Source organism: Mycobacterium sp. FW102-FHT13B02, from assembly GCF_058790275.1.
Genome location: NZ_JBYTCM010000005.1, coordinates 234,162 through 291,214, shown reverse-complemented (window position 1 = coordinate 291,214; position 57,053 = coordinate 234,162). Strand labels below are relative to the sequence as shown.

General features: G+C 65.9%; 50 protein-coding genes and 3 pseudogenes (1 of these 53 only partly in view). 25 read left to right on the top strand and 28 right to left on the bottom strand.

Annotated elements, in window-relative coordinates:
- On the bottom strand, positions 1-777 hold the beginning of the coding sequence (locus tag AC3WTE_RS11645) for a SulP family inorganic anion transporter (RefSeq protein ID WP_492437608.1). It extends 906 nt beyond the left edge of the window; 777 of the gene's 1,683 nt are visible here — the first part of the coding sequence; the start codon lies at positions 775-777; its stop codon lies off the left edge, out of view.
- A 256-nt stretch (positions 778-1,033) separates the two neighbouring features.
- On the opposite strand from AC3WTE_RS11645, the gene AC3WTE_RS11640 reads away from it, so the two are divergent.
- Together AC3WTE_RS11640 and AC3WTE_RS11635 are read left to right on the top strand one after the other, a co-directional pair.
- Positions 1,034-1,675 carry a hypothetical protein gene (locus tag AC3WTE_RS11640; RefSeq protein WP_492437607.1) on the top strand — a complete coding sequence of 214 codons (642 nt, stop codon included), beginning with the start codon at positions 1,034-1,036 and terminating at the stop codon, positions 1,673-1,675.
- Positions 1,676-1,974: 299 nt separating this feature from the next.
- A pseudogene (locus AC3WTE_RS11635) lies at positions 1,975-2,835 on the top strand (CHAD domain-containing protein); the annotation flags it as partial.
- A gap of 29 nt (positions 2,836-2,864) precedes the next feature.
- On the opposite strand, the gene AC3WTE_RS11630 reads toward AC3WTE_RS11635, so the two are convergent.
- The 5 genes from AC3WTE_RS11630 to AC3WTE_RS11610 form a co-directional block, all read right to left on the bottom strand.
- Positions 2,865-3,728 (bottom strand): PPK2 family polyphosphate kinase, encoded by an 864-nt coding sequence (locus tag AC3WTE_RS11630; protein WP_492437606.1) that lies wholly within the window; start codon positions 3,726-3,728, stop codon positions 2,865-2,867.
- A gap of 93 nt (positions 3,729-3,821) precedes the next feature.
- Complete coding sequence (locus AC3WTE_RS11625; RefSeq protein WP_492437605.1) at positions 3,822-4,127, bottom strand: hypothetical protein; 306 nt, start codon at positions 4,125-4,127, stop codon at positions 3,822-3,824.
- 131 nt (positions 4,128-4,258) lie between these two features.
- The gene (locus AC3WTE_RS11620) at positions 4,259-4,777 is read right to left on the bottom strand and encodes a hypothetical protein (RefSeq protein WP_492437604.1); all 519 of its coding nucleotides are present in this window, start codon (positions 4,775-4,777) and stop codon (positions 4,259-4,261) included.
- Between the two features lie 79 nt (positions 4,778-4,856).
- Positions 4,857-5,852, bottom strand: coding sequence for a nitroreductase family protein (locus tag AC3WTE_RS11615; protein ID WP_492437603.1), 996 nt, complete (start codon positions 5,850-5,852; stop codon positions 4,857-4,859).
- Positions 5,853-5,857: 5 nt separating this feature from the next.
- A complete protein-coding gene (locus AC3WTE_RS11610; protein ID WP_492437602.1) occupies positions 5,858-6,478 on the bottom strand; it encodes a GNAT family N-acetyltransferase in 621 nt (206 codons plus the stop codon).
- A 208-nt stretch (positions 6,479-6,686) separates the two neighbouring features.
- Between AC3WTE_RS11610 and AC3WTE_RS11605 the strand changes: the two genes are divergently transcribed.
- Positions 6,687-7,295: an Rv1733c family protein gene (locus tag AC3WTE_RS11605; RefSeq protein WP_492437601.1), complete on the top strand. Its 609-nt coding sequence runs from the start codon at positions 6,687-6,689 to the stop codon at positions 7,293-7,295.
- Between the two features lies 1 nt (position 7,296).
- Here the strand turns inward: AC3WTE_RS11605 and AC3WTE_RS11600 are convergent, their stop codons facing one another.
- The 4 genes from AC3WTE_RS11600 to AC3WTE_RS11585 all read right to left on the bottom strand — a co-directional run bounded on the left by AC3WTE_RS11600 (position 7,297) and on the right by AC3WTE_RS11585 (position 11,933).
- Positions 7,297-9,012 carry a sensor histidine kinase gene (locus AC3WTE_RS11600; RefSeq protein ID WP_492437730.1) on the bottom strand — a complete coding sequence of 572 codons (1,716 nt, stop codon included), beginning with the start codon at positions 9,010-9,012 and terminating at the stop codon, positions 7,297-7,299.
- Between the two features lie 47 nt (positions 9,013-9,059).
- Entirely contained in the window at positions 9,060-9,707 is a 648-nt protein-coding gene (dosR, locus tag AC3WTE_RS11595) for a hypoxia response regulator transcription factor DosR/DevR (RefSeq protein ID WP_492437728.1), read from the bottom strand.
- Between the two features lie 76 nt (positions 9,708-9,783).
- Entirely contained in the window at positions 9,784-10,641 is an 858-nt protein-coding gene (locus AC3WTE_RS11590) for a universal stress protein (RefSeq protein ID WP_492437600.1), read from the bottom strand.
- Positions 10,642-10,934: 293 nt separating this feature from the next.
- A complete protein-coding gene (locus AC3WTE_RS11585; protein ID WP_492437599.1) occupies positions 10,935-11,933 on the bottom strand; it encodes an Acg family FMN-binding oxidoreductase in 999 nt (332 codons plus the stop codon).
- A 164-nt stretch (positions 11,934-12,097) separates the two neighbouring features.
- On the opposite strand from AC3WTE_RS11585, the gene AC3WTE_RS11580 reads away from it, so the two are divergent.
- The 4 genes and pseudogenes from AC3WTE_RS11580 (at position 12,098) to AC3WTE_RS11565 (ending at position 15,297) form a co-directional block, all read left to right on the top strand.
- Positions 12,098-13,591, top strand: coding sequence for a bifunctional aminoglycoside phosphotransferase/ATP-binding protein (locus tag AC3WTE_RS11580; protein ID WP_492437598.1), 1,494 nt, complete (start codon positions 12,098-12,100; stop codon positions 13,589-13,591).
- A gap of 219 nt (positions 13,592-13,810) precedes the next feature.
- Positions 13,811-14,695 carry a universal stress protein gene (locus tag AC3WTE_RS11575; protein ID WP_492437597.1) on the top strand — a complete coding sequence of 295 codons (885 nt, stop codon included), beginning with the start codon at positions 13,811-13,813 and terminating at the stop codon, positions 14,693-14,695.
- Between the two features lie 31 nt (positions 14,696-14,726).
- Positions 14,727-14,831 (top strand): annotated as a pseudogene (locus AC3WTE_RS11570) (zinc-dependent alcohol dehydrogenase); the annotation flags it as partial.
- A gap of 121 nt (positions 14,832-14,952) precedes the next feature.
- Complete coding sequence (locus AC3WTE_RS11565; RefSeq protein WP_492437596.1) at positions 14,953-15,297, top strand: three-helix bundle dimerization domain-containing protein; 345 nt, start codon at positions 14,953-14,955, stop codon at positions 15,295-15,297.
- On the opposite strand, the gene AC3WTE_RS11560 is transcribed toward AC3WTE_RS11565, so the two are convergent.
- The 5 genes from AC3WTE_RS11560 to AC3WTE_RS11540 all read right to left on the bottom strand — a co-directional run bounded on the left by AC3WTE_RS11560 (position 15,251) and on the right by AC3WTE_RS11540 (position 20,343).
- Entirely contained in the window at positions 15,251-15,865 is a 615-nt protein-coding gene (locus AC3WTE_RS11560; RefSeq protein WP_492437595.1) for a phosphatase PAP2 family protein, read from the bottom strand. The two genes, AC3WTE_RS11565 and AC3WTE_RS11560, sit on opposite strands and share 47 nt — an antisense overlap.
- Before the next feature lie 75 nt (positions 15,866-15,940).
- The gene (locus AC3WTE_RS11555; RefSeq protein WP_492437594.1) at positions 15,941-17,227 is read right to left on the bottom strand and encodes a ClC family H(+)/Cl(-) exchange transporter; all 1,287 of its coding nucleotides are present in this window, start codon (positions 17,225-17,227) and stop codon (positions 15,941-15,943) included.
- Entirely contained in the window at positions 17,227-18,381 is a 1,155-nt protein-coding gene (locus tag AC3WTE_RS11550; RefSeq protein WP_492437593.1) for an acyl-CoA dehydrogenase family protein, read from the bottom strand. The genes AC3WTE_RS11555 and AC3WTE_RS11550 overlap by 1 nt, the downstream gene beginning before the upstream one ends.
- A gap of 44 nt (positions 18,382-18,425) precedes the next feature.
- Positions 18,426-18,860: a three-helix bundle dimerization domain-containing protein gene (locus AC3WTE_RS11545; protein ID WP_492437592.1), complete on the bottom strand. Its 435-nt coding sequence runs from the start codon at positions 18,858-18,860 to the stop codon at positions 18,426-18,428.
- 115 nt (positions 18,861-18,975) lie between these two features.
- Complete coding sequence (locus tag AC3WTE_RS11540; protein WP_492437591.1) at positions 18,976-20,343, bottom strand: FAD-binding oxidoreductase; 1,368 nt, start codon at positions 20,341-20,343, stop codon at positions 18,976-18,978.
- A 104-nt stretch (positions 20,344-20,447) separates the two neighbouring features.
- Here AC3WTE_RS11540 and AC3WTE_RS11535 point away from each other — a divergent pair, with 104 nt between their 5' ends.
- Together AC3WTE_RS11535 and AC3WTE_RS11530 are read left to right on the top strand one after the other, a co-directional pair.
- The gene (locus AC3WTE_RS11535; protein ID WP_492437590.1) at positions 20,448-22,382 is read left to right on the top strand and encodes a serine/threonine-protein kinase; all 1,935 of its coding nucleotides are present in this window, start codon (positions 20,448-20,450) and stop codon (positions 22,380-22,382) included.
- Between the two features lie 126 nt (positions 22,383-22,508).
- Complete coding sequence (locus AC3WTE_RS11530) at positions 22,509-25,604, top strand: FAD-dependent oxidoreductase (RefSeq protein ID WP_492437589.1); 3,096 nt, start codon at positions 22,509-22,511, stop codon at positions 25,602-25,604.
- On the opposite strand, the gene AC3WTE_RS11525 is transcribed toward AC3WTE_RS11530, so the two are convergent.
- A complete protein-coding gene (locus AC3WTE_RS11525; RefSeq protein ID WP_492437588.1) occupies positions 25,601-26,521 on the bottom strand; it encodes an FHA domain-containing protein in 921 nt (306 codons plus the stop codon). The two genes, AC3WTE_RS11530 and AC3WTE_RS11525, sit on opposite strands and share 4 nt — an antisense overlap.
- 44 nt (positions 26,522-26,565) lie before the next feature.
- Between AC3WTE_RS11525 and AC3WTE_RS11520 the strand changes: the two genes are divergently transcribed.
- Positions 26,566-27,945, top strand: coding sequence for a cytochrome P450 (locus tag AC3WTE_RS11520; protein ID WP_492437587.1), 1,380 nt, complete (start codon positions 26,566-26,568; stop codon positions 27,943-27,945).
- A gap of 21 nt (positions 27,946-27,966) precedes the next feature.
- Here the strand turns inward: AC3WTE_RS11520 and AC3WTE_RS11515 are convergent, their stop codons facing one another.
- The 4 genes from AC3WTE_RS11515 to AC3WTE_RS11500 all read right to left on the bottom strand — a co-directional run bounded on the left by AC3WTE_RS11515 (position 27,967) and on the right by AC3WTE_RS11500 (position 30,490).
- Positions 27,967-28,338, bottom strand: a complete 372-nt coding sequence (locus tag AC3WTE_RS11515) for a response regulator (RefSeq protein ID WP_492437586.1) — start codon at positions 28,336-28,338, stop codon at positions 27,967-27,969.
- A gap of 41 nt (positions 28,339-28,379) precedes the next feature.
- On the bottom strand, positions 28,380-29,933 hold the full coding sequence (locus AC3WTE_RS11510) for a GAF domain-containing sensor histidine kinase (protein ID WP_492437585.1): 1,554 nt from the start codon (positions 29,931-29,933) through the stop codon (positions 28,380-28,382).
- Between the two features lie 87 nt (positions 29,934-30,020).
- Positions 30,021-30,212 carry a hypothetical protein gene (locus tag AC3WTE_RS11505; protein WP_492437584.1) on the bottom strand — a complete coding sequence of 64 codons (192 nt, stop codon included), beginning with the start codon at positions 30,210-30,212 and terminating at the stop codon, positions 30,021-30,023.
- 44 nt (positions 30,213-30,256) lie between these two features.
- Entirely contained in the window at positions 30,257-30,490 is a 234-nt protein-coding gene (locus AC3WTE_RS11500; protein ID WP_138230931.1) for a hypothetical protein, read from the bottom strand.
- Positions 30,491-30,749: 259 nt separating this feature from the next.
- Here AC3WTE_RS11500 and AC3WTE_RS11495 point away from each other — a divergent pair, with 259 nt between their 5' ends.
- Entirely contained in the window at positions 30,750-31,436 is a 687-nt protein-coding gene (locus AC3WTE_RS11495) for a response regulator (RefSeq protein ID WP_492437583.1), read from the top strand.
- Here the strand turns inward: AC3WTE_RS11495 and AC3WTE_RS11490 are convergent.
- Positions 31,414-32,067 carry a DUF1361 domain-containing protein gene (locus tag AC3WTE_RS11490; RefSeq protein WP_492437582.1) on the bottom strand — a complete coding sequence of 218 codons (654 nt, stop codon included), beginning with the start codon at positions 32,065-32,067 and terminating at the stop codon, positions 31,414-31,416. The two genes, AC3WTE_RS11495 and AC3WTE_RS11490, sit on opposite strands and share 23 nt — an antisense overlap.
- A gap of 259 nt (positions 32,068-32,326) precedes the next feature.
- Positions 32,327-32,494 carry a hypothetical protein gene (locus tag AC3WTE_RS11485; RefSeq protein WP_492437581.1) on the bottom strand — a complete coding sequence of 56 codons (168 nt, stop codon included), beginning with the start codon at positions 32,492-32,494 and terminating at the stop codon, positions 32,327-32,329.
- Positions 32,495-32,764: 270 nt separating this feature from the next.
- On the opposite strand from AC3WTE_RS11485, the gene AC3WTE_RS11480 reads away from it, so the two are divergent.
- The 4 genes from AC3WTE_RS11480 (at position 32,765) to AC3WTE_RS11465 (ending at position 38,099) form a co-directional block, all read left to right on the top strand.
- Positions 32,765-34,570, top strand: a complete 1,806-nt coding sequence (locus AC3WTE_RS11480; protein ID WP_492437580.1) for an N-acetylglutaminylglutamine amidotransferase — start codon at positions 32,765-32,767, stop codon at positions 34,568-34,570.
- Positions 34,567-36,294 carry an N-acetylglutaminylglutamine synthetase gene (gene ngg, locus AC3WTE_RS11475; RefSeq protein ID WP_492437579.1) on the top strand — a complete coding sequence of 576 codons (1,728 nt, stop codon included), beginning with the start codon at positions 34,567-34,569 and terminating at the stop codon, positions 36,292-36,294. Before AC3WTE_RS11480 ends, ngg begins: the two co-directional genes overlap by 4 nt.
- A 55-nt stretch (positions 36,295-36,349) precedes the next feature.
- Positions 36,350-37,612: an osmoprotectant NAGGN system M42 family peptidase gene (locus AC3WTE_RS11470; RefSeq protein ID WP_492437578.1), complete on the top strand. Its 1,263-nt coding sequence runs from the start codon at positions 36,350-36,352 to the stop codon at positions 37,610-37,612.
- A 103-nt stretch (positions 37,613-37,715) separates the two neighbouring features.
- The gene (locus AC3WTE_RS11465) at positions 37,716-38,099 is read left to right on the top strand and encodes a hemerythrin domain-containing protein (protein WP_492437577.1); all 384 of its coding nucleotides are present in this window, start codon (positions 37,716-37,718) and stop codon (positions 38,097-38,099) included.
- Here AC3WTE_RS11465 and AC3WTE_RS11460 read toward each other — a convergent pair.
- Positions 38,100-38,775, bottom strand: a pseudogene (locus AC3WTE_RS11460) (cutinase family protein). It lies immediately after the preceding gene.
- 153 nt (positions 38,776-38,928) lie between these two features.
- Positions 38,929-39,213 (bottom strand): hypothetical protein, encoded by a 285-nt coding sequence (locus AC3WTE_RS11455; protein ID WP_492437576.1) that lies wholly within the window; start codon positions 39,211-39,213, stop codon positions 38,929-38,931.
- Positions 39,214-39,383: 170 nt separating this feature from the next.
- On the opposite strand from AC3WTE_RS11455, the gene AC3WTE_RS11450 reads away from it, so the two are divergent.
- Positions 39,384-39,665: a hypothetical protein gene (locus AC3WTE_RS11450; protein ID WP_492437575.1), complete on the top strand. Its 282-nt coding sequence runs from the start codon at positions 39,384-39,386 to the stop codon at positions 39,663-39,665.
- A 40-nt stretch (positions 39,666-39,705) separates the two neighbouring features.
- The gene (locus AC3WTE_RS11445) at positions 39,706-40,440 is read left to right on the top strand and encodes a SigB/SigF/SigG family RNA polymerase sigma factor (RefSeq protein WP_492437727.1); all 735 of its coding nucleotides are present in this window, start codon (positions 39,706-39,708) and stop codon (positions 40,438-40,440) included.
- Between the two features lie 201 nt (positions 40,441-40,641).
- On the opposite strand, the gene AC3WTE_RS11440 is transcribed toward AC3WTE_RS11445, so the two are convergent.
- On the bottom strand, positions 40,642-41,007 hold the full coding sequence (locus AC3WTE_RS11440; protein WP_492437574.1) for a PE-PGRS family protein: 366 nt from the start codon (positions 41,005-41,007) through the stop codon (positions 40,642-40,644).
- A 238-nt stretch (positions 41,008-41,245) separates the two neighbouring features.
- On the opposite strand from AC3WTE_RS11440, the gene AC3WTE_RS11435 reads away from it, so the two are divergent.
- From AC3WTE_RS11435 to AC3WTE_RS11425, 3 genes are read left to right on the top strand one after another with little or no spacing between them, the layout of a single operon-like run.
- Positions 41,246-42,451, top strand: a complete 1,206-nt coding sequence (locus AC3WTE_RS11435) for a globin domain-containing protein (protein ID WP_492437573.1) — start codon at positions 41,246-41,248, stop codon at positions 42,449-42,451.
- 11 nt (positions 42,452-42,462) lie between these two features.
- The gene (locus AC3WTE_RS11430) at positions 42,463-42,882 is read left to right on the top strand and encodes a hypothetical protein (protein WP_492437572.1); all 420 of its coding nucleotides are present in this window, start codon (positions 42,463-42,465) and stop codon (positions 42,880-42,882) included.
- A gap of 45 nt (positions 42,883-42,927) precedes the next feature.
- Positions 42,928-43,356 carry a VOC family protein gene (locus AC3WTE_RS11425; RefSeq protein ID WP_492437571.1) on the top strand — a complete coding sequence of 143 codons (429 nt, stop codon included), beginning with the start codon at positions 42,928-42,930 and terminating at the stop codon, positions 43,354-43,356.
- 10 nt (positions 43,357-43,366) lie between these two features.
- Here the strand turns inward: AC3WTE_RS11425 and AC3WTE_RS11420 are convergent, their stop codons facing one another.
- Both AC3WTE_RS11420 and AC3WTE_RS11415 read right to left on the bottom strand, forming a co-directional pair.
- Positions 43,367-45,325, bottom strand: coding sequence for a YhgE/Pip family protein (locus AC3WTE_RS11420; RefSeq protein ID WP_492437570.1), 1,959 nt, complete (start codon positions 45,323-45,325; stop codon positions 43,367-43,369).
- 2 nt (positions 45,326-45,327) lie between these two features.
- Positions 45,328-46,017, bottom strand: coding sequence for a hypothetical protein (locus AC3WTE_RS11415; RefSeq protein WP_492437569.1), 690 nt, complete (start codon positions 46,015-46,017; stop codon positions 45,328-45,330).
- A gap of 266 nt (positions 46,018-46,283) precedes the next feature.
- Between AC3WTE_RS11415 and AC3WTE_RS11410 the strand changes: the two genes are divergently transcribed.
- Positions 46,284-47,570, top strand: coding sequence for a lipase family protein (locus AC3WTE_RS11410; protein WP_492437568.1), 1,287 nt, complete (start codon positions 46,284-46,286; stop codon positions 47,568-47,570).
- Between the two features lie 9 nt (positions 47,571-47,579).
- Here the strand turns inward: AC3WTE_RS11410 and AC3WTE_RS11405 are convergent, their stop codons facing one another.
- Positions 47,580-48,749: a GGDEF domain-containing protein gene (locus AC3WTE_RS11405; protein WP_492437567.1), complete on the bottom strand. Its 1,170-nt coding sequence runs from the start codon at positions 48,747-48,749 to the stop codon at positions 47,580-47,582.
- Positions 48,750-48,862: 113 nt separating this feature from the next.
- On the opposite strand from AC3WTE_RS11405, the gene AC3WTE_RS11400 reads away from it, so the two are divergent.
- The 4 genes from AC3WTE_RS11400 to AC3WTE_RS11385 all read left to right on the top strand — a co-directional run bounded on the left by AC3WTE_RS11400 (position 48,863) and on the right by AC3WTE_RS11385 (position 57,013).
- Positions 48,863-51,286 (top strand): Tex family protein, encoded by a 2,424-nt coding sequence (locus AC3WTE_RS11400; RefSeq protein ID WP_492437566.1) that lies wholly within the window; start codon positions 48,863-48,865, stop codon positions 51,284-51,286.
- Positions 51,287-51,524: 238 nt separating this feature from the next.
- Entirely contained in the window at positions 51,525-52,850 is a 1,326-nt protein-coding gene (locus AC3WTE_RS11395) for a magnesium transporter MgtE N-terminal domain-containing protein (RefSeq protein WP_492437565.1), read from the top strand.
- Positions 52,847-54,508 carry an Nramp family divalent metal transporter gene (locus tag AC3WTE_RS11390; RefSeq protein ID WP_492437564.1) on the top strand — a complete coding sequence of 554 codons (1,662 nt, stop codon included), beginning with the start codon at positions 52,847-52,849 and terminating at the stop codon, positions 54,506-54,508. The genes AC3WTE_RS11395 and AC3WTE_RS11390 overlap by 4 nt, the downstream gene beginning before the upstream one ends.
- A 129-nt stretch (positions 54,509-54,637) precedes the next feature.
- On the top strand, positions 54,638-57,013 hold the full coding sequence (locus tag AC3WTE_RS11385) for an ATP-binding cassette domain-containing protein (protein WP_492437563.1): 2,376 nt from the start codon (positions 54,638-54,640) through the stop codon (positions 57,011-57,013).
- Positions 57,014-57,053 lie beyond the last annotated feature (40 nt).

Here is a 57,053-nt window from a genome sequence, read left to right as displayed (position 1 = left end):
GAGAACGAGAGCCGACAGGTGGCCTGAGGTCACATGGGGGAATCCGAACGCCTGCATCGGCTCGGGAACGCTTCCCAGCGACTTCGTGCCGCGAAACCAGTCTGCTCTCCATGACACGAAGGCGGTAGCGGCCACAACGGCAATCGCCGGTCCGGGAAGCTTGGGGGTCCACCTGTCGAGCGCGAACAGCAGTCCGAGAACACCCACTGCCAAGATCAGAGTGGGTGTGTGCAGCTGACGTGCCACCTCTGGAATCGACTGGGCGACAGCGGCTATCCGCTCATCTGGCATAGCCACGCCGGTAATTGCGCTCACCTCGCCGACGAGCATCACGACCGCGATTCCGGTGATGTAGCCGATCAGGATGGGGCGGGACAGCAGATTGGCCAAGAAACCCAGCCGGGCCAGTGAGGCGACCAGGCAGACAAGGCCGACGATTCCTGCGAGTACCGCCGCCAAAGTCTGATGAAGCACAATATCGCCGCCGGCGATCGGGAAAAGCACAGTTCCGGTGAGCAACGCCGTGGCCGATTCCGGCCCGAGGGACAGTCGGCTCGAGGAACCGAACAGGACGTAGGCGATTTGAGCCACTGCGGCACCCCACAGCGCGGTCAGCGGAGGCATCCCCGCCAGCATTGCACAAGCCATCACTTGTGGAACCAGATAGGCGGTTACGGTCGCACCCGCGACGAGATCGCCGCGGAGCCAGGTCAATTGATACGACTGCAGCTGCGCGATAGTCGGTGGCCAGCGGATTGTGCGACTCGTGATGGTCATTATCGCTCAATCGAATGCATGCGTCGAGCTTGCCCGCGACACCTCGGATCGCACTAGTGACTTAGGTCAGAAGTCTGCGTACGGCAGTCGTGAGCGCGCTGTGGTTGAAGCCGGACACTGCTCTCGAGCCGGGCCCTTCAGAAGGATTCCGGCATTGTGCCAGAGGACCTTTGGCCCGTGTACTCGTTCTCCGAACGGTGGACGATCTAGAGATGGACTCCGTCCGGAGTGCCGAGCTGCTGGGGAGGGTTCCCTCATGGTTGTTTCCAACTCGAACTGCCGAGAGCCGGCCCCCGCCGGGGGCGATATCGGCTGTGTGGCAAGTGATCCGGTCACGGATGCGCGCCAGGGGCGGATTCTGTTGCCGATCGCTGCCGCGCTGATCGTCGTGATGATGGTCGTCGGCTGGCTGTTTCAGGGCTTCTCGCTTGTTCGTCTGGTATTGCCGGATACCTCCGCCGCACCAGCCGATCGAACTGCGACACAGGTGACCTCCGCGGCGGCCGGCGAGCAGTTGTATGCGTGGCTGGCTCAACTCGAAGCGCCACTCGATGCATTGCTCGTCCAACGCGACAACATGGTTGCGGCGTCAACCCAGGCGGACGAGAAGGGAATTCAGCGCGCCTGCCAGTCGGGTGCGGCAACTTTGCCGCGCCTACAGAAACTCTTGCCGGGCCCGGACGCGGTGCTGAACACCGCGCTGCAGCAGGTGATCGATGATTACGGCTTCGGATTCACCTATTGCCTGTCGGGAATCCAGCATCACGACGCGGCAGCAATCGAAATGGCTGCGGTCTATCTGCACCGGGCGAACAACGATCTGCGCACGATGATGGCGATAATTGCGCGTGACCTGGACGCGTCGGAACCGAGCGATTCGGACGTAGTCCAGATATGACTCAATCGGTACGGTCCGCGACGCCTTCTCAGTCGGCGTACTACGACACCGTCACCCACGATCTGGCAGCGCATCGGGTGTCGTTGAGATGCTGCATCGGTGGCAGCAACCCGGGCTGGCATCTGACTCTGCCGGCTGAGCCGGATGCCAACATGGGGACCAGCATGTCAGTGGGCGTCGACGACGGTAACGACAACGTACCCGACTCGTTGCGTGACATGGTGCTGGCAATTGTCCGCGACCGCCCCTTGGTGTCGGTGGCGCCGACCAGCGACGAAACACGGCCGTCGGCGACAGTGCCGAAACCACGTGCCGGCAAGCTGGACCGGGTGCATCGTGCGGTCGGTGAGCAGCTCGACAAGCTGTTGGAGTGGGACCGCGCGGTGCGGGTGGACGCGCCGGATGCGGTGCATCAGATGCGGGTCGCCATTCGGACGATCCGGAGTCTCCTGCAGGCGTCGCCGACAGCATTCGGACTCTCCGAGGACACTCGGCTGCTCGAAGAGCTGGCCGAGTTGGCCGCTGTGCTGGGTACTGCGCGCGACGCCGAGGTCTTGGCCGAGCGACATCAGCGGGCACTCGATGGTTTGCCGGCGGAGCTCATCCGGGGCCCGGTCCGAACACGTCTGGTCGACGGAGCCGGCGGCCGCTACCAGGCGGGACTGCAGGCATCGCTCACTGCGATGCGCTCGGCGGGCTACTTTAGGCTGCTCGACGCGTTGGACGCACTCCCCGCCAAACCGCCGTCGGCCGCTGCCGCCCAGGTGGAGTCGTCGGCCGTCAAGACGATCGCAGACGAATACGAGCGCCTCTGCAAGCGGGTCAAGGCGGCGGCCGCCGCCGAGTCCGCGGACCACGACGCGATGCTGCATCGTATTCGAAAGAGTGCCAAGCGATTACGCTATGTCGCGGCGGCGAATGGCGCCGTGCACGTATCGGAGGCTGCGAAGGCCATTCAGACGCTGCTCGGCGATCACCAGGATAGTGTCGTGAGCCGTGCCAACCTCGCTGAACAGGCTGACGCAGCGACCGCGGCGACGGAGGACACTTTCACCTACGGGGTGTTGTATCAACGAGAGATTGACCTCGCCAATGACTGCGAGCGGCAACTCCCCGCCGTGCTGAAGTCTCTCGAAAGGGCCGTTCGCAAAGCTGTGTGATTCGAATTGGAGTCGCCGTGGCTCCAGCGTCAGCATGGCTCGTTGTCGAGTCTCGACCTTGCCGCTGTCAGGCGCTCTCTCTCGGTGTCGGCCAGGGCCGGGTAGTTCGGATTCATCCCACGCAGCGACTGCACGAGCACTGCCGAGGTGGTCAGGTGACTGAACCATTTGTGGTCGGCCGGAACGACGTACCACGGCGCCCACGGGGTGCTCGTGTGGGTGAGCATCTCCTGGAACGCGAGTTGATAGTCGTCCCAGTGCGCGCGTTCGGCCAGATCGTTCTCCGAGAACTTCCAGTTCTTCTGCGGATTTTCCAGGCGTTGCAGAAACCGGCGCTTCTGTTCGCCTTTGGAGAGATTGAGGAAGAGCTTGACGATGACCGTGCCGTTGTCGTGAAGGTAGCGCTCCCACTCATTGATTTCCTGAAACCGTCTGTGCCACAGGTGATGGAGTTCGGTGGATGCGACCGGTGGATCCAGAAACTCGGGGTGGACTCTGGTCGTCAAGACTGCCTCATAGTGGGACCGGTTGAACACCGCGATGCGCCCGCGCTCGGGTAACACCCGGTGGTAGCGCCACAGGTAGTCGTGGGCAGCTTCGATGGGCGTGGGTTCCTTGAAGCTGTACACGTCGACGCCCACGGGGTTGAGTCCGCTCATCACGTGTTTGATCGTGCCGTCCTTGCCCGCGGCGTCGATCGCCTGGAGAACGACGAGCAGAGCCTGTTCGGCAGCGGCGAAGAACCGATCCTGCAAATCCAGCAGTAGCGCCTTCGCCTGCGCCAGCTCAGATTCACCACTGTCTCTGGCCAGACCTGGCGTATGTCGTCCGGGGTCGTGGTCGCGAGCGAGGTGAATGTGTGCCCCGGGGGCGACCCGCGCGGCGTCGGCCAACGCCTGCCAGTCAGGGCAACCATCGGTTGTCGGAGCTGGGGACTGAAGATGCTGACCCTCAGTCGTTTTCGTTGTAGTAGTAGTACTCATTCGCTAGCCGGTGCAATCGAGGGAGACCCTGATCGTCTTGTTGATGACGATGGTGGTGGCGTGCGTGTTCGGGCCTCCAGGAGTCGAACGGTCGGTCCGGGTTTGGATGACGGGGTCCCACACGTTCTGCACCGTGCATTTGTCCATCGGTGCACTTCCCACGCGCTCCAGTTGCACGCTGTATCCCTCTTTTTCCAGTTGTGCGATGGTGCCGGCTGCGCCGGTATCGGTCATCCAGGAGAAACCGCCGCTGCCGGTGGCGAGGCAACGTAGTGTCTCACCGGAAGGGCTTTGCGCGGTGTCGTTCAAGTTGACCGCCATACAGGGCTGGCCGGCTGCAGGGTCGGCGCCGTCACTACCTTCGTCGGCGCAGACCGGGGACGCGAACAAGACTGTGCTGAATGCGATTGCTATTGCAGCGGCGCTGAGATACTCGGTTTTCATCGTGACTTCCTTGCGACGATGTGGCGTTGGGGCTGGACCGCCCGGGGCAGATCCCGAATGGCGTCGGCTGTGGTCTTGACAGTTGCGGCAGATGCGGCAGATCGGTGGTTCGGAGCCCACCCGATGACGGTGAGGTACAGCCCGATCAATGCCATGATGACGACGCTGATGGTCCACCACGGCGTGCCGGTGAAAGCGCTTTGTCCCATGGAAAGGTATGACTGCGGGAAGGTCATCAGCGCTATTCCCTTGGCCACCGTCATCCAGCCCAGGACTGACACGGCAGCTGCGGCAAATCCGCGCCAGTACGGGTGCAGAGCGACCACCACGAGGCCCATCGGTAACACGAACGCACCTGTGATCCAGGGCCACAAGGAGCTTCCGTCGAACGTATACAGCATGGTCTTGACATAGCTGGGCCGGGTCACGACGGTGCCGGATGCGATGAGGAGATACGGCCCGAGCACACGGGCGAACATGCGCGTGCGGTGCTCGATAGGGCGTGATGTGCTCATAGTCCGGACCTCTCTTCGAGTGCTCTTCCGTTCAGATAGAGGCTTACTGCGTTGTCGATCAGCAGCGCGTCGAGCCGAATCAGGTGAATGGAGCGTCGTCGTCGAGCCACGAGACCACGTCGGACAGGGGCCGGCGCGGGGTCGCGGGCAGCGGATCAGCATTCAGCGGTGCCCAGCCGACGCGAATGAGCATCTGGGGGAACAGCTCGTCGCCAAAAACGTCCGATCGCACGATTTCCCGGCAATCGGGATTCTCCAGTGCCTCGGTAACCGGACACGTCGACAGTCCTTGTGCGGTAGCGGTGAGCAGGACTGCGCTCGTGGCCTCGCCGGCCCTTAGTCGATCAAGTGGGGTGTCCGTCGACGTGCCGAGGGCGAGAAGTAAACCGTTGTCGTCCGATGCGGTTGTCCCGGCTGGTTGGCCCAGCACCGGACCCGCGAAGATACGGCTGGGAACAGCGGCACCGTAGTCGGGTGTCGGCGTACTGTGAGCAGGCACTCCAGCCACCGATGCATAGCGCCCGCTCCACGTCGTCAGTTCGGTGAGGTACTCCGTGTCGTGAACGTGCTGTGAAACCGCCTGCCGCAGCGCGGTAATCAAGACGTCGTTGAGCTTGACCCGGCGTAACCCGATGCCGAGGCGGGCGGCACGAGCAGTCATCAGAGCGACGTCTCCGAGTGCGACGGGCCAGCCGCTGTAGTAACGCCGATCGGTGCGACGACGGGGGATTGCGGCGGCGAGGGCGATGTCAGGCTGATTCGGAGTGCAACGAACCAGTTCGATCGCGGCGAGATGGTTGGGCTCAGCGGGATTCGGAAACCGGTGAATGGTCGGTTGCCAGCCGAGCGCATAGAGCGCCACCGCCGCATGGTGCAGGGCTGCTCCGCAACTGATCAGGAGATCGCGCCCGTCGGGGTCGGTGTGCACCAGATGCAGCGACTCTTCGGCATACAGATGCACGCTGTGGGAACCGATCCGCCACCGCCAGGGTTGGGTATTGTGGACCGATGGTGCACGGGTCGCGAGCGCCATGGCTGCGCGCATCGTCTCACGGTCGGGGAATACCTTGGGCATTTGCGTTACCTCACAGCGTATTCGGCAGATAGCGATGCAGTCGGTTCGGGCTCCGCCCGTCCCGCGCTGCGGTATTCGGTCAGGTTGACCTCGATGGTGAGCACGTCATCGTGGCGATGCTGAAGGCACGGCCAGCCGGCAGCTGCGACGACCCGTCGCACGTCGCCGTTCTGCGCCGGCACGTCAGCAACGAGCCGTTGGGTCCACGCGCGTTTGGCATGCGCTCCGAGCCGCCGCAGTAGCGCCGTGGCGATCCCGCGGTGGTGATTGCGATGAGCTACGACAATGGCGATTTCGGCGGTGCCGAAGTCGGAGGTGGCGCTGTAGTTGCCCACGGCCACAAGCTGTTCGCCGTCGAATGCCCCCAGTGCGAGGTTTCCCGCGGTGGGTTCGGGTTCCGAATGCGCCCGTTCCGTCACATATTTGGGAAGGTAGGTGAAAAACCGGAGATAGAGCTCGTCTCCGCTGAGGTCGTCGGCGAGCGCGAGCACCGCGGGAAAGTCGTCGGGTTCGAGATCGCGGACAGTGACCTTTGTTCCGTCCCAGAGCGTTTCGTCAGGTTGCCGCGCCGGAGACGAGAAGGGCACGGACGACGGGGACACGTCCGGAGTCTGCTCGATCGTCATACAGCGATCCTGCAGGTGACGCAGCGCGAGTGACAGAGCCATAGGTCACTTGCTCGTCTGCCGCGCGGATGGCCGTGTGACAGCAAACAGATGCCCATCGTCATTGGAAGGCAAGGACATTGGTCTCTCCCGCCGGGCCTGAGCTGTCACGCAGTCTGGATGTCACATGCTGCGCCAGGTGGCGTAAGGCCCGACCAAGGAGTCCGCCATGGACGAGTACACGTGGAGTCCGTTTACCCGGTTCTGGCTCCGAACCTTCATGTGCTTTTCTCGAAGCCCTCTGGTGCGCCGCAGTGACCGTCTCGAGGCGTCCGCAAGGCTGATGGCATTGATCGTTGCGCTGCTGCTGATCGCACCGGCCGCGGCGTTCGGCACATCGGTCTATGACGAGCAGAAGCAAACCGTCGCCCGGCAGTCTGCCGAATGGCACACCGTCGCCGCGACCGCGGTGGACAACAGTGTCGTCGTATCCCGGGTCGGGGCAGCCGGATTCCGAACGCACGTGCGCTGGCGTGCTGGCGGGGCCGACCACAATGCCTGGTTCGTGGGTACCCAGAACTTGAGACTCGGTGACCAGACTTCGGTGTGGGTGAACCATCGCGGCGAATACGTCGGCCCACCGCAGAGTCGCGAGCAGGTGTCCGCTGCGGCGTTCGGCGCAGCGGCCATGCTGTGGCTGGGGGTGACCGGGAGCCTGTACCTGGCGGTCCTGGCTTTGCGCTGGTGGCTTGACCACAAGCGCTACGGCAGGTGGGCGACCGAGTGGCGTGAGCTGGATCGCGACGGTAGGGGCAGACAGGACCATTACCGCAAGTAGCTCACGGCAGAGGCGCCCACCACCGCAATATGGTGCCGCCATCGCGGGCCGGCCCGACCGTCATCTCACCACCACTGTCGGTGGCTCGTCGGCGCAGGTTGGCCAGCCCACTCTCGGTGATCGTTCCGGCCATCCCTTGGCCATTGTCGGCCACCTCGATGCGCAAGTCGTCGGCAACGGTGACGGTGACGACGACCGCGCTGGCCTTGCCATGACGGACGGCGTTGCTCACCGCTTCCCGGACAACCGCTTCGGCGTGATCGGCCAGGTCGGCTTCGATGACGGACAGCGGGCCGTCGTAGCGGACCGTTGTGTGTAGTTCATTGCTGGAGAACGCAGATACCGCGGCATCGAGTCGCTGCCGGAGCCGGGTGGAGCCGCTCGAACTGCCGTGGAGATCGAAGATCGCGGTGCGGATTTCGGTGATCACGTCCTGCAGATCGTCGATACACGCGGTGATCCGGTGCTGCACATCGGTGGACCGTGCGCGCGGGACCGCACCCTGCAGTGCGAGTCCGACCGCAAACAGCCTTTGGATGACGTGATCATGCAAATCGCGGGCGATGCGGTCCCGATCGGCCAATATGTCCAATTCGCGCACCTGTCGTTGGCTTGCCGCAAGTTGCCAGGCGAGCGCGGCCTGGTCGGCGAATGCGGCCATGGTGTCCAACTGGTCATCGGTGAACGGCTGTCGAGCCTTGCCTCTGAGCAAGATCAGAATCCCGATGACCGACGCGGTGGTGCGTAGCGGCAGCACGAGGGCATGCGCCATCTCGAACCCAATGTCATCGGGGAGGTCGGTGGCGTCGCAGCGCGATGGGATCCGTTGGTGGAAGGCGCTGCTGACCGGTCCGTCGGCGACCGCAATGTGCACTGCGGTTGGTGTTACATCGCCCACGATGTCGACGATCTGCAGTTCGGCGATCTCTTCACCGGGGGCGTCGTCCTCATCAGGGACGGCCAGCAGCGCGACATCCGCATCCGTCAGCGAATGTGCTGCTTCGGCGATCAGCCGGAACACCCCGGCCGGCTCGGTACCGGAGAGGAGCGCGGTACCGATGTCGCGGGTGGCCTCGATCCACGCCTGGCGGCGTTGCGACTGCTCGTAGAGTCGGGCGTTGTCGATGGCGATGCCGGCGGCAGCCGCCAACGCCTGTGCCAGGACTTCGTCGTCTTCGCTGAACGGCTGCCCAGATGCTTTTTCGGTGAGATACAGGTTCCCGAAGACCTTGTCCCGGATGCGCACCGGCACACCCAGGAACGTTTCCATCGGGGGGTGATGTTCGGGAAACCCGACAGACGCGGGGTGCGTGCAAATGTTCTTCAGCCGAATCGGTTTCGGCTCATCGATCAACACGCCGAGCACGCCGCGTCCTTGGGGCAGCGGTCCGATCTTGCGCCGCGTGTCCTCGTCGATACCTTCGTAGATGAATTCGACGAGCTCGCGGTCGGCGCCGCGGATTCCGAGTGCGCCGTAGCGGGCGTCGATCAGCTCGATCGCCGTGCGCACGATGGTTCTCAGTGTTTCATCCAACTTCAGACCGGATGTCACGGTCAGCATCGCCTCGACAAGCCCGTCCAGGCGGTCGCGCCCTTCGATGATCTGCTCCACCCGCTCGTGAACTTCGCCGAGAAGTTCACGCAACCGCAGGCCGGACAGCGTCGCCCGCAGTGGGCGATTGGCGGCTCCGTCGCTTTGGCTTGTCACACCGGTGATTCTGTCATCGCCGCAGAATCGCGGCGCGGTTTGCCGGCAGTTGTGCGTCAGTTGTCCGGATGCTGTGGCCTGTCCAGCTTCGACACGAACACCGCCGCCTGGGTCCGACGCTCCATGCCGAGCTTGGCGAGCAAGCGGGACACATAGTTCTTGACCGTCTTCTCAGCCAGGAACATCCGTGCGGCAATCTGTTTGTTGGTCAGCCCTTCGCCGAGTAGGTCCAGGAGTGCACGCTCCTGATCGGTCAGGCCCGAAAGCGGGTCCGACCGTTCGGCTGCGTTGCGAAGCTTGGCCATCAACGCAGCCGCGGCGCGATTGTCCAGCAGGGACCGTCCTGCGCCGACGGCTTTGATGGCCTCGGCCAATTCCATGCCCTTGATGTCCTTTATCACGAAGCCGCTCGCGCCGGCCAGGACCGCATCGAGCATGGCTTCGTCAGAGGTGAACGAGGTCAGCATCAGGCAACGGAGGTCGGGCAGCCGGGACAGCAGATCACGGCACAGCTCGATGCCATTGCCGTCCGGCAGGCGGACATCGAGGACCGCGACGTCGGGCCGGAGCGCGGGAATCTGAGCCATGGCGTGCGCCACGGTGCCGGCCTGCCCGATGACTTCCAGATCGGGGTCCGCGCTCAGCAGGTCGATGAGTCCGCGCCGTACGACTTCATGGTCGTCGACGAGAAAAACAGAGACCATTCGCAGACCCTTCCGGATGTCGATGACGTTCTGGTACGCGTTCAATTCTGCCTCATCACGATAGTCCAGTCAGCGCCTACAGACGCTGGTTATGCTGGCAAATCAGTACGCTGCAGTTCACCTGGCTCGGAACCGCGCGCGCCGTCCCGACGATCTCTCCCAAGCCGGGTCCGCGATGCCTGCTGATGACCAGGAGTTGGACCGAATCAGCATGGTGTTCCAGATAATTCATCGTTGAACCGTTGACTGCGACCGGATTGAACTCGATGTCCGGGTTTGCCAGGCGGTGACGCGCAAGCCGTTTGTCCAAACGCGCGCGGGCATTCTCATCGGGGATGTGCTCGTGGACGTCAGCCGGCTTGGTGTGCGACGTCGCCAGCACGGTCAATGGGGCACCGCGCAGCCGGGCTTCGTTGATGCCGGCGTCGAGGACGTTGACACTGTCCGGGCCCTCGTCGACCTCTACGACCACGTGCCGGGGCCGTGCCGACCAATGCTGACCGCCACTGCGAACGATGGCAACCGGGCACAGCGCCGACGTCGCCAAAGTCGCTGCGGTGGAGCCGAGCCGGGAACCCGTCGCATGGGCGATGCCGAGCGAACCCATGCAGAGCAGGTCCGCTGATCGGGCTGCGTTCAACAGCACTCTGGCGGGGTGCCCCTGTAGCACCTCCCACTCGATCTTCACCGGTTTCTCTGCCGACTCGACGGCGACCAGGGTCCGGCGGACCGACACGTCGGCACAGGCCAGATCCCGGGCTTCCTGTTCCGGATCGATGTCGCCATGACCACGTGGTTCAACCACGTACAGCAAGCGCAGCGGCACATCGCGGCTGACGGCTTCGTCGATGGCCCACAGGGCAGCATTCACCGCCCACTGTGAGCCGTCGATGCCGACCACGACGGCAGACGACGGTGACGCTGATTTGTACATTCCCGTACTCTCCTGAGATCACCGAGCTGATTATGGATCGACGGTATGTGTCGTGATGCGGGCGACGGCAGGGGAATTGGTCCCTAGTCACCCGTCACAGTGACCTGCGGCGGCGGGACTGTTGGCCGCGACCGCGGGCCGATGTGCTCTAGCCCGCCACCCGTTCTGACGCCATCGTCGATGACATGAACAAGCAGCTGGTCACCGGCATCGTGCTTGCCGCCGCGCTGTGTGCGACGGGGCGTTTGATGCGAAAGCGCGCTGCTGCCAGACGGGCATCAAGCGCCCCGGCCTCAATTCCGGTCGTCCGGGCGATCTGGCCGGTGACGGAAGACATCCGACAGCTGGCGTCGCGGTGTCGGTGGCGGGACCTCATCGAGGGCTGGGGCAGTACCGATACGGACCAGCACCTGCGGCAGCGGATGTCCGGTGAGCTTGCTGATGACGTCGCGGGTGGCCGGGTGCTCGGTCAGATGCGTGAGCGTGCAACTGGCTAGGCCGGCGATGGTGGCTTCCAGTAGCACTGCAGACAATGTCTCACCACACTCCAAGATGTCCTCCCTGGTGTCGCCGAGCGCCGAGATCACCACAACGGTGGCCTGGTCATCCCCGGTTTGCTGGCGGCGCTCCCGGGTGTGTGTGACCGGGAACGAACGCCCGATGTCAACTCGATCGCTTTCGGCGGCCGAGACCAGAGAACTGTGCGGGATACCAGTCGTGGCGCCAAAAGGTGAGGTCCACCAGTCCAATTCGGCATGGTAGGCAGCGTCGTACATCCTCAGCACCTCGGCCAGATGCGACGCCTCGGCCAGTTCGGTGCGCTGCCCGGCGGCCAGGACGTCAACCTGAGTCGGCCGGTTGCCTACGGCCAGCCGCAGCAACTTTTCGAAGGCCGGCCAGTCTTCGACGGCACCGAACGGCAGTCGGTCGCTTCGGCGGCACAGGATTGCATCCGCTGCCCGCAGTTGTGCCGAAGTCACGCCGATGGCCGGCCGGAAGTCGATATCGGCGAGGTGATGACGGTTGTTCGGATTGGGAAAGCGATCGACGAGGGTCGTCCAACCGGCTGCCGCCATCGCCACCCGCAGGTGGTCCAAGGCCGCGCCGCAACTCAACATCGCCTGACGTCCGGAGTCGTCGGTGGTCACCAACCAGTCAGTGTCGAGAAACAGCTTCAGAGTGGCGGATTCCAGAACCCACTTCCACGGCTGGCTGTTGTGGTACGACGGCGCTCGGCATGCCAGGTGTACCGCATCTTCGATTTCTCGGAGTGAAATCGTGGTTTTCGTCATGAGATGCCCTTCTCGGCGGTGCGAGGTCGACACCGACGGTGCCCGATGCCGCCATGCCCGGACAGAGCCAGAAGTCATCAATACCCGGACATGTGACCATTGGCGGTCACCAGTGGGTCCGATGGCCGCATCGTGGGCTCGGCATGGCGGCAAGGATTGCCGCCATGAGCCTCGCCGTCACACCGCACGTCACTGACACCGTGGGGATTCCGACCGCACGCATCGAAGTTCATGAAACGCACACGGGCCTGGTCGTGCTGGCAGGCGATCGTGCGTATAAAGCGAAAAAGCCGGTAGTAACCGACTTTCTCGACTTCAGCACGCGAGAGCGCCGTGAACATGCTTGTCTGCGCGAGATCGAACTGAACCGCAGGTTGGCCGCGGACAGTTACCTCGGATTGGCGCATCTGGTCGAACCCGCCGGCGGCCCGGGCGAGCCGGTGATCGAGATGCGCCGTTATCCCGACGTCGAACGCCTCGCCACCATTGTTGCCGGAGGCCGGCCGGCGACGGGCCACCTCGACGCCATCGCGCAACAGCTTTCGCGGCTGCACGCTGATTCGCCGCACGGCGACGAGATCAACGCGGCTGGATGCCGCACGGCCGTCGTCGCACGGTGGGAAGAGAATCTGGCCGAGCTCAGCCGCCGGGCCCGGGCATTGGACGCCGTTGGCTCTATTGCGTTGATCAGCCGCCTCTTTCGGCAATACGTCGATGGTCGCGCAGCGTTGTTCGAGGAGCGCATCAATCAGTGCCGCATCGTCGACGGACACGGTGATCTCCAAGCCGGAGACATCTTCTGTACCAGTGACGGACCGGTCATCCTGGACTGTCTGGAGTTCGATGATCAGCTCCGTTACGTCGACGGCATCGACGACGCGGCGTTCCTGGCAATGGACCTGCAGTTCCGGGGAGCTGATGAACTGGCTCACCACTTCCTGGCCGGCTACCGGCTGGCCGCAGGTGACACCGCGCCGCCGTCATTGGCGTATTTCTACTGTGCTTACCGGGCGATCGTCCGGGCCAAGGTCGATTGCATCCGGATGGAACAGGGCGATGCCGCCGGCGGCCCCGACGCGATGCGGCATTTGGAACTGGCGATCAGAAACCTGCGTGCCGCGACAGTACGGTTGATCCTGGTCGGCGGCGCTCCCGGAACGGGCAAGAGCACGGTAGCCCAAGTGTTGGCTACTACCATTGCTGCACAGCTTATTTCGAGCGACGATGTCCGGGCCGAGCTGTGCGCGGGTGGCCGGTTGGACGGACCCGCCGGACAGTATGGGGCAGGCCGCTACAACCACGAACAGGTGGAACTGGTCTACCGAGAGATGCTGAAGCGAGCAGGATCCCTGCTTGCGCAGGGAAGCTCGGTCATCCTGGACGCCACCTGGCGGGACACCGATATGCGAGGGCACGCCAGAACCGTGGGCCGCGACCACAGCTGCCCCATCGTTGAGATCGAATGTTCGGCACCTCTTGGCATCACCCAGGAACGGATTCGTAACAGGCACCACAGCACCTCCGAGGTCACCGCCGAGATAGCCGCGGAGTTGGCGAAGGAACCCGTCAGCTGGCCCGAGGCGCACCGTGTCGACACCACCGGCCCGCTCAGTGCATCGGTAGAGGCCGCTATCGCGGTCTGCCGCTGCGCACTTTGATGGGAGGCGGCCTGCCACAGAGCACTTTCGCTTGCCGCGAGGGACCTTAGACACTAGGGCCGGACGCCCGGGCGCGGTCAGATGTCATCGGAGATCAGGCGATCTCACGGTTGTCAGAGAACGGAGTAGCGACATGATCGCGAATCAGGAGGTCCAGCAGCGGACACGTGGCTTCGCTCGCGCGGGTGGGCGACCGGGCCTCGGGAGACGGGACATCTGATGACTGTCACAACCACCACGAAGCCCGTCGTCGTCGGTATCGATGGTTCCAAACATGCGCTGCGCGCCGCGCAGTGGGCTGCACTGGAGGCGGCGAGCAGAGACGTCCCACTGCGCCTGGTCTACGTCATCGACGCGGTAGAGGCCGATAGTCAGGAGAACATCGACCGGGCGCAGCACGCATTGCACAAGGCCTGGGAAGCGGTGAGCGATACCCACGTCGACGTCAAGCTCGAAACGGAGATCGTGTCCGGCGATCCGGCGGAATGCCTTGCCGAGGAGTCTCGCGGCGCGTCGATGGTCTGTGTCGGTGACCGCGGAAAACACGACACGCCGGACGCTCCACGCGGGTCCACGGCTGTCGAGGTCGCCCGTAGGGCGCCGGGCTCGGTGGCGGTCATCCGTCGGGCGCACCGCGACTTCGACCATCGGAAGTGGATTCTGGCCGTGCTCGACGAATCAGCCTCTGCCACGGCTGTGTTCGAGGCTGCCGAAGCTGATTCGGCATGGCGCGAAGCTCCGATCCTGATGTTGGAACCATGGTCGCATTCGAGCCGGCCGGTCGATGCCAGACACCCGGTACACGCCGCCCTGGAACGGTATGTGAAGGATCCGGACAACAGTCATCTCCAGTCGGTCACCCTGGCGATGCCAGGACACCTGACCAACCTGTTGCGGCAGAGTGCGTGCATCGACCAGCTCGTCATCGTGCCCGGAGACCGTCCCGAGTTGGTCGAGGAACTGACCAGCGACGAGGTGCGAAAGGCCTTGAAGGATTCGGACTGCACGTTGTTGTTCATCCGGCCGACGAGTCCCGTAGCTGTCGGCAATGGTGTTGCCAGTCAACAGGCTTCGGCCGACCGGGCGACGGTGGCACAGCCCTGACCCAGGTTTTGCACGAACCGGCCCGCGTCACCCCATCTTCGATATTGTGTTGAAGGGCTTGACGATTCGAGGGTCCATCGTCGGAACTCGACAAGATATGGTCGAGGCACTGGAGTTCTATACCCGCGGCGTCATCGACTACCGGACTCCTTACCGCGCCGACATCGGAGGCTAGACCACCGATTGGCGAGGATGTCCCCGCAAAATAGGGACCAATTGCTTTAGCGCCCGCCCCGATAATCGGACATCCTTGGGAAGTGTCCAGTACTGAATGTCTTGCTCCGGCCGGTGGTACTGAATCGAGCGACGACGCGCGGGCGGTCCCGTCGGCGACAACCCGTTTGCGGGACTGGATCGCCGAGGTCGCTGGAAAGCTCGCGCGTCGCGAGGGCCGCAACGATGTGGCACGGGACCTGGAGATCATGGGCTGGTGCCGGGAGGCCGCCATGCGGTTCGTCGATGCCCCGATCCAAGCCTTTGTCCCGCTATTGGTCGAGCGCATCGTAGGCGACCGGATCCGGCGTGACCGCAGCCAGATCGGGAGCGCCGCGGCGGCTACGGATCAAGCCGTACGCCTTCAGTCGTGCCGGTTGGCGTCCTAGTGACCAGGATCCTGAACTTGGTTCTGCCGATGAAGCCGATAAGCCGGCGCAGGACCGGCCGCACCAGGACGTAGCCGGCCAAGCTGACCACAACGCCCAGCGCAAGGCCCGCGAGGACATCACTCGGATAGTGGGCACCGACGTATACGCGCGCGAACGCCATCACTGCCGCGGCCACGGCCGCCGCGATGCCGAGGCGACGGTCGACCAACCACAGTCCTGCGGTGACCGCCGCTGCGATGACGACATGGATGCTGGGGAAGCCGCCGTCGGTATTGCAGTGCAGAACCACGATGTCGTGCAGCGCGTTACACGGACGCGTCTCATTCACCGACACGGCGATCGGGTCATATACGAGTAAGGCGGCAATCACGCCCAGCGGTGCCCACACCGCTGCGACCATGGACATCGGGCCCGTGCTCTTGCGGGCAAGCCACCATCCGGCCAACAGCAACACCACGAAGAGGAGCACCCCGTCGTTGGCATACGCGGCCAGCAGTGGCTGCAGCCACGGTGTATCGCGAGCGAAATCGTTGATGACGTAGAAGATTCGCGTGTCGAGGTTCATCGCCGATGCTTTCAGTTCGCCGCCGTGCCTGGTGTCCAGTGTCAGTGTGCCAAATCCAGCCGAAGCTCCGGTGAGCTATGTCGTGACCGCCGTGGTGGCCGCCCGGTCGGTGAGCAGGTCGTAGATCGGGCGTGATCCGACAGCGATGGCGACCAGCAGCGCCGTCGCGCAGGCACCGAGCATCGGCGGTAGCTGGTTCGTGCTGCCGGTCAGCTCGGTGGCGAGGATGAGTCCCGTCACCGGCGCCTGGACGCTGGCGGTGAAGAACGCGGCCATCCCGATGAGGGCTAGGGCGGCCGGGCTGGGCGCGGACTGCGGTGCGAGGTGGGTCGCGATCAGGCCGACGAGCAATCCCACGTCGGCGCCGAGTACGAGCATCGGGGCGAACAAGCCGCCGGGCGTTCCTGCGGCATACGACACCACGCCCAGGACGAACCGCAACACCAGCACTGCGGTGACGGCACCGATGGCGCCGTGGCCGAGCAGCGCCTCCTGGGTGAGGAGGTCGCCGCCGCCGGCCAGGTCAGGGGAGAACCAGACCAGGCCCCCGACGCCTGCGCCGATGAGGGCGGCGCGGACTTCGACCGGCCACCGGCTGGTGTCGGCGGTGCGGAGACCGAACATGATCGCCTTGTTGTAGAGCACGCCAAGGACTCCGGCGAGGACGCCGACGGCCAGCACCCACCCCGATCCCGCCAGCTCTGGATCGGCCAGGGGTGGCACCTGGAATTCGCTGCCCGAGGTAACGAACGGGACGGCCGCCATGAAGCCGGACGCGGACGCGATGAGGGTGGCCACCGTGGTGCGTGGATCGAAGCGTTTGACGAGCTCCTCCAGCACGAACACCCCGCCGGCGATCGGCGCGTTGAACGCCGTCGCCAAACCCGCGGCCGCTCCTGCCGCGGCGAGAATGCGCAGGTCAGCCTGGGAACGGCGGGTTGCTGCGGCCACGATGATAGCGATGGATCCACCCATCTGTACCGATGGCCCTTCACGTCCGAGGGCCAGGCCGGAGCCGAGTGACAGCAGGCCGCCGACGTACTTGATGGGCAGGATTCTGAAGCGGCCCGGCTCGGCGCGGCCGGCGACGACGGCCTCGACCCGGGGAATACCGCTGCCTTCGGCGTGCGGTTCGACGCGCCGGACCAAGGCCGCAGCCGCCGCCGTGCACACCGCACAGATCACCACGACGACGATGGGGCCCCACCAGCTTCCGTGCGACCACTGCGACAGCGATGCGCGCCACTGCGCCGCGTAGTCGAGCAGTACCCGGAAACTGCCTGCGGCCAACCCCGTCAGCGCACCGACGACCGCCGCGGCGAGGACGAACCCGACGATGTTGCCGGCGCGTCCCTCGGCCATCACAGTCCACCGCGCGCGACCAACTGCGCTGCGATCACATTGCGTTGGATTTCATTGGTGCCTTCACCGACGATCATCAGCGGAGCATCGCGGAAGTAGCGTTCGACGTCGTATTCGGTGGAATAGCCGTAGCCGCCGTGGATTCGGACGGCGTTCAGCGTGATCTCCATGGCGATCTCGGACGCGAACAGCTTGGCCATGCCGGCCTCCATGTCGCAGCGTTCGCCGCTGTCGTAGCGTTCGGCGGCGTAGCGCGTCAGCTGGCGTGCCGCCGTCAGCTTTGTGGCCATGTCCGCCAGATAGTTGCCGACCGACTGGTGCTGCCAGATAGGCCGGCCGAAACTCTCGCGCTCCTGGGCGTACTTCAGGGCGTCGTCCAGCGCCGCGGTGGCGACGCCGAGCGCTCGTGACGCGACTTGAATCCGTCCTGTCTCAAGGCCTTTCATCATCTGCCCAAACCCCTTACCGGGCTCGCCGCCGAGGATCGACGACGTCGGAGCGCGGAAGCCGTCGAATGTCAGCTCGCAGGATTCGACGCCTTTGTAGCCGAGTTTTGGGAGATCGCGCGACACCGTCAGGCCGGGTCCGTGCTCGACGAGCACCACCGAAATGCCTTTGTGCCGTGGCACTGCGGTGGGATCGGTCTTGCACAGCAGCGCGATCAGGCCACTGCGGCGGGCGTTGCTGATCCACGTCTTTGCACCGTTGATCACCAGGTCGGTGCCGTCCAGCCGCGCGGTGGTCGACATGTTCTGCAGATCCGAGCCGCCGCCGGGTTCTGTCAGGGCCATCGTGGCGCGCAGCTCGCCGGTTGCCATGCGCGGCAGATACGTGTGTTTCTGCTCCTCGGTGCCGTACAAGCCGATCAACTTGGCCACGACGGTGTGGCCGCCCATGGCGCCGGCCAGGCTCATCCAGCCGCGTGAGAGTTCTTGTGTGACTTCGACATAACACGGCATCGACACCGGCGAACCGCCGTACTCCTCGGGAACGGCCAGTCCGTAGATGCCGATCTGCTTCATCTGGTCGATCCACGCCTCGGGGTAGGCGTTGGTGTGTTCGACCTCGCGCACCGTGGGCTTGACGTCCCGGTCGATGAACGCGCGGACGGTCTCGACGAGCATGACCTCTTCGTCGGTCAGGTGAGTGGACACGGGCACTACCTTGCCAGGTGGTGCCGCGCGAGAAGCCCGTCTACCTAGGCGAGGTCCCGATGCGCGGCCTGCTCGACGAACAATGGGACGAAGTCTCGGACCGCGTGATCGTGAAAATCGGCATGAATGCGGCGCACGACAGCCGTCACGGTCCGTGGGTCGATGTTCGGGTAGGTGATGGTCAGCTGCGCTACCAGCGCGTCGATGGCGGCGTATTCGGCGGCCCGCGCGGTCGCCGGGTCCATGTGGGCCTCGACGTCGGCCCGGTTGGTGGCCTGATGCTCGATCGCGAAAGCGTCGAATGCGGCGATAACGCGCTCCGGCGCGGCATCGGGATGCTCGCGCGCCAGTGTGTCGATCGCAATCCAGCAGGTCGGGCCCAGAATCGTGGTGGGTGGCGGCCGGTGTCCCCGCGTGATGGCCGCGGTGAGCAGGTCCCGGAAGGTCTGCTCCGTGAGGCTCGTGGGTTCTTCGGACATGACAGCGACTGTACGGATCGTTGGTTACCGCCAGGCGACGCGCGCGTGAGATCGGCTTTTCGTCACCGCTGCGGGACAGCCGAGCCCGTCAAGGTTCGGGCGCATGTCGAGGTGATCAGCGCAGCACCGCACCAGGGTTGAGGATGCCCGCCGGGTCCAGCGCGGCTTTGATGCGCCGGGTCAGCGCCATGACGTCGTCGCCCACCTGATCGGGCAGCCAGTCCCGTTTGAGGCGGCCGACGCCGTGCTCACCGGTGATGGTGCCGCCGAGCCCGATGGCCAGCTCCATGATGCGGGCGAACGCCCGTTCGGCGCGGTCGGTGGCGTCGGCATCGGTGGGGTCGTACACGATGATCGGGTGGGTGTTGCCGTCCCCGGCGTGCGCCACCAGATAAATCTGCACATCGTAGGTATCGGCAATGTCCTCGATCCCGGTGACCACCGCGGGCAGTTGCGGTATCGGTACGCCGACGTCCTCCAGCAGCAGGCTGCCGAGCTTCTCCACCGCGCCGAACATGCCCCGGCGGGCTGCGGTGAACGCCGCGCCCTCGGCCGGATCGTCGGTGGCGAAAACCTCGGTGGCGCCACATTTCTCGCAGTTGGCGATCATGGTCGCCACTTCCTCGGCCGCCGCACCCGGGGCGTCGGACTGCATCAGCAACATGGCTCGGGCGGAGCGGTCCAGACCCATCCGCATGGCATTCTCGACGGCATTGATGCTCGCGTGGTCCATGAATTCCAGCATCGCAGGGCGTATTTCGCCGGTGATGGCCACGACGGCGTTCGCGGCGTCCTCGACCGAATTGAACAGGGCGACCACCGTCGAGGCGGGTGGCTGGGCGGGAATCAAGCGCAGCGTGAGTTCGGTGATGACGCCCAGAATGCCCTCGGACCCGATGAACAGCTTCGTCAATGACAGTCCCGCAACATCTTTGAGCAGCGGGCCGCCGAGCCGCAGCGCGGTGCCATCGGCCAGCACGACCTCCATCCCGAGCACGTAATCACCGGTGACGCCGTACTTCACGCAACACAAGCCGCCCGCGTTGGTTGCGGCATTGCCGCCGATCGAGGATATGTCGATGGACGACGGATCCGGCGGATACCACAGGCGGTGTTCGGCGGCCGCACGTTTGACCTCGGCGTTGGTCAGGCCCGGCTGCACGACCGCGGTCCGGGTGGCCGGGTCGATCCGGATGTCGCGCATGCGTTCGGTGCTGAGCACCACTGATCCGTCGATGGCGTCGGCGCCGCCGGACAGGCCTGAACCCGCTCCGCGTGGCACCACTGCGGTGCGGTGCTCGGATGCCCACCGCAGCACCTGCTGAACGTCAGCGGTACCGGCGGCACGCACCACGGCGAGCGGAGTGCCGGCTTTCGGGTTGGCCGCCGAGTCCCGGCGGTAGCGCTCGATGATGTCCGGGTCGGTGATCAGCGCGCCATCCGGTAGCGCAGCGGCCAGACGGTTCAGTGCAGCGTCGTGCATCGTCGGACTGTATCGAGCCGGCAGCCGTCAGCGGACCGAACGGGTCGGCTGGGCGGATTTGTCGACTGCCAGCGTGAGCACGGCCGCGGGCCTACGATTTGCCCGTGCTGCTCACCGAGGGTCAGGTTTTCGCCGGTTACACGATCCGGCGAAAATTGGGCGCGGGCGGAATGGGCAGCGTGTACCTGGCGTCGCATCCGAGGCTGCCGCGACTGGATGCCGTGAAGGTCTTGCCCGCCGAGCTGACGTCGGATCCGGAGTACGGCCCACGGTTCATGCGGGAGGCGGACGTGGTGTCCACGTTGTCGCACCCCAACATCCTCGGTGTCCACGACCGCGGTGAATGCGACGGCCAGCTCTGGATTTCGATGGACTACGTGGCCGGGACCGACGCTGCCCGGCTGCTGCGTGACCACTACCCATCAGGCATGCCGCCGGAGGTCGCGCTGCCGATCATCACCGCCGTCGCCTCGGCACTGGACCACGCACACCGGCGCGGGCTGCTGCACCGAGATGTGAAGCCGGCCAACATCTTGTTGGATGCCGAGACGTCACGCATCTATCTCGCCGACTTCGGCATCGCCCGGCCGATGAACGACGCGTCCGGTCTGACCGCGACGAACATGGCGGTGGGGACGGTGGCCTACGCCGCGCCGGAGCAGCTCCGGGGCGAGGCGATGGACGGCCGTACTGACCAATATGCCCTGGCGTGCACCGCATTCCAGCTGTTGACGGGGAATCCGCCGTACGCCGACAGCAACCCGGCGATCGTCATCACCAAACACGTCACCGCGCCCGCGCCCTCGCTGGGGGAGCAGCGCCCCGAACTCCGCGACCTGGACCCGGTGCTGGCCCGGGCGATGTCGAAGACACCCGCCGGCCGCTTCGCCAGCTGCGGCGAATTCGCGGAGGCCCTCCAACAGCAGGCCACCCGGCCGGTGCCGTTCGCGCGCAATGAGTTCCGCGGTCAGCCGACCATGGCTGCGCCCGCCGTACCCCAGCTGAATCCGCCGCCGCAGTTCAACCAACCAACCCAGGTCAACCCCCAGACAACTCGTTCCTCACGACCGGGCGTGCTGATCGCGGTGCTGGCGGTGGTCGCCCTGCTGGTCGTCGCGGGCGGGGTGTTCGCCGGAGTGAAGCTGCTCGGGCGCAACGATCATCCCGCCGCGAAACCGGCTGTGCCCAGTCCGACTGCCACCGCGGCGGGCACCGGTTTCAGCGGCAGATACCGCGCCGAGTACGGGCCGGCCACCGATCTGGAAGGCGTGGCGATACCGGGCGGACCGGCGATGACGGGTGATTGGGACGTGCGGTCGTCATGCGGGTCCAACGGGTGCATCGCCAATGCGTCGTATACCGGCAAGAGTGGCGTCGTCCTGGTCTCTAATCTGACCTTCGACCAGGTCGCCGGCGACTGGGTCGCCGTGGCAACGGGTTCGGTGCAGTGCAGCGACGCGATGAGCGGGAATGTGGCACCCACCGAGGCTTGGGTGGTGTTCACCCTCACACCCAAACCGGACGGCACCCTGGCCGGGGAAACGACGCGGGCCACCGCCAACGGGTGCAGCAGCGTCAAGCGGACGGTGACGTTCACTCGCACGGGCGACGGTGAACCCAGCCGGGTGCCTGACCCTGCCACCCTCCCGCCGCGTGTGAGCTCGACGGCGTCGACGCTGCACGGGCGGTATCACGAGAACATCACCTACACGAACGGTGGCTTCCCGCCCGGATCGCCCGATCTTCAAGTCCGCACCCAGTGCCTGCGGACTGGTGATCGGTGCATCAGCGAGTTCCATGCACCCGATGGCGTGGTGACGCTGGTCTTTGCCAATGGCAAGTGGACGCGCGCCGACGAAGGCACCGTCGCATGCGCCAAGGGCGGCACCACACACATCAAGATCGCCGCTGAATATCCGCTACCGACACAGCTGGTCGATCCGATCCCGTCGCTCGAGGGGCGGGGTACCAACACCTCGACCGGCGGGGAGTGCCAGGGCGGTGACTTCACCGACAAGTTCGTTCGCACAGGAGATTAGCGGCAACCTGTCAGGTAGTGCGGATCGCGAGGTAGATCGGTGCGGCCCGAATTAAGCTGAGCCAGCTAACTCGTTCGCCCAGACCATCCGGGCGCCGCGTGGTGACGACTTCTCGGGGAGCTGACCATGGCTGAGCCGCCGGTGATCGAGGTCCGCGAATGGGGCAGGCCGGCCCGCCGATTGACCCTCAGCAGGCCGTTGTTGTTCGGGCGGGAGTGCGACGGCATCAACCTCGCCGACGGTGAGGTGTCCCGGCGCCATCTGCGGCTGGTGCCGACCCCGACGGCGCTGTCGGTCGTCGACCTCGGCAGCAGCAACGGCAGCACCGTCAACGGCGTGCCGCTGTCCGGACGGGGCACGCTCTCGACCGGCGACGTGATCCGGTTGGGCCGCACCGAGATCATCGTGCTGCGCGCGCCGAAACCGCTGTCCGCGGATCAACCGCCTGCCGCCGCCGGCCACGACCCCACGCGGACCATGCGGGTGGTGAAACTCGTCGAGGTCCCGGTACCGGCCGCCGCCGAGACGGGCGCACCGAGGGTGCGACTGGCCGAGCGGGCGCTCGGTATCGATCCCACCGGAACCAGAGATCTGTTTCCGCCGTACACCGAACTGCCACATCGGATTTCGCGCCGGGTGTGGCAGGCCGTCCGGGTCGGCAGCGTGCTGGTCTATGTCACGGTGGTGGTGGCGCTGTTCGTGCGGCCGGCTGCCGGACTGTTCGCCTTCTTCCATGTCATCGTGCCCCTGTGGCCGGCGCTGTTCTTCATCGCGCCCGGTGTCTGGCGCAACGTCTGCCCACTTTCGGCGTCGAATCAACTACCCCGCGTCGCCGGGTTCAGTCGAGCTGCCACGGCGCCGGGGTGGTGGACGCGCAACGGCTTCCTGATCGCCGCGGCCCTCTTCTTCGGCATCGCCGGGGCACGGCTGGCCGGCCTCGACCGCAACGGCCCGTCGATGGGCGTGGTGCTGGCGGTTCTCATCGCTTCGGCGTTCGCCGGTGGGTTCCTGCTCAAAGGCAAGAGCGGCTGGTGCTCCAGCATCTGTCCGCTGCTGCCGCTACAGCGCACCTACGGCCAGACGCCGTACGTCACCTCACCGAACAGTCACTGCGAGTCCTGCCTGGGGTGTGCGAAGAACTGTTACGACTTCAAGCCTCGGGCGGCGTGGCAGGCCGACATGGCGGATCCAGACCCGCGGTGGAGTGCGCCCCGTGTGCTGTTCGCGGCCGCGTTACCGGGATTCATCATCGGCTTCTTCACCGTGCATGCCCAGCAGGGCGGGACGGTGACCGAAAAGTATGGTGTGCTTGCGCTTTTCGTGCTGGTGAGTGTCGGCCTCTGCTACGTGCTGCAGGCGGTCACGCCGTTGAGCCAGGCGATGCTGACGGCGGGGTTCGCGGCGGTGGCCATCAACGCCTACTACTGGTTCTCCGGTCCCATCCTCACCGACTCCCTCCGGCAGCTCACCGGCATCGACGCGCCCTGGTTGCGGTGGCCCATCACCGTGGTGATCGCGGTGCTGACGCTGTGGTGGTTGGCTCGCACCCGGGTCAGTGAATTGCAGTTCGCCTACGTCACCGGCGCCCGGTCGGCGCCGGTCCTGTTGAATACGCCGACGATGCCGGCCGGCGCAGATGGCGCTGCCGCCGAAAGCAGTGCTGCGCGAGTGCGTTTCGAGTCGGGGCCTGAGGCTGTCGGGGCCGACGTCGGGATGAGCCTGCTCGACGTCGCGGAAAGCAGCGGGCAGGCGATCGAGGCCGGCTGCCGGATGGGTGTGTGCGGTGCCGACCCGGTATCGATCGTCGACGGGATGGGGTGCCTGTCGCCGGCCGAGGCCGACGAGCTCAAGACCCTCAACCGACTGGGGCTCGGCAAGTCTAGCCGCATGGCCTGTTGCGCCCGGATTCAGGGCGGCGACGTCACGGTTTCGCTGACTCCCGAACGTGCCGACACCGCGGCAAGCAGGCCGGTCCGCTACGACCGCTCGATCGTCAGCGTCGTGGTGATCGGCAACGGCATCGCGGGCGTGACCGCCGCGGACTTCCTGCGTCGCGGGCACCCGGATTGCGAGATTCACCTGGTGGGTGCCGAACCGCACGGCCTGTACAACCGAATGGGCATCTCCCGGCTGGTGTACGGCCGGTCCGCGATGCAAGGGCTGTACCTGCTGCCGGAGCAGTGGTACGACGAGCATGGTGTCACCGCATGGCTGAACACGTGGGCGACCGGCATCCATTTGCGTTCGCAGGTGGTGCGTTTGGGCACCGGGGAGGCGCTGCCCTACGACCGGCTGATCCTGGCGATGGGTTCCAGCGCCGCCGTGCCCGACACCCCCGGGCTGAACCGGCCCGGAAGTGTCGTACTGCGGTCGGCTGCCGACGCGATGCGGATCCGCGCGTACGTGCAGGAGCGCCGGGCCCGGCACGCGGTGGTTGCCGGTGGCGGCCTGCTGGGGCTGGAGGCGGCTTACTGCCTGCATCAGCTCGGGCTGCGCGTGACCGTTCTGGAACGCGGCACCCGGCTGCTGAGCAAGCAGATCGACGCGCGCTGTTCGCAGCTGGTGGCCGAGCACTTCGCCCGCGCGGGAATCAGCATCGCGCACAAGGCGGAAACAGCAGAAGTCCGCGGCGATCCCGCAGTGACCGGGGTGCGACTCAAAGACGGCCGCATCCTGTCGTGCGAGGTGTTCCTGGCCGCCACCGGTATCCGGCCCAACATCGAATTGGCCAGAGACGCGGGCCTTCCCGTCGGCAAAGGGGTATTGGTCGACGACCGGATGCAGACCCGCGTGCCCGGCGTCTACGCGGCCGGTGACGTGGCCGAGCACGGTGGCCGGGTCCTGGGCCTGTGGCCCGTCGCGACGGAACAGGCCGAGGCGGCTGCCGTCAACGCACTGGGCGGGGACCGTACCGTCCCCGTCGAGACCCCGCCCACCATCCTCAAAGGTGTTGACTTGGAGCTGTTTTCGATCGGTCCTGTCGATCCGGCGCCGGGCGATGAGGTGGTGGTCATCGATCGGCCCGGCGTGCCGTCCTACCGCAGGCTCGTGGTGTCGCAGGGCCGTGCCGTCGGCGCCACCGTCCTGGGGCACCACCCGGCCGACCTCGCGGCCGCGCAGAAGGCGGTCCGTGAGCGGCGACCCGTCGGACCGGCGGCCCTGGAGGTGCTGCGGATGGGCAACTGGGGCGTCCTGTCCGAACCCGACCGGCTGGCCTACTAACTCGGCACGGATACGTCGTAGGTGAGGATCTTCTGGCCGATGCGCAGGTAGCAGCCGGGGTTGAGCTCGACGGGCTGGTCACCGATCTGCGTCCAGTTCTGGTCTCCGGGCGCCGCGATGAAAGTGCCGCCGGCGGTGCGCGCGTCGCGCACCATCACCATGCCGCCGTTGACCGTCACGTAGGCATGCACCCGGGACACCTGCGGATCGTCGGGCAGGCTGATGGGTGACGCCGACGCGTTGCTCACCGCGGGGTCGAGCAGCGGATTGCGGCCGATGATGTATGCGCGGTCCAGGGGATACACAGCACCGTCGTCGGCGATCAGCGCCCCCGTGACCGGGCGGCCCCGGGTCGTCGCGGCCACCTGTGCCGGTGCCTGCGCCGCGGCGGGGCGGACGACTCGTGACTGCAACACGAAGCCTGCGCCGGGCACCACGCCGGCGACGAGGTCCGTATCCGCACACGGCACGAATGTCGTTGCGGCCGTGCAGATCGTGATCCGGTCGAACCACGGGGCGACGGTCTCGTCGACCACGGGCCGGCTGCCGCCGCTGACTCTGCGGTGACCGCCTCCGGCCTCGATATCGGCGATCACCTCACCGTGCACGATCAGGTGCAACGCGTCGCCGGTAGGCACAAGCGCCCCGAAGTGCGGCACGGCATCCGACGCCGGTCCGGTCGTCAGGGCGGCGAGTGCCTGGGGTAGTGCCGACGGATGGCCGGTCGAGGTGAGCGTCTGTATCAGAGGCCGGGCCCTGGTGGGGTCGGCGATGTACACGAGCACGTCACCGTACCGGGCGACCAGACCCTCGCCGCGACCGATGGCCACGCAGTGCCGCTTCTGTTCCACCTTTGTCGCCGCCTCGGTAGTTTGCCGCAGATGCTGATGATAGGTCAGCGTCCAGGCCCGTGCCACGGGGCAAATGGGTAGAGTCGGGGTACCGATGGGGGTGAGCAACCATGCGTCATCGAGGAACGGATCTGCCTCCGGGGCCCAGGCTGCCGGCGGCAGCTCAGGCCGCGTTGCTGCTGCGGGACTGGCCCGGTTTTGTCGCCAGATGCGAACGGCGATACGGCACGATGTTCACCTTGCGGATCGCATCCATAGGCACCGTCGTCTATCTGACCGATCCCGACCACATCAAACAGGTTTTTGCCGGCGATCCGCATACTTTCCATGCGGGCGAAGCGAATTCGATGCTGATCGGGCTGGTGGGCGAGCACTCGGTGCTTGTCGTCGACGACGAGGTGCACGCGGACCGGCGGCGGTTGATGCTCACACCGTTCACGCGCGGCGCTGTCGACCGGCAGACGGCCGCCATGGCGGCCATCGCTGCGGAGTCCATCGAGAACTGGCCCGTCCGAACAGAATTCGCGGTGGCACCGCACATGTCGGCACTCACACTCGAAGTGATCCTGCAGACCGTGATCGGCGCGACCGCTCCGGACCGCCTGACCGCGTTGCGCACGGCGATGCCGAAGCTTCTGGATCTGAACTGGTTGGCGGCACTGGCGATCGCGCGGCCTTCGCTGTACCGCGTATGGCCGTGGACCGTCGTGCGGAAGCGGTTGGCCGAAGCCGACACGCTGATCTACGCCGAAATCGCCGAGCGGCGGGCCGACCCGATGCTGGCCCGGCGCACCGATGTCCTGGCAATGCTGATCCGGGCAGCCGATGAGGACGGCCGGCACATCACCGATCGCGAACTGCGCGACCAATTGATGACGCTGCTGGCCGCCGGTCACGACACCACCGCGACCGCCCTGTCCTGGACGCTGGAACGACTGACGCGGCACCCTGACATCCTGGACAAGGCGGTGGCGGCCGCCCATGCGAGTGCCACCGGGGATCCGGCCGGCGACGAGTACCTCGACGCTATCGTTCGGGAGATTCTGCGGATCCGGCCGGTGGTCTACGACGTCGGCCGGGTGCTGACCGAGCCCGTGGAGATCGGCGGATACCGGCTGCCCAAGGGCGTGATGGTCGTGCCGGGCGTTGGCCTGGTCCATGCCAGTGCCGACCACTACGTCGACCCGGAGCGTTTCGACCCGGACCGGATGGTCGGCACCGCCCCCGGGCCGACCACATGGCTACCGTTCGGCGGCGGGAACCGCCGCTGCCTGGGTGCGACGTTCGCGCTCGTTGAAATGCGGGTGGTACTGCGGGAAGTGTTGCGCCGAACGGAACTGCAGACGACTACCGCGACGAGCGAGGGCCAGCGGCTCAAGCACGTCACACTGATTCCCGACCGCGGCGCCCGAATCACCGTCCGCGCGCGGCACCAGGTTTCAGGGGCGGCCGGTACCTCGCCGCCCAGATGCCCGGTCGCGCCGCACTGAGCCCGGAACAGCGCCGTGTCGTCAGGCGATGAGCGCGCGGATGGCGTCACCCGAGAGGTCGAGTTTCGGCAGGAACCTCGGTGGTGTGCCGGTGCCGGAGAGATCGGCGACGGGCAGTTCGGTGAGGGTAGAGGTGAGGATCGCCGTCACGCCTGTGGTGTCGGCGTGGGTGTGCAATTGGTCGACGAGGTCGAACCCGCTCTCCTCGCCGAGGTGCACATCCACCAGTGCGACGTCCGGTTGGAGGCTCTCGACGGTGTGCATCCCGTCCGACACCGACTGTGCCGTGCCGATGACCTCGATGCCACCCTGCTGCAGGAGCGCTGTCGCGGCGGCCAGGTAGTCGGCATTGTCGTCGACGATGACGCAGCGCAGAGATCGGCGGTTCGTCATGTATTCCATTGTCGCTGACCGATGCCGGCGAGGCATTCCTGCTAGCCGGTATCTGTGGCGGCGGCGACCGCGTCGTCCAGCGGCATCTCGGCGAGCAGTGTGGTACCGACACCAGTGGTGCTCGACAGGCGCAGCTTGCCGCCGAGTGCGGCCACGCGGTCCTCGAGACCCACCAGTCCGCTACCGGCGTCGAGAGCGGCGCCACCGACGCCGTCGTCGGCAACCGAGATGCGCAAGGACGTGGCATCGGTGTCGACATTCACGGTGACCACGGAAGCCTGTGCATGCTTGGCGGCGTTGGTGAGAGCTTCGGCGACGGTGTAGTACGCGGCGATCTCGACGGCTTGCGGCAGTCGTACCGGGACGTCGACGTGGACCTCGACCGGCAGCGGCGCCCGACGGCCGAGGTCGCGCAGCGCGGGACGCAGCCCGCCGCGGGACAGAATCGCGGGATGTACCCCGTGCGCCAGCTCGCGCAGCTCGTCGCTGGCGGTGCGCAGGCCGTCGCCGATCCCGGCGATCCTCGACCGGAGTTCGGCGGGATCCTCCGGAACCGCCATCTGCAGGGTGCGGACCTGCAGGGCCAGGGTGACCAGACGCTGCTGCGCGCCGTCGTGCAGATCACGTTCGATGCCACGGCGCGCATTGTCCGCGGCGGTGACGATCCGGGCGCGCGATGCCACCAGCTCGGCGCGGGCGTGGGCGTTCGCGATGGCCGTGGCGATGAGTTCGGCGAAATCCGTCAGGCAGGCTTCGGTGTCGGCCGGCAGGGCGCCCGGACCCGGTGTGCCGACAATCATTGCGCCCCAGAGCTGTCCATCGACCGTGACGGGTACGCCGACGCACGCTTGCAGACCGAGGTCGCGGACGAGCGCCGCCGTCGAGCCGCCGGCATCGTCGTGCGTGTCCATGCGCGCCGGGCGCCCCGTTGTCCGGACCATGGCGATGACGTCGTCACCGTCGAGGGGGAACGTGGTCCCGACGGATATGGCCGCGAGCCCCGGCTCGTCATGTGCGGCAACAAGAGTCGCGGTGCCGTCCGGTTCGTAGCGGACGAGCCCGGCGTTGCGGACGTGTAACACGGCGGCGGCCTCGTCGGCCACGCTCGACAGTACGTCGGCCGGTGAGGTGCCCTCTGCGATCAGGGTGGCAATGCGCCGCAGCGCTCCCTGCTGCTCGGCGAGTTCGCGCACCCGCTCGGTGGCTCCGGTCGCGACCTGCCAGCTTCGGTGCGCGTCGCGGGCACGGATACGCAGTTGCCAGCCAAGCACATTCGCGAGGCCGGCGACGGGGAGAAAAACCGACAGTGTCAGCACATCGATCGGCTTGAGGGGCAGGAGCGGGCCGCCGTCCAGATGCACCTGCAGATAGGCGAAGGCGCTCGCGGCAGTGGTCAGCAGGGACAGGCCCAGATCCCAGCCCGCGCTCATGATCAGCACCCCGAACATGAAGACGATGGCGTAGGTGCCGTGCGGCGGGGGATCGCGCAGCACTCGCACCAGGGCGACCTCGGCGGTGATCAGCCCCGCGGCGACCAGCAGCCCGACGTACCACGGTGGCGTGGCGACAGCGGGATTCCATCGTTCCGGATTCATCCGCCGCCTCCCGCCTGGTCACGTGTTCAGTCAACGACCCTAATCGCGGTCAGGACGGTATCGGCGGTGACTGGCTGGACCGGAGCGTCAGAACGACTGGTCGACGTGGCCTGCGGGCGCGTTCGAGTTGTGTTCGCCGTTCTGGTACTGGCTGTGGGTATCGGTGCCGTTGGGGACGGTCGGGTTGGTGTCTGCGGCGGCGACCGGCGCCACCACGAGTGCCCCGCCGACCGCGGCGATGGACAACCACACGGTGACGCGCTTGAGGGTGTTCTTCATGATCGGTGCTCGCTTTCGGCTCGGTGGGTGGGGTCAGGGTCAGGTCAGTGGTTGCGGAACAGCAGGAATCCGTAGTCGCCGCCGAAGGGCTGCTGCAATTGGCCTGCCTGCTGGGCGGCCGGACCCGGCGTCGCCACGATCTGGGCGTTGCCGTTGCTCTGGGTGACGGTGGCTCCTGTGGGTAGGGTGGCGGCCGCCGCGGTCGGTGCGGCGACGATGGCCAGCGCGGCGGCTGCCGTCGCGGCCAGCGGGATGATCCGGGTGCGAGTGATATGCATTGTCCTCTACCAGCTTTCGGTGTTCAGGTGACTTCGGTTGGCCGTGTTCGGCTGGTAATCACATTGCTCCGGAATGTCGTCCCCGTCGTCACTGCCAGCGCCCAATTCAGCGGTAGGGCTAGCTGCTATGCGAGCCGCCTGTCAGCGGGTCAGGGGCTGATTCACAGGACCGCGAGCGACGCCTGCCGACGGCGAGGCAAGATGAACGCACTGAGCGGCACGTCCGGCGTCTGACGCCCGCGGCGGCTATCGGGTCGAGATGAACGGGACGTATGTGGACGCAGTAGGCGTGAAGGAGGGGACGCGGGTCGTCGTCGCGGACGACGACGTGCTGCTCCGCGAAGGCGTGGCGAGCCTGCTGACCGGAGCGGGTTTCACCGTGGTCGGACAGGCGAGTGACAGCGGCGAGTTGCTCACCTTGGTCAGGGAGACCGTGCCTGACCTGGTGGTGACGGACATCCGGATGCCGCCGACACATACGACCGAGGGGCTGGACGCCGCCAAGGTCATCCGCGGCGAGCTACCGGATGTCGCGATCCTGGTACTGTCGGCGCACGTCGATGTCGAGCATGCGATGGAGCTGCTCAGCGGTGGTCAGCGCATCGGTTACCTGCTCAAGAGCCGTGTCATCGATGTAACCGACTTCCTGGAGACGCTGCACCGCATCACGGGCGGCGCGTCGGTGGTGGACCCCGCCCTCGTGCAGGAACTGTTCGCGGCGCAGCGCCGTCACGACCCGCTGGCCGTGTTGACCGAGCGTGAGCACGAGGTGCTGGCGCTGATGGCCGAAGGCCGGTCGAACGCCGGCATCGGCCATCAGCTCTGGGTGACCGAAGGGACCGTCGAGAAGCACGTGCGCAGCATCCTCAGCAAGCTGAATCTGCCCGACACCGGTGAGGATCACCGCCGGGTGCTGGCGGTCATCACCTTCCTGGATTCGCGCTGAGGCGCAAGCCGTTGAGTGCCCAGATGGTGAGATACGCCAGACCGAAGAACGCGGCAACCGCCAGCCCCACGCCGGTCGACTGCACGTAGGAAAGCGGCGAGCGGACCCACTCGAATGTCTCCGCTACCACCGCGTGCGGCCGGGTGACCAGGTCCCAGGAATTCCACCGCTGAAACCGGCCGATCACGACACCGACCGCGCACAACCCCACGGACACGACCACGGTCAGCCAACCCCACACGGGACCGAAGTCGTGATCGATGCGCTTGTGGACCAGCAACAACGACACCACGCCGAGCAGGATTCCGGTCCAGGCGGCGAAGCCGAACTGCAGCACGTGGCGCCACAGTTCGTCACGTCCGCCCAGGTGCACGAGGTCGGTGACCAGATACGGCGCGTTCGGCAGAAAAGCCAGCCAGCCCAGACCGAGGGGCAGCAGCCACGAGCGCCGGGACACCACGGCGAAGGCGGCGGCGAACAGCATCGGAATCCAGGCCAGGAACATGTTCCACACCAAGAACAAGGTCGGATAGGACAAGCGCGCCTCCGGATCGGTGATGCCGAGGACCAGAGTGAGCGCAGTTGTTGCGAGCAGGGCGGCGACCAGCAGGAACCCGCGGAAATCGATCACCCGACCAGTGTGCCCGGGATTCGGCGGACGGTTGTGGTTCCGGGGTTTAGCGTCCGGCATTCCCGGGTACCTGACTGCCGAGGGCGGAGCTGGCCCGCCGTCCTCGGTTGATGGAGCGAAGCGGTTGATGGAGCGAAGCCAGGAGGGGAGTAGTCCTTGACGGACTCGAGGTACAACTCAATACGGTGGATGCGGCGCCTGGTGGCGATCGGTGCGGAGCGACGATGGCGCTGGGGGCGCTGGCGGTGATGGCCGGTACTCAACCTATGCGTGTCGACCCGCGAGATGCCATACCGTCGGTGGCCACCGGCTGCACGTTGTCCATGCCGCGACTCGGTTCGCGGAATGCGCGGGACGCGGCGGCGACGACGGAGTGCAGCATCGCCTCTTCGTAATCCACTCGCCAATAGAGTGGTGGCACAGACATTTTGACGAGGTTAGTCGGCTACCGCGACGGTCGGTAGCCGACTAACCGGACTTCTGTCACCGAAATCGATTGGAAATCAACGAAAAATCGCAGCTGATGCAGCCGGGGTATGGCTTCCGGGCCGGGCACTTTCCGGACCGTCAATCGGATCGCTGAATCCCGTGCGAGCAAACATAGTGCAGCAGTAGATATTTGATTGATCATCACGTCGACGGTGAACATCGGGTACGGTGGAACCGGAGACGTCCACCAAGGGAGCTGACTTCCACCATGTGCGGCATTGCCGGCGAAATCGCCTGGGGCCGTGGTGCTGATCTGGCGGCAGTGGCTGCCATGACCGACCGTTTGGCATCGCGGGGCCCGGACAGTAGCGGTTTGTGGGTGCGGGACGGGGTGGCGCTGGGCCACCGGCGTCTGGCCATCATCGATCTGTCCAGTCACGGACATCAACCCATGCATGATCCGGAGCTCGGGCTCACCGTCGTGTTCAACGGCTGCATCTACAACTATCCCCAGCTGCGCCAAGAACTTTCGGGCAAGGGGTACCACTTCTTCTCCCACAGTGACACCGAGGTGGTGTTGAAGGGGTACCAGGAGTGGGGCGAACGGGTCGTCGAGCACCTCTACGGAATGTTCGCGTTCGCCGTCGCGGAGATGGAAACGGGACGCGTGCTGCTGGCGCGCGATCGCTTGGGGGTCAAGCCCCTGTACTGGTGCGAGGCTGCAGGGGGAGCGGTGCGGTTCGCGTCGTCACTACCGGCGCTGGTCGCCGGGGGCGGGGTCGATACCGAGCTCGATCCGGTTGCCCTGGAACACTATCTGAGCTTTCACTCGGTCGTGCCTGCTCCGCGCACCATCCTGCGCGGTGTGCAGAAGCTGCCACCGGGCACCGTGATGCGCATCGAACGCGATGGCAGGCGCACCGAAACGACCTATTGGGAACCGATTTTCGAGCGATCGCTGGAGCGGGCCGACTGGACCGAGAACGACTGGCGGGACGCCGTGCTGGCGGCACTGCGCACCGCGGTCGAACGCCGACTGGTCGCCGATGTGCCTGTGGGCTGCCTGCTCTCCGGTGGTCTGGACTCCAGCTTGATCGTCGGCTTGCTCGCCGAGGCCGGCCAGCACGGCCTGGCCACGTTCTCCATCGGGTTCGAAGCCGCGGGCGGGGAGGAGGGCGACGAGTTCAAGTACTCGGACGTCATCGCCCGCCAGTTCGACACCGACCACCACCAGATCCGCGTCGACTCGTCACGCATGCTGCCCGCACTCTCGGGTGCCATCGACGCCATGAGCGAACCGATGATGAGCCACGACTGCGTGGCGTTCTACCTGCTGTCGCAGGAAGTCAGCCAGCACGTGAAGGTCGTGCAGTCCGGGCAGGGGGCCGACGAGATCTTCGCCGGTTATCACTGGTATCCGCCGATGGCGGGCGCAATGGACAACGATCCGGCCGACGCGCTGCAGCGCTACCGGAGCGCATTCTTCGACCGCAGCCACGACGCGGTCAACCGGCTACTGCAGCCGCAGTGGCAACTCGATCACGATTCTGCAGGGGCGTTCGTCCTGCAGAATTTCACCCATCCCGGTGCGGCCACCGCCACCGACAGGGCGCTGCGGCTGGACACTACCGTCATGCTCGTCGACGACCCGGTCAAACGGGTCGACAACATGACCATGGCCTGGGGATTGGAAGGCCGGGTGCCGTTCCTCGACCACGAACTCGTCGAGTTGGCAGCGACCTGTCCGCCGGAATTCAAGACCGCACAGGGCGGCAAAGGTGTGCTGAAGGACGCTGCGCGCAAGGTCATCCCGGCCGAGGTCATCGACCGGCCCAAGGGCTATTTCCCCGTGCCCGCGCTCAAGCATCTCGCCGGGCCCTACCTGGACCTGGTCCGCGACGCACTACACAGCCGGGCCGCGCGCGACCGCGGCCTGTTCGCACCGGAGGTGGTCACCGAGATGTTCCGCGATCCAAATGGCAGTCTCACCCCGCTGCGCGGGAATCCGTTGTGGCAGATCGGTTTACTGGAACTCTGGCTCGCCCAGCACGTTGACGGGGCGGCCCGGTCGTGACCACGGGCAAGGGCAACGCCGGCAGCACCGCCGTCGGCGTCGTCCAGGATCTCGGGTGGGGACGGCTGGTCTTCGGCCAGACGTTCGGCGACCCCGCCGAATTCGGTGTCGCCCTGCGCGAGGAAGCCAGCGGCCGCAGAGACATCGGGATGTATCTCGATGCGCCGCACGTCTTCGTGGCCCTGCACCCGCACGAGTTCTTCATCGACCCGAGTTTCACCTACCGGCTCGACCTGACGAAGCCCATGCAGTACCAGCCGCCCGAGGTCCCGGGATTGTCGGTGCGCCAGGTGAATTCGTTCGAGGACTGTGTCGCGATCAACCACATCTACTCGCGGTGCCACATGGTGCCGGCGGACAGCGACCTGATGTGGGCCAACAGCCAGTCCGCGCCGCAGGTGGTGTACCTGGTCGCCATCGACGATCAGAGCGGCCAGATCGTCGGTACGGTCACGGGCATCGACCACACGCAGTTGTTCGGCGATCCCGAGAACGGCTCCAGTTTGTGGTGCCTGGCAGTGGAGCCGGCCGCGGCGCGTCCCGGCACCGGCGGCCTGCTCGTGCGCTCGTTGATCGAGGAGTTCATCCGGCGCGGCCGGGCCCAGATGGATCTGTCGGTGCTGCATGACAACGGCGGCGCCATCGCGCTGTACGAGCGCATCGGCTTCACCCGAGTGCCTGCAGTTCTCGGGATCAAGCGCAAGAACGCCATCAACGAACCGCTGTTCGCGCCGGTGAAACCGGAAGAGGAACTGGCCCAACTGAATCCGTATGCGCGCATCATCGCCGACGAGGCGATCCTGCGCGGTATCGCGGTGGACGTCCTCGACGCGCAGGCCGGCTACCTGCGGCTCACTCACGGCGGCACGAGCATCGTCACCCGCGAATCGCTGTCCGAGCTGACCAGTGCCGTAGCGATGAGCCGGTGCGATGACAAGCGCATTGCCCGCGCCGTCGTCGCCGACGCGGGTATCCGCATACCGGAAGGGTGCACGGCGACGTTCACGGACGAGGACTGCCGCTTCCTGGAGAAGGTGGGCACGGCCGTCGTCAAACCGGCCCGGGGAGAACAGGGAGCGGGCATCACGGTCGGGGTCACCGGAGCCGACGAGCTGAACCGTGCCATCGAACTCGCCGTGCAGCATTGCCCCCACGTTCTCATCGAAGAGCGCTGCGAGGGTGAGGATCTGCGGATCATCGTCATCGGCGGCAAGGTGATCGCCGCAGCCATCCGCCAGCCGCCCGAGGTGATCGGCACCGGTACCCACACCATCCGCCAGCTGATCGAAGCGCAGAGCCGGCGTCGGTCGGTGGCCACGCACGGTGAATCGCTGATCCCGTTGGACAGCGTCACCGCGGACACCGTGCACAAGGAAGGCTGGCAGCTGGACGATGTACTGCCGGCCAACGAGCGACTGATCGTGCGTCACACCGCGAATCTGCACACCGGTGGCACCATTCACGACGTCACCGACGAGCTCAATCCGATGCTGGCGAAAGTGGCCGTGGACGCGGCGGAGGCCATCGAGATTCCGGTGACCGGAATCGATCTGATCGTGCCGACGGTGCGCGGTGAGGAGTACGTTTTCATCGAGGCGAACGAGCGTCCGGGCCTGGCGAACCACGAGCCACGTCCGACCGCCCAGGCGTTCATCGATCTGCTGTTCCCGCGCACGGCGGCCACCCCGTGGGCGTGGCATCCTGATCCGATCGAGCAGCACTGAGTGGCCTCAGAAGTTCGAATGTCGTTGTTGGACAAGGTGCCGGTGAATTGGAGGGATGATGGCTGAGCCCGACGATGCCGAAAACTTGCACATGTCGGCGGATGACCGTGGCTGGATGGTCGACACGCTGTTGGCGTTGTTGCAGACGCCGAGCCCGTCGGGGCGCACCGATGCGGTGATGCAACTGATCGGCCAGACCCTGACCAAGCTCGGCGTGCCGTTCACGCTGACCCGCCGTGGCGCGCTGATCGCCGAGCTGCCGGGGCGGTCGCAGACCACGGACCGGGCCATCGTGGTGCACGCCGACACCATCGGCTGCATGGTGCGCGAGCTCAAGGACAACGGCCGGCTGGCGCTCGTTCCGGTCGGCACCTTCTCGGCCCGTTTTGCCACCGGCGCCCGGGTCCGGATCCTGCCCGACGACAACGACCAGTTCTTCACCGGAACCGTCATGCCGCTCAAGGCCAGTGGTCATGCGTTCGGTGACGAGATCGACACTCAGCCGACCAGCTGGGACGACGTGGAAGTGCGGGTGGACCGCAGTGTGGAGTCACGCGCGGATCTCGAACGGCTGGGCTTGAACGTCGGCGATTTCGTCGCCCTGGTGGCCAGCCCGGAGCTGACCGAAGACGGTTTCGTCGTCTCCCGGCACCTCGACGGCAAGGCCGGCGTGGCCATCGCCCTGACGCTGGCCAAGGTCGTCGCCGAGCGCAACATCGTGCTGCCGCACAGGACAACGCTCATGGTGACCATCACCGAAGAGGTCGGCCACGGCGCCAGTCACGGCCTGCCGCCGGATGTCGCGGAACTGGTGTCCGTGGACAACGCGGTGTGTGCGCCCGGCCAGCAGTCCCTCGAGCACGGCGTCACCATTCCGATGGCCGACATGCACGGACCGTTCGACTATTACCTGACCCGCAAGTTGTGCAAGTTGGCCCAGGAAAAAGGAATTACCCACGCGCGCGACATTTTCCGGTACTACCGATCGGACGTTGCGGCAGCCATCGAAGCCGGCGCAGCCACCCGCGCGGCGCTCGTGGGGTTCGGGCTCGACGGCAGCCACGGCTGGGAGCGCACGCATCTCGATTCGCTCGAGGCGACCTATCTGCTGCTGTACAGCTGGCTCCGCACGCCGCTGACTTTCGCGATGTGGGACGCGCAGCCGTTCGGCGATCTCGAAGATTTCCCCGCCGAACAGGCCGCTGCCAGCGAGCAGTGGGTGCCGCTGTCGCGCGGTGACTACACCGACCCCGGTGCCGCGTCACAGGGACACCACTGGCCACCCGAGGACGGCAGCGGTGACGCGTTGCCGGACTGACCCGGACCGATTTGGGCGCAAATTGGTCGGGTCCGCGGCGTTTAGTTCGCCGCGGATTGGGTAGCAGTAGCTGGATACTGTGCCAGACCGGAGGAGGGACCTCATGACACCGGCGTCGACACCTGCCAATGATGACGTCATCGACTACGTCAAAGCGCGGCACCTGACGACGCGCGAGCTGTTCGCAAAGACGCTGCGTGCGGTGGACATCACCGAGCGGCAGCACTACTTCGCGGAGCTGCGGGCGGCACTGACCGCGCAGGAAGTGAGCGAGGAGTTGCTGGTCCACCCTCGCGTGCGGCGCGGGCGGGTGGTCGAGTCATTGCGTGACGAGGTGGATGAGACCAAGGAGCAGTTGGACCACATGCGGCAGCTGGACCTGACGTCAGCAGAATTCGAGACGGCGCTCACCCACCTGCGGCAGGCCGCCGAGGACCACACCCAGCGCGTCGAAGCCGAGGAATTTCCGCTGTTGACGGACCGGTGATCACCGGGACGCGGACTGCTCGACGCGTGGTTGCGGCGTGGAGCGGCCCAGCTTGCCCATGACGAACTGGGCTGCCTGATCGGCCATTCCGTTATCGGCGTACGCGACGTGGGCGGCGTTGTCGCCTCCCGCCGTGGAGCACACCGGGTCTTCAGGAATGCATAGGTCGAGAGTCTTTGTTGCGTAACGCGAGCCCACGGTGATCGGCGGTGCGCCGGTGTACACCATCTGCAGGAAACCCGACGATGGCTTGCCGAAAAGCACGACCGCAGCCACATGATCGGCCACGAACGCCGGCATCGGCCCGGTGATGCCCATGGGCAGAGTGACGCCCGCCGGCACCGCGTCCTCGGTGATGTAGGCAGCCACCGCAGCGCCCTGCGAATACCCGCCGAGCACGATCTTGGTGGTCGGGCAGATGGCCGCGGTGCTCTGCACCCGGTTCGCCGCGTCGACGACGCCGTCTGCCGCCGTGGCGAAGTCGAGCGACGCCGGGTAGTCGACCGGGGCGACATCGACGGTCCGGCCGGCGGCGCGCGCATTGAGGGCGTCGACGAAAGCCTGCCCGGCTTTACCCACGCCCGGTGGTTCCATGGTGCCGCGCGCGAACACGACTTGAACATCCCGGACAGGGCTGCGCCGATACGGGCGCGGTGGCCGCAGGCACAGCCAGCATCAGTGAGGTCAGGGGCAGAGCTGCAGCCAGGCAGCACGTGATGGTCTTCATGTGGAATCCACCGATCCTCGACTCACCCGTCGGATCGCGCCATTGCGGTCGACGAATACGGCGTGGTTACCCAGTGCACGGCGGGTCGAAACCAGCACTGCATCAATCGTTCGGCACGGGCCCGACAGGGCGCAGCCCGAATTGCCAACGTTCGCTGCTTGCCGAGGGCTTGGCGCCGGCCTCAGCGGCTTCGGCGCAGTGGTCGCAGCAGTATGGTCGGTCATCGGTTCGCACCGCGTGACCCAAGATTCGGCATCCGCAGTGCCGACACATCGGGGCCACCATCGTGGCCATGCACTCGATGCAGTCGAAGGTGGCACTGCGGCCGTTCCAGTTGACGGTGAACGCCTGGTCGCAATCTGTTCCGCACGTAATGCACACCGCCATCTGCAAATTGCTTCCCGTCCGGCTTTTCGTCTGTTGCTGTCGCCGGTGGCCTGAATACCCTGGCCGCAATCGGTGAAACCTGTTCTCACGATTCACCTTTTTCACGTCTGGCCAGGAATTATTGCTGGTCGCGGCGGGCCTGGCGGTGGTGCACTGATCCGATCGGCGGTATGGTCGATTACAGCGCCGCCACGGCGCAGTTGCTTAGACCGAAGCGACGGCAGCTGAAAGCTTCCCGTCCGGTGTATGGCTGCGGTCCAGATCAGGGCGCGGCGCAATGGGCACCGCGGGTGGCGATCGGCGACGGCAGATTGCCGGTCCACGTGATTGGTGGAAACAACATGCATGCCACGTCACCGGGAGTCGCTGGTGAGTTGATTTTCCCGATGCGTGTTGTGGGCCTGGGAAGGCACGTTCATGTCAACCTCATTGCTGGAGAAGCGCTTACCTGAAGGCGCCCGTTACTCAGATGAATATGCGGATGTCCCCGCCATGGTGGCGGAGCTGCGCGCCCTTCCGGCAGAGTCCGACGAGTTCATTCGGCAGCGCGACAACATCGTGTTGCGGTGCTGCCCATTGGCGGACCGGCTGGCCCGTCATTTCGATGGCAGGGGAGAGAACATCGACGACCTGGTCCAGGTCGCCCGCGTCGGTCTGATCCAAGCGGTCAACCGTTTCGACCCCGACAACGGCGCGGGATTCGTGGCGTTCGCGGTCCCGACCATCATGGGCGAGCTCCGGCGCCACTTCCGTGACTACGGCTGGAAAGTGCACGTGCCCAGGAGCGTTCGCGACATCCGTCAGCAAATCAAGGGCGTGACAACCGAATTGACGCAGCGCTTGGGTCGGTCGCCGAATACCAGTGAACTCGCCGAGGCGCTGAGCGTTGCCCCCGAACAGATCGTCGAAGGACTGCTGGCGGCCAATGCCTATCAGCCGCAATCACTCGATACGCCTGTGGCCGACAATGACGACAACCCCCAGTCGCTCGCTGACCTGCTCGGCGATGTCGACGACGGGTTCGAGCGGATCACTGATCGGGAGTCGGTGAAGCCCGCGCTGGAGGCGCTCCCGCCGCGCGAACAACGGATTCTCTACCTGCGATTCTTCGCATCCAAGACCCAACGTCAGATCGCCGATACCATCGGCGTCTCGCAGATGCATGTCTCGCGGATCCTGGAGCGGACGCTGCGCGAGGTCCGGGAGCAGGTGGCGGCGCAGAGCTGACGGCGCTCTGGCGTAACGGCTCGAGAGCCTGACTCTCCCCGCCGCTTGGCGCGGCGAGAAGAATCAGCGGTGGGCCGGTGACGTCGATGCGGACGCGACGGTGGCGGCCGACTTTCTCGACGCGCTGGTGCGGCAAGGGCTTTCGCCCGAGCGCACCAGTGGCGCCGACCGCCTGGTTGCCCAGGCGGGACTCACCGACAACTAGCCGTGGCCACTGCCGCAGCCGACTCCGGGAATGCAGCCGCTGCCGCCGGGCATGCCACCCGGGCCGGCGTTGGTGCCGCCGGAGCCGCAGACCGTGCCGATCTGGGTGGGTACGCAGCCGGCACCTCCCGGGCCGCCTCCGGGACCGCCGTTCACGCCGCCGGAACCACACTGGCCGTTGACGCAACCGCCGCCGCCCGGCCCGGGGCCGGGATCATCGGCGGGCTGCAGCGGGTAACTGGTCAGCACCGGATGGGCACCGACGGTGCTCGGCACGATGTCGGCTGAAACGAACGGGGCGGCCACGCCGGCCGATGCGAACGCGCCGGCCGCCAACAGGGGAATGATCTTGTTAGTCAACATATCCAGTTCATTGCCGCCCCGGGGCACGGTCAAACATTGTCAGCGGTGATCAATTCGAAGCTCGGGGTCCACTCACGGGCGATGCGTGAGTACTACAGTGTGTCGTAGGTCACCTCCAGTAATACTTGCATCGATGATGCTTATTTAAATAGCCTGCTTAACAGGTGGAGGACGGGCATCGGGAAATCTTCGAGCCAGGTCGCGCCAGCGCATTCACACCACAGTGAAAGGTTCTGCCATGTCGTCTACATCGCTTTTGTCGCCGGCCCTGTTGTCCCCGGCCCACGCCGAGGTCGTCAAGGCCACATTGCCGGTGGTCGGTGGTGCGATCGGGGAGATCACCCCGGTTTTCTACCGCCGGTTGTTCGCGGCGCATCCCGAGTTGGAGCGTGATCTGTTCAACCGCGGCAACCAGGCCAACGGATCGCAGCAGAAGGCGTTGGCGGGATCGGTCGCCATGTACGCGACGCTGCTGGTCGACCCGGATGCCCCCGGCGCTGACGTCATTGAGCGGATCGCCCACAAACACGCGTCCCTCGGTGTGGCACCTGAGCAGTATCCGGTGGTCTACGAGCACCTGTTCGCGGCGATCGTCGAGGTGCTCGGCGCAGACGTCGTCACGGCCGACGTCGCCGAGGCGTGGACGGCGGTCTACTGGTCGATGGCCGACATGCTGATCGGTCGGGAACAGGAGTTGTACGAGGCGGCCGGCACGGATCCGGAGCATGTCTGGATGCCGGTCAAGGCGGTGGACCGGGTGCAGCAGTCGCCGCTGACGGTGGCCTTCGGGCTGGCCGCCGTCGACGGCGGAAAACTCCCCGCTTTCACTCCGGGACAGTACATTTCGGTGGCCGTGCAACTGCCCGACGGCGCTCGTCAGATTCGTCAGTACAGCTTGTCGCACGCAGGTGCCGACGACCGGTGGCGCATCTCGGTGCGTCGTGACGGCGCGGTGTCGTCGTACTTGCACGAGTACGTGTTCGAAGGTGATGTGCTTCAGGTGTCGCACCCGTTCGGCGACATCGCCCTGGACAGTCCCGCAGACACGCCGCTGCTGCTGATCTCGGCGGGCATCGGGATCACCCCTGTGCTCGGCATGCTCTACTTCATCGCGGCAGAGCAGCCGGGACGCCCCGTGACCGCGGTGCACTGTGATCGCACCCGCGCCAGTCACGCCCACCGCGCCGAACTTGCCGATCTGGTCGACCAGATTCCCGGTGCCGCGCTGCACACGTGGTACGACGGGCTGCCCGACGACTATCCGTTGACCGAACCAGACCGGCGTGGCCGAATCGACCTGAGCGCCATCGACTTCCCGTCCGAAGCCAACGTCTACATCTGCGGCCCGACACCGTTCATGGAAGAGGCGGTCCGGCAGCTCGAGGTAGCCGGGATACCGCGAGAGCGCATCTGGTTCGAAGCCTTCAGCCCGCTGGCCGTCTAGCCTCGCAGCTGATGACTACTCCGGCAGCGATCCAGGTCGCCATCACGTTCGTCTGGTTGGGGATGGTGCTCGCCATCTCTTTCCTGGAGGCGCCGCTGAAATTCCGGGCTCCGAACGTCACGCTGCAGATCGGGCTCGGGATAGGGCGCCTGGTATTCCGCGCGCTCAACACGGTCGAGCTGGTATTCGCGGCGGGAATTGTGCTGGCGGTCTTGGTGAGTCGGCCTTCGGTGCCCGTCACGGCCGCGTTCGTCGTGGCCGTGACGGCACTCGCGGCACAGCTGCTCGTCGTACGTCCCAGGCTGAATCGCCGGTCGGACGAAGTGCTGGCCGGCCGTGTCGGGCCACGGTCCCGCGGGCACTACGTCTACGTGGCGTTGGAGTTGATCAAGGTCGTCGCCCTCCTGGTCGCCGGCATCTGTTTGCTCTGATTGACCACCGCGAGCAGTGTCGGCAGGACTACGTAGCCTGGGGCCATGAAGCAGCAACTGCACTTCTTCACCCTGGCCACGGTCGACCTGGATGCCACCCGGCGGTTCTATGCCGCGCTCGGCTGGACCCCGACGCTCGATGTGCCGGGAGAGATCATCTTCTACCAGTCGGCGCCGGGCCAACTACTCGCCTTCTTCCTCGCGGAGAAGTTCAACGCTGACCTCGCGCAGGCGGCCGACCACTCGCAGGTCAGCGGAATCACGTTGGCGCACAACGTCGACAGTCCGGACGCCGTCGTCGAACTCGCGGCCGCGATGACCGCCGCGGGTGGCACCACACTCAAGCCGCCGCAGCCCGGGCGGTTCGGTGGGGTGTTCCACGCGCACATCCAGGATCCCAATGGCGTGATCTGGGAGATCGCGCACAATCCGAACTGGCGGATCAACGCAGACGGCACCGTCAGCCTGGGATAGACGCTCTGCCCTACATCTTGATGGCGGGCAGCAACCGGATGAGGTTCCAGGTTCGGTTGCGGCGAGCGCAGAGGCTCGAAATGCCAAGGGAGCCAAGCCAGATGGCAACCAGCACGATGATGGCCTGCCATAGCCGGTTGTCGATACCACCCAGGATCAGCTGGCGAAGTCCGTTGACGCCGAACGTCATCGGGTCGAATCTGTGCAGCACCTGGAACGGTCTGGACGTCGTCTCGACGGGATACATACCGCCGGCGCTGACCATCTGCAGCATCAGCAGCGCCATGATCAACACGCGCCCGACCGCCGGTCCGACGAGTGCATTGATGGCCTGCGTCGCCGCCACGAAGGCCAACGAGATGAGCATCATGAAGCCCAGCATCGCGACCGGATGCGACACCTGCATACCGAGGGCGAACCGTACGACGCAGTACAGAATGATCGCCTGGAACAGCGCGATGACCGCCGCCGGTAGGTAGCTTGCCAGCACCACCCTGATGGCCAGCACCTCGGCGGCGATGGGGCGGTTCTGCAAGGGCCGCAACACCATCCACAGCACCAGCGCGCCGAAGAACAGCGCCAGTGTGAGGAAGAACGGAGCCATGCCGGTGGCGAAGTTGGGGGCACCGTTCTCGTGTGAGGAATCCAGGTTCACCGGACCGCCGATGGTGTCGGCGATGGCCTGTTTCTGCTGCTCGGTCCAGGCCGGCACCTGTTTGGCGCCGTCCGCCAGCTTGGTGGCCAGTTCGTGATTGCCGTCCTTGAGCTGGACGGTGCCGGACTTGAGCTGGCGTGCCCCGTCGTCGAGTTGCACGATGCCGCTGGCCAATTGCGCGTTTCCGGTGGCCAGCTGCTGGGCCCCGCTCCGCAACTGGTTCAGCTTGTCGGTGAGCTGCTGGCCGCCGCTGCCAACTTGGTCCAGCGCGGTCCGCAGCGGGCTGCCGGGGGAGCGCAGGGTCTCGGTCATCGAGATGGCGGCGTTGCGTCCATCGGTGATCTGCTGACGGATCTGGGGCGTGAACTGATGGCCGTTCAGCTGGTCCTGGACGCCGCGCAGGGTATTCACCGCGCCGACCGACACCGGGTCCTCGTTCACCGAAAGTTGTTGGATCACCGAACCGATCGCCGCTGCCGCCGTGTCCTGCGCGGTGGCCAGGGCGCCGGCCTGATCGGCAGCCTGCTCCAGAGCTGTCGCGCTCTGCTGCAACTGCTCGGTGCTTCCGCCGACCTGTGACAGCGCCTTGGTCACTGTCAGCAGCGGGTCGGTGGCCTGATTGATGCCGGCGGACAGCTGCTTGGCCCCGGCGGAGAGTTTGGCCGAGCCGTTGCGGGCGTCGTCGAGACCACCGACCAACTTGCCTGCGCCGACATCTACCTGCGCCGCGCCGTCGGCCAGCTTCTGCGCCCCGTCGGCAGCCTGCTTGATGCCGGTGCCGGAGGAAACCACCACGGACAGAATCTGATTGACCGCCTGACCCGAGATACGGGTGGACACCGCATTGAGCACCTGGCTGGTGGCGGTGCGGCCGATGGTCGAGGAGATGTAGTTGTTGGCATCGTTGTACACCGCGATCAGCTGGGCTTTTTCGGGATTGCCCGTGACCGGCGAGGCGACGGCCTCGCTGAAGTTCTCCGGCAGCTCCAGCATGAAATAGAACTTGCCGTGCTCGACGCCGTCGCGTGCTTCCTTGTCGCTGACCACGTGCCAGTCCAGGCTGTGATCGGCAGTCAGGCTCCTGGCGATCTCGTTGCCCGCGTTCACGTGGACGCCCTCGACGACGGCGCCGCGGTCGGCGTTCACCAGGGCCACCGGCATCTTGTTGACCTGACCGAACGGATCCCAGAACGCCCACAGATACAGCGCGCCGTACACCAGCGGCAGCAGCATCAGCACGACGATCGCGGCGCGCGTCATGCGGCTGCGGCCGAAACGCTTGATCTCAGAACCGAATGCGAGTCCAGCGAGCATGGTCAGGCCTTTCCGGTGTGCATGCGGAGGTCATGCAGCACATGTTCGGGTGCGTCGTCACCCAGCGGGTTGGTGACGCCGACGACGACGGTGCGGTGTTCGGCGAGGGCGCCCAGGCGCTGCACGGCGAGGTCCCGGCGTTCGTTGTCCCGCACCTGCTCGAGGTCGCCCACTATCAGGACGGGCCGGTCGGACATCAGGGCCAACGTGATGCGCAGCAGAAAGAGCTCGAGATCGGACAGTTCGATGATGAAGGTCTTCGGCGACAGCAGTGGAATGTCGCCGAAGACCGCCGCCATCTCGGGAGTGTCCGACTGGACCGGCACCCAGGCCGGGAACGGTGAGACCCAGCGGCGCTGCTCGGTGAGCACCGTCTGGGCCGTCACCGTCTCCTCGAGATCGTCGATCTCCGCGAACGCGGCGATGGCACAGTGCTGCCGGATGCCGCGCGGTCTCGTCGCTCCGCCCACGCTGACGGTGCCCTTGGTCGGCTTGAGCCGGCCGGCGAGCGTGAGCAAGAGCGTGTCCTGAGCCGGTCCGCCGGGCATCTGAATGGCGTGGAACCCGGGCGTAAGTTCCAGGTCGACGTCGGAGAAGAGCGGACCGTGTTCGCCGACGACGCCGAGGCCCTGCGCGGTGATCACCGGCGGGCCGTCCGCTGGGTCCGTGGCGGCCGTCGTCTCGTCGTGCATCAGTGCTCATCTCCGGGGTCGAAGTAACGATGGCCAGTAAATCAGCGTGGGAAGGCAAATCTGCGGTTAGCGGGTATCCGGAGGTTGTGATGTCACGCGGATTCCGACGCGATATGCCGGGGCAGACACAGGCGGTCGCAGCGGCCGTGCGGATCGCTTCCCGGTAATGTCTGTGCGACCCGCCACTGGACGTCTGTCAAGAACAGAATTCTCGTGATTGTGAATGGGAATTTCATTTGTGAGAGTGTCGTTGTTATTGTCCCGTTATGCATCGCATCGGGGGCGTTCTGGCCGCATGTCTACTTCTCGGTTCACTACTTGTGGGGCTGCCCGCGGCCCACGCTGACGGCGACGAGCCGCAGTACGCCGAGTTCTATCTGCCGCCGGATCCACTGCCGCCGGGCCGGCCCGGCGATCTGATCCGGACGCAGCCGTCGCGGCTGGTGCTCGAACCGTCCGGGCAGCTGGGCGCGATCATGGCCACCGGAACGCGAATCATGTACCGCAGCACCGATGCCCGCGGAAATCCGGTTGCGGTCACCGGCACCTACTTCGAGCCGTACAACGACTGGCCGGGCAAGGGGCCGCGGCCGCTGATCAGTTACGCGGTGGGCACGCAGGGACAGGGCAACCAGTGCGCGCCGTCGCGGCAGTTCAACCAGGGCATCCACTATTCGGGTGGCTGGGACATCATGGTCAACTACGAGGCAGCGTTCATCGCCACGATGGTGGCCCGGGGCTTCGCGATCGTGATGACCGATTACGAGGGCCTCGGCACTCCAGGGATGCACACGTACGTCAACCGCGTCGCCGAGGCCGCCGCTGTGCTCGACGCTGCCAGGGCTGCCAAGAAACTCCCCGGCACCTCGCTGGATCCCGATGGGCCGGTTGCCTTCTGGGGTTACTCGCAAGGCGGTGGCGCCGCGGCGTCGGCTGCCGAGCTGGCATCGTCCTATGCGCCTGACCTGCATGTCGTCGGCACATATGCCGGGGCGCCCGTGGCCGACCTCAAAGAACTGTTCCCGTACACCGACGGCAGTGCCCTGGTCGGTGTCGTCGGGTACGCGCTCAACGGCGAGATTTACGCCTATCCGGAGTTCGCCGATCTGATCCGCTCCAAGCTCACCCCGCGGGGCAAAGACATGCTGGAGAGTGTGTCGCGACAGTGCGTCGGGCAGACGATCGTCGACTTCATGTTCCGGCACCTGCAGCCGTACTTCACGGAAGACATCAACGTGCTGGTCGAGGAAGAACCCTTCAAGACGCTGTTCGACATGCAGAAGCTCGGCAAGTACAAGCCGGGCGCTCCGGTACTGATCAACAGCAATAGATACGACCCGCTGGTGCCGTGGACAGCCGCCAATCAGCTGGGCCGGGACTGGTGCGACAAGGGCGCCGACGTCGAGTTCCGCACCAACGAGGAGCCGCCGTTCCTGAACAAGCTGGTGATCAACCACGCCTTGCCGATGCTGGTCGACGGCGAGCCGGCGATGCAGTGGATCGCCGCGCGGTTCAACGGCGAACCGACGACACCGAACTGCGGGACGTACTGACCCGAATGCTCAGCCGCGGCTGCCCGCCGCCGACGCGCGGATCACGCGGTCGCGGCCGCGGCTCTTCGCCTCGTACATCGCGACGTCAGCGCGCCGGATGGCAGATCGCAGCCCGGCCTTGTGCCCGAGCTGAGACACCCCGATGCTCACCGTCCCGGCGAGAACCACGTCGTTGTGACTGAAGGTGGCCGCGGCGAACGCCACCCGAAGGCGGTCGGCGATGACCGCGGCCTGACTTTCGTCGACGCCCGGCAGCATGGCGCAGAACTCCTCACCGCCGATCCGGGCCAGCAAGTCGCCGCCGCGCAGGTTCGACCGGGCCACGCACGCGAACTCGGCCAGCAGGCGGTCACCGGCCTCGTGCCCGAAGACGTCGTTGACGGCCTTGAACTCGTCGAGGTCCATCACGATGACCGAGCACCGAAGCTGCCGCACGACGCATTCCTCGGCGAGCCGCTGAGCCTGGATCATGAAGCCGGCCCGGTTGAGCGTGCTGGTGAGGGAGTCGAGCATGGCTGCATCGGCCAATTGGTCCTCGAGCCGTTCCCACCCCATCAACGACAGGCACAGGTTGATGGCCATGACGGCGAAAGTGAAGAACAGCATGGGAACCGACAACGCCGGACCCGTCGTGACGAACTGAACGGCGTCGGCATCGAGATGGAGGCTGACCGAGCGCCCGACCGTCGCCGCAGCCGCGACCACATACAGGCCGATGAGGATGCGCCGCGAGGCCAGTCGCTCGACGCGCTGGGCCTTGATGCCGTCGACGACGCTCAGCGCGAAGTACCCGGCCAGCACGAACGCGGTGAGCGAGACGCGGGCCGGAATGCTGGTGGTGAACGGCGGGACGAGTTCGAACGCGACGAGGACCGCCAGCGGTCCGGCCGCCAGTGCCCGGCCGCGGACAGGCTGGCCGTTGAAAGCGCACAGGCCAGCCCAGATCAATGACCAGCAGGTGACGATCAGGATGTTGGAGGCCGTCACCGACAACACCTCGGGCACCAGTCCGCGGGCGCTCAGGAGTCCTGCGCCGAGGGCGCCAGCGAAGTTGCCCGCGCCCCACAGCTGGACCGCGGCGTGTCTGCGCTTACCTGCGCCCACCCAGACATGCAGCAACCCGAAAATCAGGGTGGTCATCGAGACGACCATCCACAGGGTGCGCACGTCGGGGTTCATGACGCGCTATCGGGTGTCGCCGGGCGCGCGAGGCGTCGGGAGCGGCTGAGGCATAGCGCAAACTTACTCGCCGCTGCCGACCACTGTCGGCAGCATTGGGTAGGGTCCAGCCCGTGAATTTGAGCGTCAAGTCTGTCGTCAAGTCCGTGAACGCCCGCCTCGCCGAAGAGCTGGCCGTCGCCGAAGGTCAGGTCGACGCCGCGGTCCGGCTACTGGACGAGGGCGCGACCGTGCCGTTCATCGCCCGGTACCGCAAGGAAGTCACCGGCAGCCTGGACGACGGCCAGCTCCGCACGCTCGAGGAGCGGCTGCGCTACCTGCGCGAACTCGATCAGCGGCGCGACGCGGTGCTGGCGTCCATCGAAGAACAGGGCAAGCTGACCGACGATCTGAAGACCGCGCTGCTGGCGGCGGAGACGAAGTCGCGGGTCGAGGACATCTACCTGCCGTACAAGCCCAAGCGCCGGACCAAGGCACAGATCGCCCGCGAGGCGGGTCTGGAGCCATTGGCCGACCGGCTGCTCGCCGACCCGGCGCTGAACCCGGAAGAAGTGGCAGCCGAATTCCTCGGTGCGGAGGTGGCCGACGTCGCCGCCGCGCTCGACGGCGCCCGCCACATCCTGGTGGAGCGGGTTTCCGAGGACGCCGAGCTGGTCGGTGCGGTGCGTGAGAAGTTCTGGGCCGACGGCACCCTGACCACCAAGCCGTGGTCGGAGGAGGCGGCGAAAAGCCCTGCCGCGCAGAAGTTCCGCGACTACTTCGAGTATTCCGAGCCGCTGGAGGACATGCCGTCGCACCGCGTGCTCGCGGTGTTGCGCGGCGAGAAGGAAGAAGCGCTGTCGCTGAACTTCGACGGCGGTGACGAGACGCTGTACCAGGCCATGATCGCCCAGTCGCTCGGCGTGGACATGGGGGTCGGGGGTGCGGCCACGCCGTGGCTGACCGCGACGGTCGGCTGGGCCTGGCGCACCAAGCTGATGTTCTCGGCTGCCGTCGACGCGCGTATCCGGCTGCGCCAGCGCGCCGAGGAGGACGCCGTCGCGGTGTTCGCCAAGAACCTCAAGGATCTGTTGCTGGCCGCGCCGGCGGGTACCCGCGCCACGCTGGGCCTGGACCCCGGCTTCCGCACCGGCGTCAAGGTTGCGGTGGTGGACGGCACCGGCAAGGTCGTCGACACCTGCGCCATCTTCCCGCACCAGCCGCAGAACAAGTGGAACGACGCCAAGGCGACGCTGGCTGCGCTCGTTGCGCGGCACGACGTCGAGCTGATCGCCATCGGCAACGGCACCGCGTCGCGCGAAACCGATGCGCTGGCAACCGAACTCATCGCCGACCTGAAGGCTGCGGGCGCGTCCGGGCCGAAGCGGCTGCCGACGAAGGCGATGGTCAGCGAGGCCGGGGCGTCGGTGTACTCGGCGTCGGCCTACGCCGCCCACGAGTTGCCCGAGCTGGATGTCACGCTGCGCGGCGCGGTCTCGATCGCCCGTCGCCTGCAGGACCCACTCGCCGAACTTGTCAAGATCGAGCCGAAGTCGATCGGTGTCGGGCAATACCAGCACGACGTGACGCCCGGGACCCTGGCGCGCAGCCTGGATGCGGTGGTCGAAGACGCGGTGAATGCCGTCGGTGTCGACCTCAACACTGCCTCGGTGCCACTGCTGGCCAAGGTGTCGGGCGTGACGGAGTCCCTCGCCGAATCGATCGTGTCGCACCGCGACAAGACCGGACCGTTCCGCAGCCGGGCCAGTCTGCTTGATGTTCCGCGCCTGGGGCCCAAGGCTTTTGAGCAGTGCGCCGGCTTCCTGCGGATCCGCGAAGGCGACGACCCGCTGGACGCCTCCGGCGTGCATCCCGAGGCCTACCCGGTGGTGCGGCGGATCCTGGACCGGGCCGGCGTCACGCTCGCCGAGCTGATCGGTGACGAGCGCAAGCTGCGCTCGCTCAAGCCGGGCGACTTCGCCGACGACCGCTTCGGTATCCCGACCGTGACCGACATCCTGGGCGAACTCGAGAAACCCGGACGCGACCCGCGGCCCGCGTTCTCCACCGCGACCTTCGCGGCCGGTGTCGAGAAGGTGTCCGACCTCAAGGTCGGCATGGTGCTGGAGGGCGTGGTGACGAATGTCGCGGCGTTCGGTGCTTTCGTCGATGTGGGTGTGCACCAGGACGGTCTGGTGCACGTCTCGGCGATGGCCGACCGCTTCGTCTCGGACCCGCACGAGGTGGTCAAGTCCGGCCAGGTCGTCAAGGTCAAGGTGCTAGAGGTTGATGTCGAGCGCCAGCGCATCGGCCTGAGCCTGCGGCTGAACGACGACCCACAGCGTCCCCGGGACGGCAAGCGACCCGAGCAGGGCGGTGGAGCCCGGCGCGATGGCGGCAACCGAGGCGGCAACGGTGGCCAGGGCGGCGGCCAGCACCGCGGGCAGAATCAGGACCGCGGCCGTAATCCGCAGCGCGGCAACGGCGGTGGGCGCCGGGAGGGGGCACCGTCGGGTTCGATGGCCGAGGCCCTGCGCAAGGCGGGCTTCGGCAAATAGGGCGACATACGCGACACGGGCCGCAGCGCTGACCACCTGGTCGGTGCTGCGGCCCGTGCCGTTTCTGCACGTTCCTGAGCCCGTCTGACAGTTGGTTGACGGGCGGTGTCCAGGTAATTCCATGCGGGACGAAATATCTTAAGCCCCTTGTTATTTGCTGGGCGTTCATGTCGCCGCCCTACATGTGTCTCAGTCGCACCCCGCGGCCTGCGCCGGTTGACCCGAAGGAGTCCTCTCGATGTCCGACAAGATTCCTCCCGATGGCGGCGGAGCGCCGAAACGCACGACGTTGCACTTCTCGGAGTTGCTCAAGAGGCCAGTGGTATCGCGGTCCGGCGAAGCCGTCGGCAAGGTGAACGACGTCATCGTCCGGTTGCGCGGTGCCGACAGCTACCCGTTGGTGACCGGATTGGTCGTCGGAGTCGGCGGCCGCCAGGTCTTCGTACCGATGGACAACGTCAAATCGCTGAGCACCGAGCGGGTTGAGCTGACCAAGAACAAGGTTGACCTGCGGGCCTTCGGGCGTCGCGACGGCGAGTACCTGCTGGAAGCCGACATTCTGGATCACCGGTTCATCGATGTGCCCAACGCCGAACTGGTACATGCCTACGACATCGAGTTGGATGCCACCGAAGACGGATGGGTCCTGTCGAGCCTGGACACCCGCAAGCCGACGCGGCTGTTCGGGCTGATCAAGTCGTCCGGGGGCCATGCCAGCCGGGACTGGCGGGCCTTCGAGCCACTGATCGGGCACGACAAATCGATGCTGGTGCGCCGCGTACAGGGCCGCGTTCAGACCATGAAGGCCGCCGACATCGCGGACCTGCTCGAGGACGCCAACGCCGCCGAGGAAGGCGAGATTCTGGAACGGGTCCGGGGTAACCCCGAGCTCGAAGCGGATGTGTTCGAAGAGCTGGATCCGGAGAAAGCCAGCCAGCTGTTCGACGACATGTCCGATACCGACGTTGCGGCGGTGCTCGCTCGGATGCGCGCCGATGACGCGGCCGACGCGGTTTCCGACCTTCGTCAGTCCCGCCGGCGCAAGGTTCTCGACCTGCTGCCGGGCGGTCAGCGCACCAAGGTCATCACCCTGATGGGTTTCAACCGGGACTCCGCTGGTGGCTTGATGAACATCGACGTCGTCAGCTGTCCGCTCGAAGCAGCGGCGGATCAGGCCCTCGCCATCATTGCCGGGGCACGGACCCTGCAGCCCGAAGCCCTGCTCAAGATGCACGTCCTGAACGCCGACGATCAGCTGGTCGGCGTGGTGTCCGTGATTCGCCTGGTGCAGGCCGAACCGGCCACCGCGCCCGTCACCGACCTGATGGACTCCGACCCGGTCCGGGTGGCGCCAGATGCCGACCTCACCGATGTCGCACTGCTGATGTCGGACTTCAACCTCGCGACCGTGCCCGTCGTCGACGACGGGGATCGCCTGCTCGGCGTGGTGACGTACGACGACATCCTGGAAGCTCTCATCCCCGAGGACTGGCGTCGCCGGGAGCCGGCGGCCCGACCCATCCGTGACATCGGCGCGCCGCGCTCGAACGGTGCACGTCCATGACGAACTCCGATTCGACCTCGCCGGCCTCGGCGTCGCCGCCCGGCCGCCGCGAGACCGCGGTCTTGGACTCTGCGCACCTGGGCGACATCGAGGGTGCCTTCGGCAAGATCAGCGTCAGCGATCCCGGCACCGGGTCCACGCTGAAGACTCGGCTGCTGACCCTGGCGGCCATTCTCGGCCCCGGCATCATCGTGATGGTCGGCGACAACGACGCCGGTGGCGTCGCCACCTACGTGCAGGCCGGGCAGAACTACGGCTACAGCCTGCTGTGGACGCTACTGCTGCTGATCCCGGTGCTGATCGTCAATCAGGAGATGGTGGTGCGTCTCGGTGCGGTCACCGGTGTCGGGCATGCGCGGCTGATCAACGAGCGATTCGGCCGCGGTTGGGGCTGGTTCTCCGTCGGCGACCTGTTCCTGCTGAACTTCCTGACCATCGTGACCGAATTCATCGGAATCGCCCTGGCCGCAGACCATTTCGGTATATCACGGTACGTCGTGGTGCCGACCGCGGCAGTGGCGCTGGTCGCGATCATGGCCACGGGCAGCTTTCAGCGGTGGGAGCGTGCGATGTTCGTGTTCATCGCGATCACCCTGCTGCAGATACCCATGCTGTTCTTGTCGCATCCGCGGTGGGGTGAAGCGGCGAAATCATTTGTCGTTCCCCATATTTCGGGCGGCGTCAGCTCGGATGCCGTGCTGCTGATCATCGCCATCGTGGGCACCACCGTGGCGCCGTGGCAGTTGTTCTTCCAGCAGTCCAATATCGTGGACAAGCGCATCACGCCGCGGTTCATCGGCTACGAGCGCGTCGACACCACTCTCGGGGCCTTTGTCGTGGTGATCGGGGCTTCGGCGCTGGTGATGGTCGGTGACTGGGCTGCGAGGTCGACCGGACAGACGGGCCAGTTCAGCGATGCGGGTGCCGTGGGCGACCTGCTGGATCAGCACAATGCGTTGCTCGGCAACATCTTTGCGATCGTGTTGATGGACGCCTCGATCGTCGGTGCGGCCGCGGTGACGCTGGCCACCAGCTACGCGTTCGGTGACGTGTTCGGCATGAAGCACTCGCTGCATCGCGGGTTCAAGGACGCCAAGCAGTTCTACGTGTCGTACTGCAGCATGATCGCCGTCGCGGCAGCCATCGTCCTCATTCCGCACGCTCCGCTGGGTCTGATCACCACCGCGGTCCAGGCCCTCGCCGGTTTGCTACTGCCGAGTGCGAGTGTCTTCCTGCTGCTGCTGTGCAATGACCGGGAAGTGTTGGGGCCATGGGTGAATCGGCCCTGGCTCAACTGGGTGGCTGCCGTTATCGTCGGTGTGCTGTTGATGCTGTCGGGCATCCTGATGGCGACCACGTTGTTCCCGAACATCGACGTGGTCGCGGTCAGTGAGTACCTCGCCGTCGGTCTCGTCGTGGCCGGGGTGCTGGCGCTCGTGGCGTTGCGAGTGATGTCTCGCCGGCAACCCGCCGGTCCGCCGCCGAAAGACATCGGGAATCTCGATCGCGACACCTGGCGGATGCCGCCCCTCGCGTTGCTCGAGCCCGTCACCTGGAACCCCGCGACCCGCCTGGGCATGATCGGCCTGCGCAGTTATCTGGTGGTTGGTGCAATCCTGCTGGTGGTCAAGGCGGTTCAGGTCAGCCACGGTGGATAGCCACGTAGCGGCGACCGACTGAGACGATGGCCCGCGCACAACACACCCGGGTCATCGGCAGGGTCCGATCGTGAGAGGCGATCAGGAATCGAGAAGCGCCGCTGATCGGCGCCCGGTTAACGTGTGGGTATGCCCAGCAGAACGCATGCCGCTGATCGTCACGACCTGATCCGTGTAGTCGGTGCCCGGGAGAACAACCTCAAGGACATCAGCGTCGAGATTCCGAAACGGCGCCTGACGGTCTTCACCGGGGTGTCCGGGTCCGGCAAGAGCTCGCTGGTGTTCGACACCATCGCCGCGGAATCGCAGCGCCTGATCAATGAGACCTATAGTGCGTTCGTCCAAGGCTTCATGCCGTCACAGGCACGTCCCGACGTCGACGTACTAGAGGGGCTGACCACCGCGATCATCGTCGACCAGGAACGGATGGGCTCCGACCCGCGCTCCACGGTCGGCACTGCCACCGACACCGGTGCCCTGCTCCGCATCCTGTTCAGCCGGATCGGGCAGCCGAATATCGGTTCGGCGCAGGCCTTTTCATTCAACGTCGCCTCGATCAGTGGAGCCGGCGCGGTGACCATGGAACGTGCGGGGCGTACCGTCAAGGAGCGGCGCGACTTCAACATCGTGGGCGGTATGTGCCTGCGGTGTGAGGGTCGCGGCGCGGTCAACGACATCGACCTGTCCGCGCTGTACGACGACAGCAAGTCGATCAATGAAGGCGCAATCACGATTCCCGGCTTCAGCATGGACGGGTGGTACGGCCGAATCTTCAACGGCTGCGGCTTCTTCGACCCCGACAAACCGATCCGCAAGTTCACGAAGAAGGAACTGGACGCCCTGCTGCACAAGGAAGCGACCAAGATCAAGGTCGACGGCGTCAACCTCACCTACCTTGGCCTCATCCCGCAGATCAAAAAGTCGTTCCTGAGCAAGGATGTCGAAGCGATGCAGCCGCACATCCGGGCGTTCGTCGAGCGGGCGGTGACGTTCACGACGTGCCCCGAGTGCGAGGGTACGCGTTTGTCCGATCTGGCACGTTCGTCAAAGATCAAGGGCATCAACATCGCTGAGGCCTGCGCCATGCAGATCACCGACCTGGCCGAGTGGGTCCGCGCGCTGGCTGACGACAAGCGCCTCGGCGCGGGTGCGGCACCGCTGTTGGCGACGTTGCGGCACACGCTCGATTCGTTTGTCGGCATCGGGCTGGGCTACCTGTCGCTCGAGCGGCCTGCCGGCACGCTCTCTGGCGGAGAAGCGCAGCGCGTCAAGATGATCCGTCATCTCGGCTCAGCGTTGACCGATGTCACCTACGTGTTCGACGAGCCGACCATCGGTCTGCACCCGCACGACATCGCCCGCATGAACGAACTGCTGATCCAGTTGCGGGACAAGGGGAATACCGTGCTGGTCGTCGAGCACAAGCCGGAAGTGATCGGTATCGCCGACCATGTGGTGGATCTGGGCCCGGAGGCCGGCTCGGGCGGTGGCCAGGTGGTCTACGAAGGCACGGTGAAGGGTCTGCGTGGCAGTGGCAGCGTCACCGGCCGACATTTGGACGACCGTGCGGCGCTCAAGAAGTCAGTGCGAGAAGCAAACGGGGCCTTGGAGATTCGTGGCGCGAACACCAACAACCTGCAGGATGTCGATGTGGACATTCCGCTGGGTGTACTCGCGGTGATCACGGGCGTGGCAGGCTCTGGGAAGAGCTCTTTGATCGACGGTTCGGTGGCCGGCCGCGACGGCGTCGTCACCGTCGACCAGGCGCCGATCCGCGGATCGCGGCGCAGCAATCCCGCGACCTACACCGGACTGCTCGACCACATCCGCAAGGCATTCGCCAAGGCGAACAACGTCAAACCCGCTCTGTTCAGCTCGAATTCGGAAGGCGCCTGCCCGGCCTGCAACGGCGCCGGTGTCATCTACACCGACCTGGGCGTGATGGCCACCGTCGAGTCGCGCTGTGAAGAGTGCGAAGGCCGGCGGTTCGGCGCCTCGGTGCTCGAATACACCCTGGGCGGGCAGAACATCGCCGAAGTGCTGGCCATGCCTGTGGCCGATGCGGAGAAATTCTTTGCCGACGGTGACGCGAAGGTCCCCGCCGCACAGAAGATCCTGGCGCGGATGGTCGATGTCGGACTGGGCTACCTCACGCTGGGACAGCCGCTGACCACGCTGTCCGGCGGGGAAAGGCAACGACTGAAGCTCGCCACCCAGATGGGGGAGAAGGGCGACGTCTACATTCTCGACGAGCCCACCACCGGCCTGCACCTCGCGGACGTCGAGCAGCTCCTGGCGCTCTTGGACCGGATCGTCGACGCCGGCAAGTCCGTCATCGTCATCGAACATCATCAGGCCGTGATGGCGCACGCCGACTGGATCATCGATCTGGGTCCCGGTGCAGGTCACGACGGTGGCCGCGTGATCTTCGAGGGCAGTCCGGCGGACCTGGTCGCCGCAGGCAAGACGCTGACCGGGTCTCACCTGGCCGAATACGTCAAATAGCAGGTCAAACAGCAGTAGGGGGGGGGGGGGGGGGGGGGGG

Bases quoted from the DNA above. Each gene is read 5' to 3' on its own strand.
- AC3WTE_RS11640 (WP_492437607.1), top strand. From the start codon at position 1,034: ATGGTTGTTTCCAACTCGAACTGCCGAGAGCCGGCCCCCGCCGGGGGC.
- AC3WTE_RS11620 (WP_492437604.1), bottom strand. From the start codon at position 4,777: ATGAGCACATCACGCCCTATCGAGCACCGCACGCGCATGTTCGCCCGT.
- AC3WTE_RS11615 (WP_492437603.1), bottom strand. From the start codon at position 5,852: ATGCCCAAGGTATTCCCCGACCGTGAGACGATGCGCGCAGCCATGGCG.
- AC3WTE_RS11610 (WP_492437602.1), bottom strand. From the start codon at position 6,478: ATGACGATCGAGCAGACTCCGGACGTGTCCCCGTCGTCCGTGCCCTTC.
- AC3WTE_RS11605 (WP_492437601.1), top strand. From the start codon at position 6,687: ATGGACGAGTACACGTGGAGTCCGTTTACCCGGTTCTGGCTCCGAACC.
- dosR (WP_492437728.1), bottom strand. From the start codon at position 9,707: ATGGTCTCTGTTTTTCTCGTCGACGACCATGAAGTCGTACGGCGCGGA.
- AC3WTE_RS11590 (WP_492437600.1), bottom strand. From the start codon at position 10,641: ATGTACAAATCAGCGTCACCGTCGTCTGCCGTCGTGGTCGGCATCGAC.
- AC3WTE_RS11585 (WP_492437599.1), bottom strand. From the start codon at position 11,933: ATGACGAAAACCACGATTTCACTCCGAGAAATCGAAGATGCGGTACAC.
- AC3WTE_RS11580 (WP_492437598.1), top strand. From the start codon at position 12,098: ATGAGCCTCGCCGTCACACCGCACGTCACTGACACCGTGGGGATTCCG.
- AC3WTE_RS11575 (WP_492437597.1), top strand. From the start codon at position 13,811: ATGACTGTCACAACCACCACGAAGCCCGTCGTCGTCGGTATCGATGGT.
- AC3WTE_RS11560 (WP_492437595.1), bottom strand. From the start codon at position 15,865: ATGAACCTCGACACGCGAATCTTCTACGTCATCAACGATTTCGCTCGC.
- AC3WTE_RS11555 (WP_492437594.1), bottom strand. From the start codon at position 17,227: ATGGCCGAGGGACGCGCCGGCAACATCGTCGGGTTCGTCCTCGCCGCG.
- AC3WTE_RS11545 (WP_492437592.1), bottom strand. From the start codon at position 18,860: ATGTCCGAAGAACCCACGAGCCTCACGGAGCAGACCTTCCGGGACCTG.
- AC3WTE_RS11540 (WP_492437591.1), bottom strand. From the start codon at position 20,343: ATGCACGACGCTGCACTGAACCGTCTGGCCGCTGCGCTACCGGATGGC.
- AC3WTE_RS11530 (WP_492437589.1), top strand. From the start codon at position 22,509: ATGGCTGAGCCGCCGGTGATCGAGGTCCGCGAATGGGGCAGGCCGGCC.
- AC3WTE_RS11520 (WP_492437587.1), top strand. From the start codon at position 26,566: ATGCGTCATCGAGGAACGGATCTGCCTCCGGGGCCCAGGCTGCCGGCG.
- AC3WTE_RS11515 (WP_492437586.1), bottom strand. From the start codon at position 28,338: ATGACGAACCGCCGATCTCTGCGCTGCGTCATCGTCGACGACAATGCC.
- AC3WTE_RS11510 (WP_492437585.1), bottom strand. From the start codon at position 29,933: ATGAATCCGGAACGATGGAATCCCGCTGTCGCCACGCCACCGTGGTAC.
- AC3WTE_RS11505 (WP_492437584.1), bottom strand. From the start codon at position 30,212: ATGAAGAACACCCTCAAGCGCGTCACCGTGTGGTTGTCCATCGCCGCG.
- AC3WTE_RS11500 (WP_138230931.1), bottom strand. From the start codon at position 30,490: ATGCATATCACTCGCACCCGGATCATCCCGCTGGCCGCGACGGCAGCC.
- AC3WTE_RS11495 (WP_492437583.1), top strand. From the start codon at position 30,750: ATGAACGGGACGTATGTGGACGCAGTAGGCGTGAAGGAGGGGACGCGG.
- AC3WTE_RS11485 (WP_492437581.1), bottom strand. From the start codon at position 32,494: ATGTCTGTGCCACCACTCTATTGGCGAGTGGATTACGAAGAGGCGATG.
- AC3WTE_RS11480 (WP_492437580.1), top strand. From the start codon at position 32,765: ATGTGCGGCATTGCCGGCGAAATCGCCTGGGGCCGTGGTGCTGATCTG.
- AC3WTE_RS11470 (WP_492437578.1), top strand. From the start codon at position 36,350: ATGATGGCTGAGCCCGACGATGCCGAAAACTTGCACATGTCGGCGGAT.
- AC3WTE_RS11465 (WP_492437577.1), top strand. From the start codon at position 37,716: ATGACACCGGCGTCGACACCTGCCAATGATGACGTCATCGACTACGTC.
- AC3WTE_RS11455 (WP_492437576.1), bottom strand. From the start codon at position 39,213: ATGGCGGTGTGCATTACGTGCGGAACAGATTGCGACCAGGCGTTCACC.
- AC3WTE_RS11450 (WP_492437575.1), top strand. From the start codon at position 39,384: ATGGTCGATTACAGCGCCGCCACGGCGCAGTTGCTTAGACCGAAGCGA.
- AC3WTE_RS11445 (WP_492437727.1), top strand. From the start codon at position 39,706: ATGGTGGCGGAGCTGCGCGCCCTTCCGGCAGAGTCCGACGAGTTCATT.
- AC3WTE_RS11440 (WP_492437574.1), bottom strand. From the start codon at position 41,007: ATGTTGACTAACAAGATCATTCCCCTGTTGGCGGCCGGCGCGTTCGCA.
- AC3WTE_RS11435 (WP_492437573.1), top strand. From the start codon at position 41,246: ATGTCGTCTACATCGCTTTTGTCGCCGGCCCTGTTGTCCCCGGCCCAC.
- AC3WTE_RS11430 (WP_492437572.1), top strand. From the start codon at position 42,463: ATGACTACTCCGGCAGCGATCCAGGTCGCCATCACGTTCGTCTGGTTG.
- AC3WTE_RS11425 (WP_492437571.1), top strand. From the start codon at position 42,928: ATGAAGCAGCAACTGCACTTCTTCACCCTGGCCACGGTCGACCTGGAT.
- AC3WTE_RS11420 (WP_492437570.1), bottom strand. From the start codon at position 45,325: ATGCTCGCTGGACTCGCATTCGGTTCTGAGATCAAGCGTTTCGGCCGC.
- AC3WTE_RS11415 (WP_492437569.1), bottom strand. From the start codon at position 46,017: ATGCACGACGAGACGACGGCCGCCACGGACCCAGCGGACGGCCCGCCG.
- AC3WTE_RS11410 (WP_492437568.1), top strand. From the start codon at position 46,284: ATGCATCGCATCGGGGGCGTTCTGGCCGCATGTCTACTTCTCGGTTCA.
- AC3WTE_RS11405 (WP_492437567.1), bottom strand. From the start codon at position 48,749: ATGAACCCCGACGTGCGCACCCTGTGGATGGTCGTCTCGATGACCACC.
- AC3WTE_RS11395 (WP_492437565.1), top strand. From the start codon at position 51,525: ATGTCCGACAAGATTCCTCCCGATGGCGGCGGAGCGCCGAAACGCACG.
- AC3WTE_RS11390 (WP_492437564.1), top strand. From the start codon at position 52,847: ATGACGAACTCCGATTCGACCTCGCCGGCCTCGGCGTCGCCGCCCGGC.
- AC3WTE_RS11385 (WP_492437563.1), top strand. From the start codon at position 54,638: ATGCCCAGCAGAACGCATGCCGCTGATCGTCACGACCTGATCCGTGTA.